The sequence below is a fragment of the Pseudomonas sp. PWP3-1b2 genome (assembly GCF_049896045.1).
Lineage (GTDB): Bacteria > Pseudomonadota > Gammaproteobacteria > Pseudomonadales > Pseudomonadaceae > Aquipseudomonas > Aquipseudomonas antarctica_B.
Genome location: NZ_JAFCTN010000050.1, coordinates 1 through 42,805, shown reverse-complemented (window position 1 = coordinate 42,805; position 42,805 = coordinate 1). Strand labels below are relative to the sequence as shown.

General features: G+C 60.5%; 36 protein-coding genes and 1 pseudogene. 29 read left to right on the top strand and 8 right to left on the bottom strand.

The features are described 5' to 3' along the window. The first annotated feature begins 252 nt into the window (after window positions 1–252). From yaaA to ACP7A2_RS23745, 18 genes are all read left to right on the top strand, one after another. Entirely contained in the window at window positions 253–1,032 is a 780-nt protein-coding gene (gene yaaA, locus ACP7A2_RS23830; RefSeq protein WP_426136239.1) for a peroxide stress protein YaaA, read from the top strand. Window positions 1,033–1,919: 887 nt separating this feature from the next. Beyond that, complete coding sequence (locus ACP7A2_RS23825) at window positions 1,920–3,236, top strand: nucleotide sugar dehydrogenase (protein WP_348061809.1); 1,317 nt, start codon at window positions 1,920–1,922, stop codon at window positions 3,234–3,236. A gap of 83 nt (window positions 3,237–3,319) precedes the next feature. Further along, window positions 3,320–4,801 (top strand): mannuronan synthase, encoded by a 1,482-nt coding sequence (alg8, locus tag ACP7A2_RS23820; protein WP_177016445.1) that lies wholly within the window; start codon window positions 3,320–3,322, stop codon window positions 4,799–4,801. Between the two features lie 37 nt (window positions 4,802–4,838). After that, window positions 4,839–6,005: a PilZ domain-containing protein gene (locus tag ACP7A2_RS23815; RefSeq protein WP_426136237.1), complete on the top strand. Its 1,167-nt coding sequence runs from the start codon at window positions 4,839–4,841 to the stop codon at window positions 6,003–6,005. A gap of 8 nt (window positions 6,006–6,013) precedes the next feature. After that, window positions 6,014–7,537: an alginate biosynthesis TPR repeat lipoprotein AlgK gene (gene algK, locus ACP7A2_RS23810; RefSeq protein ID WP_426136235.1), complete on the top strand. Its 1,524-nt coding sequence runs from the start codon at window positions 6,014–6,016 to the stop codon at window positions 7,535–7,537. Next, a complete protein-coding gene (locus ACP7A2_RS23805) occupies window positions 7,534–9,021 on the top strand; it encodes an alginate export family protein (protein ID WP_426136233.1) in 1,488 nt (495 codons plus the stop codon). Before algK ends, ACP7A2_RS23805 begins: the two co-directional genes overlap by 4 nt. Next, on the top strand, window positions 9,021–10,610 hold the full coding sequence (gene algG / locus ACP7A2_RS23800; RefSeq protein ID WP_426136231.1) for a mannuronan 5-epimerase AlgG: 1,590 nt from the start codon (window positions 9,021–9,023) through the stop codon (window positions 10,608–10,610). The genes ACP7A2_RS23805 and algG overlap by 1 nt, the downstream gene beginning before the upstream one ends. Window positions 10,611–10,621: 11 nt before the next feature. Next, on the top strand, window positions 10,622–12,070 hold the full coding sequence (locus ACP7A2_RS23795) for an alginate O-acetyltransferase (RefSeq protein WP_426136230.1): 1,449 nt from the start codon (window positions 10,622–10,624) through the stop codon (window positions 12,068–12,070). Between the two features lie 8 nt (window positions 12,071–12,078). Continuing rightward, window positions 12,079–13,188, top strand: a complete 1,110-nt coding sequence (locus ACP7A2_RS23790; RefSeq protein ID WP_426136229.1) for a mannuronate-specific alginate lyase — start codon at window positions 12,079–12,081, stop codon at window positions 13,186–13,188. 221 nt (window positions 13,189–13,409) lie between these two features. Then, window positions 13,410–14,942, top strand: a complete 1,533-nt coding sequence (locus ACP7A2_RS23785; RefSeq protein ID WP_426136228.1) for an MBOAT family O-acyltransferase — start codon at window positions 13,410–13,412, stop codon at window positions 14,940–14,942. An 11-nt stretch (window positions 14,943–14,953) separates the two neighbouring features. Further along, window positions 14,954–16,138, top strand: a complete 1,185-nt coding sequence (locus tag ACP7A2_RS23780; RefSeq protein WP_426136226.1) for an alginate O-acetyltransferase — start codon at window positions 14,954–14,956, stop codon at window positions 16,136–16,138. Between the two features lie 16 nt (window positions 16,139–16,154). Next, window positions 16,155–16,808 carry an alginate O-acetyltransferase AlgF gene (locus ACP7A2_RS23775; RefSeq protein WP_426136225.1) on the top strand — a complete coding sequence of 218 codons (654 nt, stop codon included), beginning with the start codon at window positions 16,155–16,157 and terminating at the stop codon, window positions 16,806–16,808. 193 nt (window positions 16,809–17,001) lie between these two features. After that, on the top strand, window positions 17,002–18,453 hold the full coding sequence (locus ACP7A2_RS23770; RefSeq protein WP_426136224.1) for a mannose-1-phosphate guanylyltransferase/mannose-6-phosphate isomerase: 1,452 nt from the start codon (window positions 17,002–17,004) through the stop codon (window positions 18,451–18,453). Window positions 18,454–18,893: 440 nt separating this feature from the next. After that, on the top strand, window positions 18,894–19,169 hold the full coding sequence (locus ACP7A2_RS23765; protein WP_426136223.1) for a DUF3077 domain-containing protein: 276 nt from the start codon (window positions 18,894–18,896) through the stop codon (window positions 19,167–19,169). Between the two features lie 166 nt (window positions 19,170–19,335). Continuing rightward, complete coding sequence (locus ACP7A2_RS23760) at window positions 19,336–19,800, top strand: multidrug transporter (protein ID WP_426136221.1); 465 nt, start codon at window positions 19,336–19,338, stop codon at window positions 19,798–19,800. Between the two features lie 14 nt (window positions 19,801–19,814). After that, window positions 19,815–20,627 carry an SDR family oxidoreductase gene (locus ACP7A2_RS23755; protein ID WP_426136219.1) on the top strand — a complete coding sequence of 271 codons (813 nt, stop codon included), beginning with the start codon at window positions 19,815–19,817 and terminating at the stop codon, window positions 20,625–20,627. A gap of 91 nt (window positions 20,628–20,718) precedes the next feature. Further along, window positions 20,719–22,074 carry an AAA family ATPase gene (locus tag ACP7A2_RS23750; RefSeq protein ID WP_426136216.1) on the top strand — a complete coding sequence of 452 codons (1,356 nt, stop codon included), beginning with the start codon at window positions 20,719–20,721 and terminating at the stop codon, window positions 22,072–22,074. Next, window positions 22,067–22,696, top strand: a complete 630-nt coding sequence (locus tag ACP7A2_RS23745; RefSeq protein WP_426136214.1) for a TIGR02646 family protein — start codon at window positions 22,067–22,069, stop codon at window positions 22,694–22,696. Before ACP7A2_RS23750 ends, ACP7A2_RS23745 begins: the two co-directional genes overlap by 8 nt. A gap of 2 nt (window positions 22,697–22,698) precedes the next feature. Here the strand turns inward: ACP7A2_RS23745 and ACP7A2_RS23740 are convergent, their stop codons facing one another. Beyond that, window positions 22,699–23,556 carry a LysR family transcriptional regulator gene (locus tag ACP7A2_RS23740; protein WP_426136212.1) on the bottom strand — a complete coding sequence of 286 codons (858 nt, stop codon included), beginning with the start codon at window positions 23,554–23,556 and terminating at the stop codon, window positions 22,699–22,701. Between the two features lie 113 nt (window positions 23,557–23,669). Between ACP7A2_RS23740 and ACP7A2_RS23735 the strand changes: the two genes are divergently transcribed. Beyond that, window positions 23,670–24,851, top strand: coding sequence for an MFS transporter (locus tag ACP7A2_RS23735; protein ID WP_426136211.1), 1,182 nt, complete (start codon window positions 23,670–23,672; stop codon window positions 24,849–24,851). Continuing rightward, window positions 24,848–25,249: a DUF4440 domain-containing protein gene (locus ACP7A2_RS23730; RefSeq protein ID WP_426136210.1), complete on the top strand. Its 402-nt coding sequence runs from the start codon at window positions 24,848–24,850 to the stop codon at window positions 25,247–25,249. Before ACP7A2_RS23735 ends, ACP7A2_RS23730 begins: the two co-directional genes overlap by 4 nt. Before the next feature lie 119 nt (window positions 25,250–25,368). Here the strand turns inward: ACP7A2_RS23730 and ACP7A2_RS23725 are convergent, their stop codons facing one another. The 4 genes from ACP7A2_RS23725 to ACP7A2_RS23710 are packed head-to-tail and all read right to left on the bottom strand — an operon-like array spanning window position 25,369 to window position 30,129. Next, on the bottom strand, window positions 25,369–26,229 hold the full coding sequence (locus ACP7A2_RS23725; protein WP_426136209.1) for an efflux RND transporter periplasmic adaptor subunit: 861 nt from the start codon (window positions 26,227–26,229) through the stop codon (window positions 25,369–25,371). 10 nt (window positions 26,230–26,239) lie between these two features. Beyond that, complete coding sequence (locus ACP7A2_RS23720) at window positions 26,240–26,440, bottom strand: DUF1656 domain-containing protein (protein ID WP_348059259.1); 201 nt, start codon at window positions 26,438–26,440, stop codon at window positions 26,240–26,242. Then, window positions 26,430–28,607, bottom strand: coding sequence for an FUSC family protein (locus ACP7A2_RS23715; RefSeq protein ID WP_426136208.1), 2,178 nt, complete (start codon window positions 28,605–28,607; stop codon window positions 26,430–26,432). The genes ACP7A2_RS23720 and ACP7A2_RS23715 overlap by 11 nt, the downstream gene beginning before the upstream one ends. A 10-nt stretch (window positions 28,608–28,617) precedes the next feature. Continuing rightward, complete coding sequence (locus ACP7A2_RS23710) at window positions 28,618–30,129, bottom strand: efflux transporter outer membrane subunit (protein ID WP_426136207.1); 1,512 nt, start codon at window positions 30,127–30,129, stop codon at window positions 28,618–28,620. 182 nt (window positions 30,130–30,311) lie between these two features. Here ACP7A2_RS23710 and ACP7A2_RS23705 point away from each other — a divergent pair, with 182 nt between their 5' ends. From ACP7A2_RS23705 to ACP7A2_RS23685, 5 genes are all read left to right on the top strand, one after another. Beyond that, window positions 30,312–31,280: a LysR family transcriptional regulator gene (locus ACP7A2_RS23705; protein WP_348059265.1), complete on the top strand. Its 969-nt coding sequence runs from the start codon at window positions 30,312–30,314 to the stop codon at window positions 31,278–31,280. Between the two features lie 211 nt (window positions 31,281–31,491). Continuing rightward, window positions 31,492–32,466 (top strand): 2-hydroxyacid dehydrogenase, encoded by a 975-nt coding sequence (locus tag ACP7A2_RS23700; protein WP_426136205.1) that lies wholly within the window; start codon window positions 31,492–31,494, stop codon window positions 32,464–32,466. A gap of 130 nt (window positions 32,467–32,596) precedes the next feature. Next, the gene (locus tag ACP7A2_RS23695; protein WP_348059269.1) at window positions 32,597–33,499 is read left to right on the top strand and encodes a chemotaxis protein CheV; all 903 of its coding nucleotides are present in this window, start codon (window positions 32,597–32,599) and stop codon (window positions 33,497–33,499) included. 3 nt (window positions 33,500–33,502) lie between these two features. Beyond that, complete coding sequence (locus tag ACP7A2_RS23690; protein WP_426136203.1) at window positions 33,503–33,985, top strand: GNAT family N-acetyltransferase; 483 nt, start codon at window positions 33,503–33,505, stop codon at window positions 33,983–33,985. Between the two features lie 108 nt (window positions 33,986–34,093). Continuing rightward, window positions 34,094–34,837: a YkgJ family cysteine cluster protein gene (locus ACP7A2_RS23685; protein ID WP_426136202.1), complete on the top strand. Its 744-nt coding sequence runs from the start codon at window positions 34,094–34,096 to the stop codon at window positions 34,835–34,837. Window positions 34,838–34,858: 21 nt separating this feature from the next. On the opposite strand, the gene ACP7A2_RS23680 is transcribed toward ACP7A2_RS23685, so the two are convergent. After that, window positions 34,859–35,641: a transporter substrate-binding domain-containing protein gene (locus tag ACP7A2_RS23680; protein ID WP_426136201.1), complete on the bottom strand. Its 783-nt coding sequence runs from the start codon at window positions 35,639–35,641 to the stop codon at window positions 34,859–34,861. Window positions 35,642–35,804: 163 nt separating this feature from the next. Beyond that, window positions 35,805–36,038 (bottom strand): hypothetical protein, encoded by a 234-nt coding sequence (locus tag ACP7A2_RS23675; protein WP_078740810.1) that lies wholly within the window; start codon window positions 36,036–36,038, stop codon window positions 35,805–35,807. A gap of 214 nt (window positions 36,039–36,252) precedes the next feature. Between ACP7A2_RS23675 and ACP7A2_RS23670 the strand changes: the two genes are divergently transcribed. From ACP7A2_RS23670 to ACP7A2_RS23655, 4 genes are read left to right on the top strand one after another with little or no spacing between them, the layout of a single operon-like run. Next, the gene (locus tag ACP7A2_RS23670; protein ID WP_426136199.1) at window positions 36,253–37,419 is read left to right on the top strand and encodes an efflux RND transporter periplasmic adaptor subunit; all 1,167 of its coding nucleotides are present in this window, start codon (window positions 36,253–36,255) and stop codon (window positions 37,417–37,419) included. After that, window positions 37,416–40,511 (top strand): multidrug efflux RND transporter permease subunit, encoded by a 3,096-nt coding sequence (locus ACP7A2_RS23665; protein WP_426136198.1) that lies wholly within the window; start codon window positions 37,416–37,418, stop codon window positions 40,509–40,511. The genes ACP7A2_RS23670 and ACP7A2_RS23665 overlap by 4 nt, the downstream gene beginning before the upstream one ends. A 31-nt stretch (window positions 40,512–40,542) precedes the next feature. After that, a complete protein-coding gene (locus ACP7A2_RS23660; protein WP_016974228.1) occupies window positions 40,543–41,220 on the top strand; it encodes a heavy metal response regulator transcription factor in 678 nt (225 codons plus the stop codon). Continuing rightward, window positions 41,210–42,574, top strand: a complete 1,365-nt coding sequence (locus ACP7A2_RS23655; protein WP_426136197.1) for a heavy metal sensor histidine kinase — start codon at window positions 41,210–41,212, stop codon at window positions 42,572–42,574. Before ACP7A2_RS23660 ends, ACP7A2_RS23655 begins: the two co-directional genes overlap by 11 nt. A 51-nt stretch (window positions 42,575–42,625) precedes the next feature. Here ACP7A2_RS23655 and ACP7A2_RS23650 read toward each other — a convergent pair. Continuing rightward, window positions 42,626–42,805: pseudogene (locus tag ACP7A2_RS23650) on the bottom strand (hypothetical protein); the annotation flags it as partial.

Here is a 42,805-nt window from a genome sequence, read left to right as displayed (position 1 = left end):
GGTGTGTCAGACACTCTTAGGCTGCTGTTTTTGGGGCTGCTTCGCAGCCCAACGCGGGACAAGCCCGCTCGCCACAGAGTCCGTATCGCCTGTTCTACCTAAAGACCTTGAAAGGGCTGGCTGTAAGAGCGGAACCAATTCAAGCCATAACCGCAGCAACGGATATGTACACAACCACAGCTATCACCATCATAGGTGGAGTCAAACCCCCTCCCCCCCTACAATCCCACAACGATTACAGGAGCCAACTTCATGCTGATGGTGATTTCCCCCGCCAAAACCCTCGATTTCGAGTCCAAACCGGCCACCCCGCGTTTCACCCAGCCGCAATACCTCGACCACTCCCAGGAGCTGATCGAGCAATTGCGCGAACTGACCCCGGCGCAAATCAGCGAATTGATGCACGTCTCCGACAAGATCGGCGGCCTCAACGCCGCGCGATTCGGCAGCTGGACCCCCGCGTTCACTCAAGCCAACGCCAAACAAGCACTGCTGGCCTTCAAGGGCGACGTCTACACCGGCCTCAACGCCGAGACGTTCAGTGACGCCGATTTCAGCTACGCCCAGGACCACCTGCGCATGCTCTCCGGCCTCTACGGCCTGCTGCGCCCGCTGGACCTGATGATGCCGTACCGTCTGGAAATGGGCACCAAACTGCCCAACGCCCGCGGCAAAGACCTCTATGCGTTCTGGGGCACGCGCATCAGCGAATGGCTCAACGAAGCGCTGGCCGCACAAGGCGACGACGTGCTGCTCAACCTGGCGTCCAACGAGTACTTCTCGGCGGTCAAACGCACGGCTTTGAACGCGCGGATCATCAACACCGAGTTCAAGGACCTGAAGAACGGCCAGTACAAGATCATCAGCTTCTACGCCAAAAAGGCCCGAGGCATGATGAGCCGCTTTGTGATCGAGGAGCGCATCAACGACCCTGCCAGGCTCAAGCAGTTTGATGTGCAGGGCTACCGCTTCAATGCAGAGCTGTCCAAGCCGGACAACCTGGTGTTCCTGCGCGATCACGCATCGGAATAAGGCGATACCGGGCATTCGGAAATGCCGGTGCTCAGAGGTGGGAGCTGGCTTGCCTGCGATAGCGGTGTATCAGTAGCAACTTTGCCAACTGACAAACCTCTATCGCAGGCAAGCCAGCTCCCACAGTTTTAATCGCATTCAAACCACGAAACTGTCATTTGCCTGGCGTCAAAAAACACCCACCTGCGAACCTAACAATTGTTTCACTCGACATTCATCATTTTTTTTCGTAGTGGCACCACTTTTTTCCAACACTAGTGGCACAAAACTATCCCCGCTCGCCAACTCCCTGCAACTACTGGCCCAAATAGCCAGTGCTATCAATATACTACCAGTGCCATCTTTTCTAATATTGCAAGAAATGTCAGTCCACAGGATGAGCGGCCAGGAACTTCGTCCTCAACCACCGCTCATACCACCGGTAGCGAAATTCTCTGTTGCTGTAAGAGATGACTTACGCGGCGACCAACGGAAGTAGCGAAGTTGTCATTATTCAACTTCGACTCATCGGTCACCTTACCTACCCAGTGGTTAATAGCGGCGACAAGGATGATATGCCAGGAACTATCAGGCCACGGCCAGGCTTACCTAAATGTGTCAGTGATAAAACCCAAGGCATTGATATTTAAAGGCTTATAGCCTCTATCAAACCCTTGCGGCACTGGCGCCAGGCCCTTTTCCCAGAAAGGCCGGCTGCATTTGAGGGCAAGCCCAAATAATAAGGTCACGTTGCGCACAACTTGAGTGCAATCGTTAGTCACTCGTTATTCAACATGCCTGCACGCAATAAGTTGGCGTCTATTCGCCTAACTTTTGCGGCATCAGTGACGCTTGCAAACATGAACTCCGGCCATTTAATTGGCATGATTAATATTGAGGTAAATGCGATGCGCATCAGCATATTTGGTTTGGGTTACGTAGGCGCAGTCTGTGCCGGTTGCCTGTCTGCACGGGGCCATGAAGTGGTCGGCGTAGACATTTCCAAGGATAAGATCGACCTGATCAACGCTGGCAAATCGCCAATTGTTGAGCCGGGTCTGGGCGAACTGTTGAGCCAGGGTATCGAGACCGGTCGACTGCGCGGCACTACCAACTTCGCCGACGCCATCCGTGACACCGACCTGTCGATGATTTGCGTCGGCACGCCGAGCAAGAAGAACGGCGACCTCGAACTCGATTACATCGAAGCCGTGTGCCGCGAGATCGGTTTTGTGCTGCGCGACAAAGCCACCCGCCACACCGTCGTTGTGCGCAGCACCGTGTTGCCGGGCACCGTGGCCAACGTGGTGATCCCGATTCTGGAAGACTGCTCCGGCAAGAAAGCCGGCGTCGACTTCGGTGTCGCGGTCAACCCGGAATTCCTGCGTGAATCCACCGCCATCGCCGACTACGACCTGCCACCGATGACCGTCATCGGCGAGTTCGACAAAGCCTCCGGTGATGTCCTGCAGTCGCTGTACGAAGAACTTGACGCACCGATCATCCGCAAGGACATCGCCGTTGCCGAGATGATCAAGTACACCTGCAACGTGTGGCACGCCACCAAGGTCACCTTCGCCAACGAAATCGGCAACATTGCCAAGGCTGTCGGCGTCGATGGCCGTGAAGTGATGGAAGTAGTCTGCCAGGACAAGACCCTCAACCTGTCCCAGTACTACATGCGCCCAGGCTTCGCCTTCGGCGGTTCGTGCCTGCCAAAAGACGTGCGCGCCCTGACCTACCGCGCCAGCACCCTGGACGTGGAAGCGCCGCTGCTCAACTCGCTGATGCGCAGCAACGAATCCCAGGTGCAGAACGCCTTCGACATCGTCGAAAGCCACGACAAACGCAAAGTCGCCCTGCTCGGCCTGAGCTTCAAGGCCGGCACCGATGACCTGCGCGAAAGCCCGTTGGTAGAGCTGGCCGAAATGCTGATCGGCAAGGGTTACGACCTGAGCATCTACGACAGCAACGTCGAGTACGCCCGTGTGCACGGTGCGAACAAGGACTACATCGAAGGCAAGATCCCTCACGTGTCGTCCCTGCTCAACTCGGACTTCGATGATGTGATCAACAACTCCGACGTGATCATCCTTGGCAACCGCGACGAGAAGTTCCGTGCCCTGGCGCACAACGCTCCGCACGGCAAGCAGGTGATCGATCTGGTGGGCTTCATGTCCAAGGCCACCAGCGTGAGCGGCCGTACCGAAGGCATTTGCTGGTAACAGCAACGGCGAGTTTCAAGCTGCAGGTGGCCTGACCCCCAGCGCCTGCAGCTTGAAGCCTTCTTCACCTTCGGATGACGCTCATGTCCAAGTTAAAACACGTACTGCTCCAATCCGCCGGCTGGCTGTTCTTTTTGAGCCTGCTGATGGGACTCGCCTTGCTGTTGCCGGCGAGTACGTTCGACTCCGAGTCGAAGAATTTTATTTTCCTGATTGGCGCCGTCGGTATCTGGCGCTACTCGATGGGTGCTACGCATTTCTTTCGCGGCATGCTGTTCCTGTACGTGGTCTACCCGCACCTGCGGCGCAAAGTGCGCAAGCTGGGCAAGTCGGCAGACCCCTCCCATGTGTTCCTGATGGTCACCAGTTTCCGTATCGACGCGCTGACCACCGCGCAGGTGTACAGCTCGGTGATTCGCGAAGCCATCGAATGCGGCTTCCCGACCACCGTGGTCTGCTCGCTGGTGGAAATGTCCGATGAGCTGCTGGTGAAAAGCCTGTGGGAACGCATGAACCCGCCGGAACACGTGAAGCTCGACTTCGTGCGCATCGCCGGTACCGGCAAGCGCGACGGCTTGGCCTTTGGCTTTCGCGCCATCTCCCGCCACCTGCCGGACGACCGCGCCGTGGTGGCCGTGATCGACGGCGACACCGTGCTTGCCGAAGGCGTGGTACGCAAAACCGTGCCGTGGTTCCAGTTGTTCGGCAATGTCGGCGGCCTGACCACCAACGAGTTCTGCGAAGTGCGCGGCGGCTACATCATGAGCGAATGGCACAAGCTGCGCTTCGCCCAGCGCCACATCAACATGTGCTCCATGGCCCTGTCCAAGCGCGTGCTGACCATGACCGGTCGCATGTCGGTGTTCCGTGCCAGCGTGGTCACCGACCCGGGCTTTATCGCCGACGTGGAAAGCGACTCGCTGCAACACTGGCGCCTGGGCCGCTTCAAGTTCCTGACCGGTGACGACAAGTCCAGCTGGTTCAGCCTGATGCGCCTGGGTTACGACACGTTCTACGTGCCGGACGCCGCGATCAACACCGTGGAACACCCGCCGGAAAAGAGCTTTATCAAGGCCAGCCGCAAGCTGATGTTCCGCTGGTACGGCAACAACCTGCGCCAGAATTCCCGCGCCCTGGGCCTGGGTGTACGCCGACTCGGTCTGTTCACCAGCGTGGTGCTGTTCGACCAGCGCGTGTCGATGTGGACCTCCCTGCTCGGCCTGACCGTGGCGATCATCGCCACCTTCAAGTACGGCGGCGCGTTCATCCTCGCCTACCTGCTGTGGATCGGCATCACCCGCCTGATTCTGACCCTGTTGCTGTCGTGTTCCGGCCACAAGATCGGTCCAGCTTACCCGGTGATTCTGTATTACAACCAGATCATGGGCGCGCTGGTGAAGATCTACGTGTTCTTCCGCCTTGATCAACAGTCCTGGACCCGCCAGGACACCAAACTGACCCGCGATTTGGCCAGCTTTCAACGTTGGTTCAACACCTGGTCGTCTCGGACCATGACCTTCTCCGCCGGCAGCATTTTCGTCGCCGTGTTGCTGATGATGGTCTGACCCTGCCAAGCCTGAATTAACTCTAGGAAATGCCCTGATGAACAGTCCAGTAAACGCCAACGTAGTCCACGAATCCGAAGCCCAGCGCCAGCACGCCCGCGTCAAAATCCCGGCCAAGTTGCGCTTTTTCAACAACGACCGTACGCCGACCGAAGCACGCGTGCTCGACCTGTCCGCCGGCGGCCTCGCGTTCACCGCGACGCAGCCGCTGACCATCGGTGAAGTGCACAAGGGTCGCCTGCAATTCGTCATCGACAACCTCGGCCTGGCGATGGACGTGGAGCTGCAGATTCGCTCCTACGACCGCCAGAGCGGCCGCACCGGTTGCCAGTTCCAGAACCTTGATGCCCAGGATATTTCCACCCTGCGCCACCTGATCACCTCGCACCTGTCCGGTGACATCGTGACCATGGGCGACGTGCTCGCAACCCTGCAACGCGACAACTTCACCAAGGCGCGCAAGGTCAAGGACAGCGGCAGCAACATGAGCGCCTTCGGTCGCTTGCGCGCCGTGACGTTCAGCCTGGCAATCTTCCTGGTGGGCCTGGCCGCGTTCGGCTTTGTGTTCAAGTCGGTGTACGGCATGTACTTCGTCAGCCACGCCCAGGCCGGCATTGTCAGCGTGCCTGGCATGAACGTGACCATGCCGCGCGACGGTACCGTGCAAAGCCTGCTCAAAGGTGACGCGGTAGCGGCCAAAGGCGCGCCACTCGCCACCTTCAGCACCAGCATGCTCGATGTGCTCAAGGGCCATCTGGACGAAGAACAACTGCAACCGGCCAAGGTTGAAGAGCTGTTCGGCAAGCAAATGACCGGCACCCTGACCTCGCCATGTGATTGCGTAGTTTCGCAGCAGCTGGTGGCCGACGGCCAATACGCCAGCAAAGGCGATGTGATCTTCCAACTGGTACCACGTGGCAGCCAGGCCAATGTGGAAGCACGCTTCACCTACCGCCAGTTCGCCGACGTTCGCCCTGGTACGCCAGTGAGCTTCCAGGTGGCCGACGAAGAACAGATCCGCACCGGCACCATCGTCAGCAGCACCAGCCTGAACAGCGCCGACCTGTCCTCCGACATCCGCGTGCAAATCAAGCCGGATGCACCGCTGGACAGCACCTATGCCGGCCGCCCGGTGGAAGTGACCAGCGACCGTGGCCCATCGCTGAACTGGCTGATCGATAAAGCCATGGCTCACGGTCTGTAAGCGAGGACATGCCTGTGAACCCAATTTCAAGAACAGCACAGCCCCCTGTGGGAGCCGGGCTTGCCCGCGATGGCATCGACTCGGTACACCTGACACACCGAGGTGCTCGCATCGCAGGCAAGCCAGCTCCCACACAGGGCAGATCTCATTCGGCCGCCGTGTATTGCGCTCTGGCCCTTGCGGTCAGCCTCGCCGGTTGCGCCGGCCTGCCCGACCAGCGCCTGGCCAACGAAGCCCTCAAGCGCGGCGACACCGTTACCGCCCAGCAGAACTACCAGCAACTGGCCGACCTGGGTTACAGCGAGGCCCAAGTGGGCCTGGCCGATATCCAGGTAGGCACCCGCGACCCCGAGCAAATCCGCCAGGCCGAAGCCACCTACCGCGCGGCCGCCGACACCTCGCCCCGCGCCCAGGCACGCCTTGGCCGTTTGCTGGTGGCCAAACCCGGCGCCACCGAAGCCGAGCAGCATGAGGCCGAAGGCTTGCTGAAAAAAGCCTTTGCCAATGGCGAAGGCAACACCCTGATTCCGCTGGCGATGCTGTACCTGCAATACCCGCACAGCTTCCCGAACGTGAACGCCCAGCAGCAAATCAGCAAATGGCAGGCCGCCGGTTATCCGGAAGCCGGCCTGGCCCAGGTGCTGCTGTATCGCACCCAGGGCACCTACGACCAGCACCTGGATGATGTGGAGCGCATCTGCAAAGCCGCGCTGAACACCACCGACATCTGCTACGTCGAACTGGCCACGGTCTACCAGAAAAAAGCCGAGCCGGAAAAACAGGCCGAACTGCTCAAGCAGATGGAAGCCGGCTACAGCCGTGGCGCCGTCACCGCACAGCGCGTCGACAGCGTCGCGCGCGTCCTGGGTGATACAACCCTGGGCAAGACCGACGAAAAAACCGCCCAAGCGCTGCTGGAAAAAATCGCCCCAAGCTACCCGGCATCCTGGGTCAGCCTGGCGCAATTGCTCTACGACTTCCCGGAACTCGGCGACGTCGACCAGATGATGAAGTACCTGGACAACGGCCGCGCCGCCGACCAGCCGCGCGCCGAGCTGTTGCTGGGCAAGCTCTACTACGAAGGCAAGTGGGTACCGGCTGACGCCAAGGCCGCCGAAGCGCACTTCGAAAAAGCCGTGGGCAAGGAAGTCGCCGCCGACTACTACCTCGGCCAGATTTACCGCCGTGGCTACCTGGGCAAGGTTTACTCGCAAAAAGCCCTCGACCACTTGCTGACCGCTGCGCGCAACGGCCAGAACAGCGCCGACTTCGCCATCGCTCAATTGTTTTCCCAAGGCAAGGGCACCAAGCCCGACCCAATGAATGCCTATGTCTTCAGCCAGTTGGCCAAGGCCCAGAACACGCCGCAGGCCAATGACCTGGCCACGCAGCTCGAAGCCCCGCTGACACCGCAGCAACGCGCCGAAGGCCAACGCCTGGTGCAACAGGAGCTGGCCGCCCGCGGCACCCTGGCCCAGAGCACGCTGCAACTGCACGCCCTGGAAGACGAAGACGGCGAGGAATCCCTATGAAGCTCAACCCATTCGTCAAGGCCGGTATCGGCCTGACCTTCGCCCTGCTGTGGTCGTGCCCGACCCTGGCCGCGCTGACCGAAGCCAAGAACTTTGGCCTTGAAGTGAAAGCCACCGCGCAATCCGAAGACGACCGCGACCTCGGCACGCAGAAAGGCGGCGACGTCAACGGCATCGGCCTCGACCTGCGCCCGTGGGTCTACGGCGAAAGCGGCGCGTGGAGCGCCTACGCCATGGGCCAGGCGGTGGTGTCCAGCGATATCATCGAGACCGACACCCTGCAACAGTCGGCCGACGACACCACTGAGCAATCCAGCAACGACGACCGCAAGGCCAAGAAAAACTACCTGGCCCTGCGCGAATTCTGGGTCGGCTACAGCGGTTTTACGCCCTACCCCGGCGAGATCCTCAAGTTCGGTCGCCAGCGCCTGCGCAATGACGACGGCCAATGGCGCGACACCAATATCGAAGCGCTGAACTGGACCTTCGACACCACCTTGCTCAAGGCCAATGTCGGCGCCGCCGAACGCTTCAGCGAATACCGCACCGACCTCAAGGAATTGTCGCCCAAGGACAAGGACCGTCAGCACTTCTATGCCGACGCCGCCTACCAGTGGACGCCGGGGCAGTGGATCGGCCTGCGCGGTCACCACACCCATGACGACGGCAAGCTCGACTACGCCGAACCGGGCGTGGCCACCGACCCGTTGGACAAGCGCGAAAACGGCGACCAGACCTGGCTCGGCATCGAGGCCAACAGCGACGCCTATAATTGGCGTAACACCAACACCGTCAACTACTGGGCCAGCGTTACCGGCATGAAAGGCGACCGCGACACGGTCAACGCCTTGAACGCCGACGGCACACGCCCGGCACAAGCCAAGCGCAGCGACGACGTGAGTGGCTGGGCCACCGACCTGGGCATTCGCCTGCGTCTAGACCCGCAATGGCAAGTGGGCGCTGCTTATTCGCGCGCCAGCGCCAACTACGAGCAGAACGGCCTGCAAAGCAACCGTTCGAACTGGACCGGCACCCAATCCCGCGTGCACCGCTTCGGCGAAGCGTTTCGCGGCGAGATGAACAACATGCAGTCCATGAGCCTGTTCGGTTCCTGGCAGCTGCGCGAGGACTATGACGCCAGCCTGGTCTATCACAAGTTCTGGCGTGTCGACGGCAACAAGCCGGTGGGCAGCAACGGCATCGATGCCGTGGAGAACAACACCGATGACGTGACCGGCGCGATCTTGTCCAGCACCTCCCTGCCGCTTGAAGACGGCAAGAAAGACCTGGGCCAGGAGATGGACGTGGTGGTCACCAAGTACTTCAAGAAAGGCCTGCTACCGGCCGCGCTCAGCCAGTCGATCGACGAACCGTCGGCGCTGGTGCGCTTGCGTGCCGGCGTGTTCAAGCCAGGCGACGCCTATGGCAGCGGCGTTGATTCGTACATGCACCGCGCGTTTGTCGACGTGATCTGGAAATTCTGATGGGAGCCTGCGCGATGAACCCTCAAGCCCTCAAAGGCTCGGTCAGCCTGCTGGTCGCAGCCATGCTGCTGGCCAGCACTTCGGCCTTTGCCGACGGTGCGCCGGTGAAGGCGCCGACCATCGCCAAAGAGCTGCAACAGGCCAAGACCTACACCATTTCCAGCCCGCCGACCGCGCCACTGGAAATGCCCAAGCCGGCGCTGCCCGACCTGTCGGGCTACACCGCTGCGGCGATGGAAAAGAAGATCGTGCGCAGCAAGCCGGGCAAGGTCAGCATTCGCCGCATGATGCAGGAAGACGCGCTGAAAGACTTTATCGGCGGCGACAACAAGATGGCCGAATGGGTGGTGCGTCAGCACGGCATTCCCCAGGCCATCTTTGTCGACGACGGCTACATGAACCTCAAGGACCTGCTCGGCAAAGTGCCCAAGCAGTACCTCAGCGAAACCTCGCCGGGCGTGTTCCTGGCCAAGCTGCCGATCGTGGTCGGGCGCAAGGGCATCCTGGAAATCGACAGGAAAACCCAGGAGCTGCGCCTGTCCCAGCAAGCCGGTTCGTTCCTGATCAACGACGGCCAGTTGTTTGTGCATGACACCAAAATCACCGGCTGGAATGAAAAGGCGAATGGCCCGGCACTGTTTCAGTCGCCCAAGGAATTCCGCCCGTTCCTGCTGGCCTGGGGCGGCACCGAGACCTACATCTCCAAGACCAAAATGGCCAGCTTCGGCTATGCCAACAGTAAGTCGTACGGGGTGAGTATTTCCCAGTACACGCCGAACATGGCCAAGGTGCTCAAGCGCGCCGAGCCGACCGGCTGGATCATTGATTCCGAGTTTTCGGACATGTGGTACGGCTTCTACTGCTACGAAACCACAGGCTTTGTGCTCAAGGGCAACACCTACAAAGACAACATCGTCTACGGCATTGACCCCCACGACCGTTCCCACGGCCTGATCATCGCGGACAACACCGTCTACGGCACCAAGAAGAAGCACGGCATCATCATTTCCCGGGAAGTGAACGACAGCTTCATCTTCAACAACCGCAGCTACGACAACAAGCTGTCGGGCCTGGTGATTGACCGTAACAGCGTGAACAACCTGATCGCCGACAACGAGATCTACCGCAACCACACCGACGGCATCACCCTCTATGAGAGCGGCGACAACCTGTTGTGGGGCAACAAGGTGATCAGCAACCGTCGCCACGGCATCCGCATCCGTAACAGCGTGAACATTCGCCTGTACGAGAACACCTCGATGGCTAACGGTTTGACCGGCGTCTACGGCCACATCAAGGACTTGACCGACACCGACCGCGACATCGCCCTCGACCCGTTCGATGCCAAGGTTTCGCTGATCGTGGTCGGCGGTGAACTGGCCGGTAACGGCAGCGGGCCGCTGTCCATCGACTCGCCGCTGAGCGTCGAGCTGTACCGCGTATCGATGCTGGCGCCGACCAAATCCAGCGGCATCAGCTTCTCCGGCATCCTTGGGGATCGCCAGGAAGAAATTCTCGACCTGCTGGTGCGCCAGCAGAAAGCCGTGCTGATCGACCCTGTCGAACGCCAGACCGAAATGCAGGACTGAGGATGACCCTTATGCACCCACACATGATCAAACTGCTGAGCCTCTCGGGTCTGACCCTCGGCCTGCTCGCCGCCAGCCAGGGCGTGCGCGCCGACGAAGTGAAAGCACCGACTTTCACCGCCGAGCCGTGCTGCAGCCTGTGCCCGGCGGCGCATGACGCGAAGAACTACACCACGCGCTACCAGCAAAACTTCACCACCCTGGTTCAAGCCCAGGGCGACTGGCTGTTCCGTACTCAGGAAGACTTGCGCACCGAATTCGATACCAGCCCCGCCGGCTACAAGCGCATGCAACAACTGCATGATGCATTCAAGGCCAAAGGCGTGGAACTGGTGGTGGTTTACCAGCCAACTCGTGGCCTGGTGAACCGCAACAAGCTCAACCCTGAAGAGAAAGCCAAGTTCGATTTCGACAAGGCGCTGGGCAATTACAAAACCATGCTCGGCCGCTTCGCCAAGATGGGTTATGTGGTGCCGGACCTGTCGCCGTTGACCAACGAACAGCTTCCCGACGAGCTGCCGGCCCATGATTTCTACTTCCGTGGCGACCAGCACTGGACCCCGTACGGCGCCCAGCGCACGGCAAAAATCGTCGGCGCCAAAGTGCGTGCAATGCCCCAGTTTGCCGATATTCCCAAGCGGGAATTCGAAACCAAGCGCTCCGGGCGCATGGGCAAGACCGGTACCCTTCACAACATGGCCGGGCAACTGTGTGGCACCAGCTACGCGATCCAGTACATGGACCAGTTCACCACCGAGCCCAAGGGCGAAGCGGGCGACGGCGACCTGTTCGGTGATACCGGCAACCCGCAAATCACCCTGGTCGGCACCAGCCACAGCGGCAAGAACTACAACTTCGCCGGCTTCCTCGAACAGGAAATCGGTGCTGACATTCTCAACGTCGCGTTCCCCGGCGGTGGCCTTGAAGGCTCGATGATCCAGTACCTGGGCAGCGATGAATTCCAGAAAAGCCCGCCGAAGATTCTGATCTGGGAGTTCTCGCCGCTGTACCGCCTCGACCAGGAGACCATCTACCGCCAGATGATGTCGCTGCTCGACAACGGCTGCGAAGGCAAGACCGCGCAGATGAGTGCAAGCACCACGCTCAAGCCCGGCAAGAACGAACTGCTGGTTAACAGTTCGAACAAAGACCTGCGTAACGCCAGTCACCAGGTTGATATCCGCTTCGCCGACCCGTCGGTGAAAACCTTGCAAGCCACCCTCTGGTACATGAACGGGCGCCACGAGGACCTCAAAATCGAAAAACCCGAAACATCCGATACAGACGGGCGTTTCGCCTTCGAACTGCGCACCGATGAAGACTGGGCCTCGCAGAACTTGCTGGCCGTAGAAGTGCAGGGCCCGGAAGCGGGCCAGGCCGCGCAGAAGGTTGAAGCGAAAATTTGCACACGCAACGTATTCCCAAGCGGCGGTCAAAAGACCGCATCACTCGGGCAATGAGGTTACCTATGCAGAAGTTATTGATCCCCACGTTACTCGGCATGGCCATTTTTGCAGGCTCCGTGAACGCCGCCGCACCGTTGCGCCCGCCACAGGGCTACTTCGCGCCGATTGAAGCGTTCAAGACCGGCGACTTCAAGGAAAACTGCGACACCATGCCGACGCCGTATACCGGCCCGTTGCAGTTTCGCAGCAAATACGAAGGCTCGGACAAGGCCCGTTCAACCCTGAACACGCAGTCGGAAAAAGCCTTTCGCGACAGCACCGCCGACATCACCAAGCTGGAAAAAGACACCAGCAAGCGCGTGATGCAGTTCATGCGTGACGGTCGTCCGGAGCAGCTCGAATGCACGCTGAATTGGCTGGTGTCGTGGGCCAAGGCCGATGCGTTGATGTCCAAGGACTTCAACCACACCGGCAAGTCCATGCGCAAATGGGCACTGGGCAGCATGGCCTCGGCCTATGTGCGCCTGAAGTTCTCCGACTCGCACCCGCTGGCCAACCACCAGCAGGAATCGCAACTGATCGAAGCCTGGTTCAACAAACTCGCCGATCAAGTGGTGAGCGATTGGGACAACCTGCCGCTGGAAAAAACCAACAACCACTCCTACTGGGCCGCCTGGTCAGTGATGGCAACGTCCATCGCCACCAACCGTCGCGACCTGTTTGACTGGGCGGTGAAGGAATACAAGGTCGGCGCCAATCAGGTGGACGACCAAGGCTTCCTGCCGAACGAATTGAAGCGTCAGCAACGCGCCTTGTCGTACCACAACTACGCCCTGCCGCCGCTGTCGATGATCGCCAGTTTTGCCCTGGTCAACGGTGTTGATCTGCGCCAGGAAAACAACGGCGCGCTCAAACGCCTGGGCGACAAAGTGCTGGCCGGGGTTAAAGACCCGGAGATCTTCGAGAAGAAGAACGGCAAAGAGCAAGACATGAAGGACCTCAAGGAAGACATGAAATTTGCCTGGCTTGAGCCTTTCTGCACCCTCTACACCTGCGCGCCGGATGTGCTCGAGCGCAAGCATGGGATGCAGCCGTTCAAGACGTTCCGCCTCGGCGGCGACCTGACCAAGGTCTACGACCCGACGCATGAAAAAGGCAACAAAGGTTCTTGACCGTACTCGGTCTCCTGTGTGAGCGGGCTTTATGTGGGAGCTGGCTTGCCTGCGATGCAGACACCTCGGTGATTCAGACAAACCGAGTTGATCCCATCGCGGGCAAGCCCGGCTCCCACACAAGCCAGCTCCCACACTGAATGCGTACATCCCCTCAGATTCATTGGGGGGTTTGGGGGGGCTGCGGCCCTTGACTGTCTGTTAAACATGGAGAGATCGGGATGGTTTTCTCGTCCAATGTGTTCCTGTTTCTGTTCTTGCCGATCTTTCTCGGCTTGTACTACTTAAGCGGGCAACGCTATCGCAACCTGCTGCTGCTGATTGCCAGCTATGTGTTCTACGCCTGGTGGCGAGTGGACTTCCTGGCGCTGTTCGCCGCCGTCACGCTGTGGAATTACTGGATCGGCCTCAAGGTCGGTGCGGCAGGCGTGCGCACCAAGCCGGCCCAACGCTGGCTGCTATTGGGCGTGGCCATCGACCTGTGCATCCTTGGCTACTTCAAGTACGCCAACTTCGGCGTCGACAGCATCAACGTCATGATGAAGTCGGCAGGGCTTGAGCCGTTCATCCTCACCCATGTGCTGTTGCCGATCGGGATCTCGTTCTACATTTTCGAGTCCATCAGCTACATCATCGACGTGTACCGTGGCGACACGCCCGCAACCCGCAACCTGATCGACTTTGCGGCGTTCGTGGCGATCTTCCCGCACCTGATTGCCGGCCCGGTGTTGCGCTTTCGCGACCTGGCCGACCAGTTCAACAACCGCACGCACACCCTCGATAAATTCTCCGAGGGCTGCACGCGGTTCATGCAGGGTTTCATCAAGAAGGTGTTTATTGCCGACACCCTCGCGGTGGTGGCCGACCATTGCTTCGCCCTGCAAAACCCGACCACGGGCGACGCCTGGCTCGGTGCGCTGGCCTACACCGCGCAACTGTACTTCGACTTCTCCGGCTACAGCGACATGGCCATCGGCCTGGGCTTGATGATGGGTTTCCGCTTCATGGAAAACTTCAAGCAGCCGTATATCAGCCAGTCGATCACCGAGTTCTGGCGCCGCTGGCACATCAGCCTGTCGACCTGGCTGCGCGACTACCTTTACATCACCCTGGGCGGCAACCGTAAAGGCACGCTGACCACTTACCGCAACCTGTTCCTGACCATGCTGCTCGGTGGTCTGTGGCACGGCGCGAACATCACCTACATCGTGTGGGGCGCCTGGCACGGCATGTGGCTGGCGATTGAAAAAGCCATCGGCCTCAACACCGCGCCGCGCAGCTTCAACGTAGTGCGCTGGGCCTTCACCTTCCTGCTGGTGGTGATGGGCTGGGTGATCTTCCGTTCGGAAAACCTGCACGTCGCCGGCCGTATGTACGGCGCGATGTTCAGCTTTGGCGAGTGGTCGCTGTCGGAACTCAACCGCGCCAACCTCACCGGCCTGCAAGTGGCAACCCTGGTGGTGGCGTACGCAACCCTGGCGTTCTTCGGCCTGCGCGACTTCTACACCAACCGACCTGCCGAGAAAACCAGGCCAGCCGACCCAAGCCTGATCAAGGCCGTGCCGGGCGACAACCCGGGCAGCATCCATCAGCCAGGGTTCACCGTGGGCCAGGACGCCAGCGTGAACCCGGCCTACTGGACGGCTGACCTGCCACGCTACGCCATGCGCGCTGCCGTGCTGCTGCTGTTCGTGGCGTCGATTTTCAAACTGTCGGCGCAGAGTTTCTCGCCGTTCCTTTACTTCCAATTTTGAGGGAGCCGACCATGACCCGTTCATTACGCGTCCTCTATGTGAGCCTGTTCATGCTGGTGCTGCTGGCCCTGGGCGCCTGGTCGATACGCAGTTTCTTCGGCTTCAGCACCAATGCCGATGCGACCGTGCTTAACGGCCGCTGGACCAAAGCCGTCGAGACCCATTACGACGACGAGTTCCCGATCAAGCGTATCGGCACCAACCTCTGGGCGGCGCTGGACTACAAGCTGTTCAACGAAGGCCGCCCTGGCGTGGTGCTGGGCCGCGATCACTGGTTGTACAGCGACGAGGAGTTCAACCCCGCCGTCAATGAAGACCAGAACCTGCAAGGCAACTACGCGCTGGTTGAAGGCGTGCGCCAAAAGCTCAAGGCCCAAGGCATTCAGCTGGTGATGGCGATTGTGCCGGCCAAGGTTCGCCTGTACCCAGAACACCTGGGCGAGGTGAAACCGGCGAGCATCCACGCCAACCTGTACCAGGACTTCCACGCCCGTGTGGCGGCCGACAAGATCATCGCCCCGGACCTGCTTGGCCCGCTGCAACAGGCCAAGCTCGGCGGCAAGCAAGTGTTCTTGCGCACCGACACCCACTGGACGCCGGACGGTGCTGAAGTCGCCGCCAAGCAGTTGGCCAAAGTGATTGCCGCCAAGACGCCACTGAGCGGCGCGCCGCAACGCTTCGTCACCGAAGCAGAAAAGACCGAGCCGCACAAAGGCGACCTGCGCCTGTTCCTGCCGCTGGACCCGCTGTTTGAAAACCTGATGCCGCCCAAAGAGCCGCTGCAGAAACGCGTCACGCACCTGGCTGAAAACCAAGGCGACGATGCCCTGTTTGCCGACAGCGAAACCCCGGTTGCACTGGTGGGCACCAGCTACAGCGCCAACCCCAACTGGAACTTCGTCGGTGCGCTCAAGCAAGCCTTGCACAGCGACGTCATCAACTACTCCGAAGACGGCCACGGCCCGATTCTGCCGATGCTCAGCTACCTGAAAAGCGATGACTTCAAGAACAGCCCGCCACAAGTGCTGATCTGGGAGTTCCCCGAACGTTATCTGCCCGTCAACAACGAGATCGGTGATGCCGACCCGCAGTGGGTTGCGCAGCTTAAACAAGCCGGTTCGCGCCAACAAAACATGGCACTGAACACCCCAGTTAAAAATCAAAAATCCGAGACGCCCGACCGGGCGCAAAACTGAAAGAGAGGTAACTCACATGACTTTCACTACAACTCCGCGTCGTCTCGCCAAGACCTTGGCCCTCGCCGCTGGCATGAGCATCGTATCGATGTCCGCCTTTGCAGGTGATGCCGCCTTGTACGGCCCAGTTGCACCTAAAGGTTCAAGCTTCGTGCGCGTTTACAACGCCTCGAACCAGGAAGTCAGCGCCACCGTTGGCAGCACCAACCTGAGCGAAGTGGCCCCGTTGGCCAGCAGCGATTTCAGCTTCATGCCGGGCGGTGACTACAGCGCCAAAGTCGGCAGCCAGACCGTGCCGGTCAAACTCGCCGCCGACCACTACTACACCTTGGTCAACAGCGGCGCCGGCCAGCCACAGCTGATCGAAGAACCGCCGTTCAAGAACAAGCAGAAGTCCCTGGTGCGCGTGCAGAACCTCAGCGACAAGGCCCTGACCTTGAAGACCGCTGACGGCAAGACTGACGTGGTCAAGTCGGTCGCCGCCAAAGGCCGTGGCGAACGCGAAATCAACCCGGTGAAAGTAAGCCTGGCGCTGTATGACGGCGACAAAAAAGTCAGCGACCTGAAGCCGGTAGCCCTGGAGCGCGGTGAAGCGGCGGTGCTCTACGTGACCGGTTCCGGCGCGAGCATTTCGCCAGTGTGGGTCAAGCGCCCAGTGTCGACCCGCTGATTAATTTCTCGAACTGACCCCAATCCCTGTGGGAGCCGGGCTTGCCCGCGATAGCGATGGTGAATCCAACATCGCCATCGCAGGCAAGCCAGCTCCCACAGGGGCCGAGCAGGTCAATTCGAACCGAGACAAAAACAAGAGTGAAACGACAAACCTTCGTAGCTCTGACCCAAATTGATTCAAGGAGAAACACATGATCCCAGTAATCCTTTCCGGTGGTAGCGGCTCACGTCTTTGGCCGCTTTCCCGCAAACAGTTCCCAAAACAATTCCTGGCCCTGACCGGTGAGCACACGCTGTTCCAGCAAACCCTGGAACGCCTGGTGTTCGACGGGATGGACGCCCCCATCGTGGTCTGCAACAAGGACCACCGCTTCATCGTCAACGAGCAACTGAGCACTCGCAAGCTGGAATGCCAGCGCATCCTGATGGAGCCTTTTGGCCGCAACACCGCACCCGCCGTGGCGCTGACCGCAATGATGCTGGTCAACGAAGGCCGCGACGAGCTGATGCTGGTGCTGCCTGCCGACCACGTGATCGACGACCAGAAAGCCCTGCAACGCGCCCTGGCCCTGGCCACCGTGGCCGCTGAGCGTGGCGAGATGGTGTTGTTCGGTGTACCGGCCACCCGCCCGGAAACCGGTTATGGCTACATCAAGTCCACCAACGATGCGCTGCTGCCCGAAGGCGTGAGCCGCGTTGAACAGTTCGTGGAAAAACCCGATGAAAAACGCGCCGTCGAGTTCGTCAAAAGCGGCGGTTATTTCTGGAACAGCGGCATGTTCCTGTTCCGCGCCAGCCGCTTCCTCGAAGAGCTGAAAAAACACGACCCGGACATCTACGACACCTGCGTGCTGACCCTGGAGCGCAGCGAACAGGATGCCGACACCGTCACTTTCGACGAAGCCACCTTCGCCTGCTGCCCGGACAACTCCATCGACTACGCCGTGATGGAAAAAACCCAGCGCGCCTGCGTGGTGCCACTGAGTGCGGGCTGGAGCGACGTGGGTTGCTGGGCATCGCTGTGGGCGGTCAACGAGAAAGACGCCAACGGCAACGTCACCAAGGGCGACGTGGTGATTCAGGACAGCAAGAACTGCATGATCCACGGCAACGGCAAGCTGGTGTCGGTGATCGGCCTGGAAAACATCGTGGTGGTGGAAACCAAGGACGCGATGATGATTGCCCACAAGGACAAGGTCCAGGGCGTCAAACAGATGGTCAACACCCTCAACGAACAGGGCCGCAGCGAAACCCAGAACCACTGCGAAGTCTATCGTCCGTGGGGCTCGTACGACTCGGTGGACATGGGCGGGCGCTTCCAGGTCAAGCACATCTCGGTCAAGCCGGGCGCGTGCCTGTCGCTGCAAATGCACCACCACCGCGCCGAACACTGGATTGTGGTCAGCGGCACGGCTGAAGTCACCTGTGATGACAACGTGTTCCTGCTCTGCGAGAACCAGTCCACCTACATCCCGATCGCCTCGGTGCATCGCCTGCGCAACCCCGGCAAGATCCCGCTGGAAATCATCGAAGTGCAATCGGGCAGCTATTTGGGCGAAGACGATATCGAGCGGTTCGAAGATATCTACGGTCGCTCGACGCCGGTTGAACGTGGTGTGTCGGTGAAAACTATCGCGCAGTAACACGGTCGTACAAGAAGCCCTCGCCCGGCCCATTGCGTCCCCTATCCGCAGTGGGTTGGGTGGGGGCGTTTTTCTTGGGTTTTGCGGTGGCGGTGAGGGCCTCTTCGCGAGCAAGCCCGCTCCCACAGTAGATCGCATTTCAATGGATGTACCCGGTTTACTGTGGGAGCTGGCTTGCCTGCGATGGCGGCCTGAAGCACAACCGCCATCATTGACCCCTGCCCCCATCCTGCCTATCCTCGCGCCTGTCACGACTCATTCGTGATGAGGTTTGACGGCCTCGGACACTCATAGGACCAAGCACAGCGTTATGGCGACTGTGCGTGGGGCGCTTTCGAGCGCGCCGGGTTCCTATGACCGGTCCGTCAACCTGCGTACAGTTGCCACCCAATCGTTTGACGGCGAAGCGTGGCAGCTCCCATTTTCATAAGAGTTTCACCATGTCCAAACAAACCACTCGCATCACCACCTTCGGCCCTAGCGAGCGCAGTGAAGCACCGCTTTTTTCCGTACAACCCAACATCCCCATCGAACATGCGCTGGAACATGCCAGTTATGTGTTGGGCACAGCCCGCGTGCTTACCCTGGCGGCTCAAGACCTGTGCACTGAACACCAGAGCTACCTGAACTGGGCCAGCCTGCAATTGGCGGAAACCGGTTTGGCCTTGGTTGAGGCCTCCATTGATGGCTTGCAGGCAGATTCTTCTGCTCAGTAAGTAAGTCATCGCAGGCAAGCCAACTCCCACAGGTTGACCGTATTTCAAGGTTGTACCCGGTTTACTGTGGGAGCTGGCTTGCCTGCGATGGCGTCCAAAAGAACACCGGATAGTCAACCTGCCCGACCCACAGTAGGATGGCCTATCCATTCCTGAGGCAGCCCCCATGTTCTTCGGCGTTCTCCTGATCATCACCTGGCTGATCCTCCTTCTGCGCTACCCCGCCAAAGCCTTGCCGGTGTCCCTCGCCGCCGCCGTCGGCCTGGGTTTCGTCGCCGTCTGGGTAGTCTGGCTGGACAACCGCGAAGCCTCGCAACTGGCGCGCCTGGAATTGCGCATCAGCTACTCACCCGAGGAGTGCCCCGCCGACCGCCCGCTGAAACTGATCCTGAGCAACGGCAACGACGTGCCCCTCACCGAACTGCGCTGGCGCCTCGCCGCTTACGCACCGGGCGACACCGTCAACCTGGCCGACAACGTCTACGCCGCCCCGCGCTATCGCGGCCCCGGCGAGCTGCAGGCCGGCGGCACCTGGGATGACTGCCTGCCTACCCCGCCTTTGCGCCCAGGCTACCGCCCGCAAACCCTGGAATTTCGCGCCGAGCACCTGCAAGGCAGCTTCTCGGACTGACAAAGGATTGATCCATGCCCAACGTGCTTATCACCGGTTGTTCCAGCGGCATCGGCCGCGCCCTCGCCGACGCATTCAAATCCGCCGGCTATGACGTGTGGGCCAGCGCCCGCCGCCCGCAAGACGTCGCCGACTTGTCCGCCGCCGGCTTCAACGCCGTGCAACTCGACGTCAACGACAGCGCCGCCTTGCTGCAACTCACCGAGAAATGGGACGAACTGGATGTGTTGATCAACAACGCCGGTTACGGCGGCATGGGCCCACTGCTCGATGGCGGCACCGAAGCCCTGCAGCGCCAATTCGAGACCAATGTGTTTTCCATCGTCGGCGTGACCAAGGCGCTGTTTCCCGCACTGCGCCGTAGCAAGGGATTGGTGGTGAACATCGGCAGCGTTTCCGGGGTGTTGGTCACACCGTTTGCCGGCGCGTACTGCGCGTCCAAAGCCGCCGTGCATGCGTTGAGCGATGCACTGCGCATGGAGCTGGCGCCATTTGGCATCCGGGTGATGGAAGTACAGCCCGGCGCCATCGACACACGCTTCGCCAAAAACGCCGGCGCCCAGGCTGAGCTGCTGATCAACGAGAAATCACCCTGGTGGCCGCTGCGTGACGGCATTCGTGCGCGCAGCCAGGCTTCACAGGACAAGCCGACCCCGGCCAGCGTGTTTGCGGCGCAGGTGCTCAAGGCTGTAAAACAGGCCCAACCACCACGGCTCTTGCGTTCGGGTAATGGCAGCCGGACGTTGCCGTTGATGGCGGCGCTATTGCCCAAGGCGTTATTGGAAAAGGTATTGAAAAAACGCTTTGGGCTCAGTGGCGTGTTGTAAGCAACCATGAAGCGAACCTTCCAAAACCCGGGATGAGTGCCATAATCGCCGCCTGCCTCTTGAAACTGACTGGCCCCACAAGGGTAATGCAATGGAAATCAGAAAAATTCGACTGAATAACGTCGGTCGTTTTACCGACTTGGAAGTCCCCTTTGCGCCTACCGAAAAGCATGCGTCGAAGGTGACGGTGTTTGTGGGGAATAATGGGGCGGGGAAGACGACGATTTTGAAGTCGCTTGCTACGTCACTAAGTTGGTTGGTGGGGCGCATTCGCACAGATAATGGTGGTGGCAGCCCCATTCAGGAAGACGTGGTGACAAATGGAGAGTCCTTTGCCTCCATTGATATCAAAGTGAGCGGCATATCCCACCCTCAAGCATCAAAATCCACGATCTATTCTTGGACACTTGCTCGCGCCTTGAGAGGGCACAAATCCAAGGTAAACAGTAGCCTCACAAAACTAACTGAGCTGGCTGAACTCTATCGCTTTCATATCGGTTTGACTGACGATACTGGCTCACTACCACTTGTGGTTTTTTACCCTGTAGAAAGATCTGTACTCGATGTTCCACTAACGACTAGAAAATCCGAACGACCATTTGATCAATTTGATGGTTACGAGAATGCACTGAGCGGCGGAGTAGATTTCGGTCGTTTTTTTGAATGGTTCCGGGACAGAGAAGATACGGAGAACGAGCAGGGAATATCCACAACTGTGATGGAGCAGTTAAAAAAAATCTCCGGCTCAGATGAGCGATTGGCATCAGAGCTAAAAAGCATGCACCTTGCATCACGCGACCCTCAGCTAAGTGCCGTACGTTCCGCCGTAAAAAAATTCATGCCTGACTTTAGTAATTTGCGAGTTCAGCGTAAGCCTCGATTGCACATGGCCATCGACAAATTAGGTAAGACGTTAAATGTTTCTCAGCTTTCTCAAGGTGAAAAATCGTTAATGGCACTCGTCGGCGATATTGCTCGTCGCCTCGCAATCATGAATCCGTCCTTGAAAAACCCATTAAAAGGCGAAGGTATCGTTCTAATTGATGAAGTGGATCTCCACCTCCATCCCAAATGGCAACGCAGCCTGATCCAACAACTGACGGCGACCTTCCCTAACTGCCAATTTATCCTGACCACTCATTCACCATTGGTAATCAGCGATACGAAAGATGTGTTGTGCTACGTCCTCGACGACGGAGAATTAAAAGAGCGCGATGGACTTTACGGCCTAGACGCAAACCAGGTGCTGCTTGACGTAATGGACACTGATGTACGTAACAGCAAGGTTCAGGGACGTCTGGACCGTTTGCTGGAACTACTACAAGACAAGAAATTGAAAGAAGCCAAAAGCCTTTTCGAAGAGTTGTCCACAGAGCTTGCCCCAGGCCATATGGAACTGACCAAAGCCGCCCTTCTCATTCGCAAGCTGGAGTTACGCAGTGCGTAAGATCACCAAAGGAGATGAGCCGGCGTCCCTGGCGCAATGGAAGCATGCACACCCTAGGGGCCGCTATCCAGATTTGACGCACGAACCTAGCAGGTCCATTCGCCAGGCCTGCGTCGAAGAGCAATATGGACTTTGTGCTTATTGCTGCCATGAGATCACTGCGGACAATGCTCGCAACGAGCACGTTCAGGCTCAAAAGCTGGCGCCAACACGCACATTGGATTTTTCCAACATTGTCGCTAGCTGCGATAGACCCAAGCAGTGCGATAAAGCACACGGTCATCAAGCGCTACCGCTCACACCTTTGATGGATGAGTGCGAGACCGAGTTGAAATTCTACATCTCGGGCCGTGTGCAAGGCCTTACACCGAGAGCAATCACGGCCATTCAAGTGTTGAACCTGGGTGATACCCATGAAAACAACCGAACTCTTATCAATACCCGAAAAAGTCTGTTGGATTTGCTGCTTTTCGACTACGGCGTGAACGGTAAGGAACTTGACGCCGAAGACAACGAGCTCTTGATCGCGTTGGTGGACGACTTGCAATTGCCTGATGCAACTAACCGGCTGAAACCTTTTTCCCCGGTCCTCGTAAACGTCATCCGCCAACTGATCGCCTGACCCTAACCCTTCATAAAATCAATAAACGCCCGCACCTTCAGCGGCAAATGGCGCGTATCCGGATACATCGCATAAACCCCTTGTGGCGCGAAGCGATGGTCCGGCAACAAGCGCACTAACCTGCCCGCGTCCAGATCATCCTGCACCAGCCACTGCGGCAGCACCGCCACACCGTGACCGCGCACGGCGAACGCCTGGAGCACGGCGGCGCTGTCGGCCACCAGCGCGGTTTGGCCAGCGCGGTATTGATGTTCGGCGCCGGAAGGGTCTGTCACCGACAGCTCAGTCAGCCGGCCATGCCCCAGCCTCCGCACCTGCTCCAAGTCATCGAGCGTGTTGACCCAGGCAAATGCTGGCGCTGCAACGGCGAACACGTGAAACGTCGATAATTGCACCGCGCGGTGGTTGGAATCCAGCAGGCGGCCCAACCGGATCGCCACGTCAAAGCGTTCGGAGATCAAGTCAGCGTGGGTGGAAGATGTGGATAAGTGAATATTCAGATCCGGATGCAGGCAGCGGAAGGCTTCGACCGCCGGGGCGACCACCGCCAGCGCGTATTCCACGGTGGTGGTGATGCGCAGCGTGCCTTTAAGTTGGGCGTGTTCCGAACGGGCCTCTTCAACCGCCAGTTGCGCTTCTTCCAGCACGCGCGTGCAACGCTGGTAGAACCTTTCGCCAGCATCAGTCAGCGCGAGTTGACGGGTATTGCGGGTCAGCAAAGTAACACCCAACTCCGCTTCCAGACGCTTTAGGTTGAAGCTGACCACCGCGCGGGTCTGGCCCAGCCGGTCAGCCGCTGCCGTAAGTGAGCCGGCCTCAACCACGGCTTTGAAGGTGTCGAATCGATCGAGGCTGACCATAAGCCAAACCCTCCCTTGTAAAAATATTTTTGACAAACTAACAGGAGAACCGGCGTATCCCAAACCCTGCATCACGCCTACCCTGCCCGCTTAACCCGCAGGATCGACAGCCCATGACCTACCGCTCGAAAGTTGCCTGGATCTTTTTACTGGGCTTCGCCCTGGACCTGATGAACATGTTTGTCGCCACGGTCGCCTACCCGGACATCGCCCTCGAAATGCACGCGTCGGTCACGCAACTGGCGTGGATCAGTAACGCCTACATGCTTGGCCTCACGCTGATCATTCCGTTAAGTGTGTGGTTGGCGGCGATCATGGGCGAACGGACGCTGATCGCAGCGAGCCTGCTGGTGTTCGCTGGCGCATCGGTAATGGTCGGCCAGGCAAGCTCGATTGAAGCACTGATTTGCTGGCGCGCATTGCAAGGTTTGGGCGGTGGTTTGCTGATACCCGTGGGGCAAGCGATGGCTTACCGGCAGTTTCCGACGGCAGAACGCAGCCATCTGACCGCGCGGGTAATGTCCGTGGCGCTGTTGGTTCCAGCGTTGTCCCCGGCATTGGGCGGGATAATCGTCGACAACGTGTCCTGGCGCTGGATCTTCTACGCCAACCTGCCGCTGGCGCTGTTCACAATGCTGCTGACGATGCTGTGGATAAAACCGGACGTGCCCACGCCCGTGCGTCCGCCTTTGGACCTGGGCAGCATCGTCCAACAAATCCGCAGCCCGATGCTGCGCGTGGCGATGCTGATCTACCTGTTCATCCCCGGCGTTTTTATCGGCACCAGCCTGATCGCCATCCTTTACCTACGCGGCCTCGGCTATGACGCTACACGCACCGGCGCGCTGATGTTGCCGTGGGCGTTGGCATCTGCGCTGGCGATCTTTCTCAGCAAAAAACTATTCAATCGCTACGGCCCCAAACCCCTGCTGTTGGCGGGCATGGCATTGCAGTGCATCGGCATCCTGTTGCTCAACACCGCCCTGATCATTCCGGCCTACCTATTGATGGGCCTGGGCGGCAGCTTGTGCAGCAGCACTGCGCAGACCCTGGCGTTTCTCGACATTCCCGCCGAGCGCATGGGCCACGCCAGCGCCCTGTGGAACATCAATCGCCAAATCAGCTTCTGCCTCGGCGCCGCCGCACTCAGTGCGTTGTTATCGGCCTTGGATTCCTTCGCCATAACCTTCACGATAGCGGCAGCCCTGACACTGCTGCCTCTTTTCGCGGTGCTGCGCCTGGATGCTTCCAGAGTCCAAACACTGCTTCACCCTACCAGCGAGCCACAACGATGATTGATTACAGCGATTTTTTTGACGAAGTGACCCAAACCCACGTCGAGATCGAACAATGGTTTGCCGGGGTTGCACCTGAAGGCACGTTGCAGAATCTGCTCGCGCGGTTCTCGCCGGAGTTCAGCATGGTGGCGCCCGCCACGGGAACGCGGGTCAATGCGGCCGGGGTGAAGGCCTTGTTCACGCGCCTGGGCGGCATGCGGCCGGGGTTGAAAATTACCTTGAGTGAGATGACCGGGATTGATCGGCATGCGCGCGGGGCGACGGTGACGTATCGCGAACATCAGGTGGATGACAGCGGCACGCAGACGGATCGACGCGCCACGGTGGTGTTCGAAAAGCAGGCGAGCGGCGCGTTGCTGTGGCGCCATCTGCACGAAACCTTTATCAAGGCCTGACGCGGTCAAAAAATGTGGGAGCTGGCTTGCCTGCGATGGCGGTGGGTCAGCTGCACAAACTTCAACTGACAGTCCGCTATCGCAGGCAAGCCAGCTCCCACACAAGCCTGCTCCTACAGTTAGAGTTGTGTGGGGTTTACGATGACGGTGCAGGTGATCCCGGCCGCCAGCAGCACGCCCTCCGGCACTTCATCGATGTGAATGCGCACCGGCACGCGCTGGGCCAGGCGCACCCAGTTGAAGGTGGGGTTTACATCGGCGATCAGCTCGCGGCTCTCGGGGTTGTCGCGGTCGTAGATGCCGCGCGAGATGCTTTCTACGTGGCCCTTGAGCGTCTCGCCGCTCATCAGTTGCATATCGGCCTTATCGCCGACCTTCACGTGGGGCAGTTTGGTTTCTTCGAAGAAGCCGTACACCCAAAACGAGTTCATATCGACCACGGCCATCTTGGCCTCGCCGATGCGCGCATAGTCGCCACGATGCACATTCAGGTTGGTGACATACCCATCGACCGCCGCCACCACCTGCGTGCGTTTCAAATTCAGCTCGGCCGCTTCCAGCTGCGCCAGCGCGTGCTGGTAGTCGGCCAGGGCGGAGTCGGCGATGTTGCTGGCGTCGTCGCGGTTTTCCCTGGAGATGACCAGCGCATCGAGGTCGGCACGGCGGCGGGCGTTGACCTTGCGCATCTCCCAGGTGGCTTTGCGTGACGCCACCAGGGACTGGGCTTGTTTGACCGCGATACGGTAGTGCTCCGGGTCGATTTGCATCAGCAGGTCGCCCTTTTTCACCAATTGGTTGTCACGCACGGGCACGTCGACCACTTCGCCGGTGACGTCGGCGGCGACATTGATGATGTCAGCGCGCACGCGGCCGTCGCGGGTCCACGGCGTTTCCATGTAATGCACCCACAATGTGCGGCCAATCCAGATCGCCAAAGCCAGTACCAGCAGGGTCGCGAGCAGACTGAAAAACTTTTTCATCGGGGCATTCTCAACGGTAGACGGTCAGCGCCAGGGCGCCGAACAAGCAAACGAACAGGCTCAGGCGCAGCAACGCCGGGTGCCAGAAAAACCGGTACAGGTCGAACCCGGACAGGAAGCGGTCAAGGGCCCAGGCCAGGGCGGCCGCGATGAAAAACATCAGGGTCATGGTCGGCATGTAGAGGCCGTGGAAGGCGATTTCACGGGGCATTCGCAGATCCTTTGAAGGCCGCCAGGGGCGATTGCGGGTCCAGCAGCGAGGTGCGGATAAAGTGCAGGTAGCTTTTCACCCGGCGCAGGGCCGAGGTGTCGAAGTGCGGGGCGAAGGGTTCGTCGGTGGCCTGCACGCGGCTGATCGCGTGGTCGACGGCAATCAGCCCGCGCTCCAGATTGCTCGCGCTGGGTTGCAGGAATAGCCGCACCAGCGAGCGGCCCATCACGCGGATCGCCTGGCGCCAGGGCTGGGACTCGGCATACGCCGGGTGCACCGGCAGAATCGCTTGTTCCTTGCGCAATTCGATGATCGCGTGGCCGACTTCCAGCACCACGAACATCCAGCGCAGCAGGTCGCGCTGCACCTGCGGCTGGCCAACGGCAAGGCCATAGGCCTGATGCAGCAGGTCGCGGGTGCGGCTTTCAAAACTCGACGCCAGGCCCTTGAGTTTGCCGCTGATGGCGTACACCACTTGCTCGCGCAGGTCCTGCTCCAGACGCCGCCACAGCCAGCGGCTGTTGGGCGGCAAGATGATCGCCCCCGCCGCCGCGCACACCAGCATGCCGATGACCATGGCGATGTAGTCGTTGATGAAGGTGTAGGGGTTGTAGACCGTGAGGTTGTCCGGCACTGAGCCGGTGCTGAAGAAGATCAACAGGCCCACGCCGACGCCGGCGTATTGCGGGCGTGAGGCGAGGAAAGAGCCGAAGATGATCACGGGCGCGAGCATCACGCACAGCAGTGGGAAGCCGTCGATGAAGGGGAACACAAAGAACATTTCGACAAAGCCCACCAGTGCACCGATCAGGGTGCCGCAGGCCATCTGGAACGCCATGCGTTTGGGGTTCGGCGTGGCGGCAGACAGGCCCACGGTGGCGGCGGCAATCAGGGTCATGGTTGCGCCGCTGGGCCAGGCGGTAGCAACCCAGTAACTGCCAAGCACGATCAGGATGAACGACGCGCGAATACCCGAAGCGGCGCAGGCCAGCCAGTTGGTTTTGGGGATGAAGGTTTCGTCCCACTGCTCGCGTGCATGGCGGTGCTCGGCCAGCGAGGCATGGGTTTGTGCGTAGTTGTGCAGGTCGTCGACGAAGCGGTAGAGCAACTCGTAGGCGGTGTGAAAATCCAGCTGCTCGGCTTCGCTCGGTTCACCCTCCTGGAAGCTCGCGCGCAGGCTGCGCACCTTGGCGGGCAGGCCGTCCTTGTAGGCGCTCAACTGCGCCACCAAGCGTGCGGCGTCTGGGCTGGTGAGGGCGCGACCGGAGAAACCGTCGAGCACTTCGGCGAGGTCTTGCAGGCCGGGTTTGATCGCCGCGACCACGTGGTCGGCCCGATCGGCGCGCAAGCGTTCAAGCAGCTGGTGCAAGGCGTTGAAGCGCGTGGTGATGCTCATGAATTCGCTGTTGAGGCGGCTGAGCCGACCATTGCGCCGACGCATGTGCGGGTCTTCGAACACGGTGACGCTGCGCAGCCCTTCCAGGCCCACGGCTTCGGCGATAAAGCGCACGTTGCTGGCCTCGAACGCTTCACGCCCGCTGCGCCCGCGCAGGCCGTCGGTGACGAACAGCGCGAACACGCCGAAGCGCTGATACAAGGCGTTGCGCATGGCAGCGCTGGAGGTTTGCGGCAGGATCGCCGCGCTGACCAGCGTGGAGCAGAGAATCCCCAGGGAAATTTCCAGCACGCGCCACACCGCCGCCATAAACGCGCCGTCCGGATGCGCCAGCGCCGGCAAACCGACCATCGCCGCCGTGTAGCCCGCCAGCACAAACCCATAGGCGCGGAAGTTGCGGTTACGCGTGGCGCCAGCGGTACAAATGCCCACCCAGATAGCCAGCGCGCCGAGGAACAATTCAGTGTTCTGCGCAAACAAGGCGATCAGAAAAACCATCACCGCCGAGCCGGCCAGGGTGCCAAGGAAGCGGTAAAAACTTTTGGCGAATACCTGGCCGCTCTGGGGCTGCATCACGATAAACACGGTGATCATCGCCGTACGCGGTTGCGGCAGTTCCAGGCGCATGGCCAGCCACAGCGTGAGGAACGCGGCGATCAGCACTTTAAAGATGTACACCCAGGTCACGCCGTCGCTGCGTGCCCAGTCGAAAAAACCACGGCGCCACTCAAGGGAATGCAGCAGGCGCAGCGGTGCAGGCATGGGGGTCATTAAATCCTACTCAGTGGTCAAACACGGCCAGCGCCGCCGGGGTTTTGCCTGGGAGCGTCTTGGCGTCTTGCGGGGCGTCGTTACCGGCGCTGAGGCCGCCGCCCAACGCGGTGACCAGTTCGGCGTGGGCACTCAGGCGCGCGGCTTGCACCTGTTGCTCGATCTGCTGCTGGCGGAACAGCAAGGTCTGGGCGTTGAGCACATTGAGGTAATCGGTGAGGCCGCGTTGATAGGCGATGGTCGCGATGTCGTAGGTTTTCTGCGCGGAAGCCACCGACTCCGCGGCGAAGGCCGACTGCTTGGCCAGGGATTCGCGGCGGATCAATTGGTCGCTGATGCCTTTGAGCGCGTTGACCAGCGTCTGGTTGTACCGCGCGACGGCGATGTCATACCCGGCGCTGGCCTCGCCCAACTGCGCACGCAAACGGCCGCCGTCGAAGATCGGCAAGGTGATCGCCGGGCCGACGGTGTAGTTGAGTTTTTCGCCACTCAAAAAACCCGGCAGGGCGCCGCCGGTGGCCATGTAGCCGAGGCTGCCGACCAGGTCCACATTGGGATAAAAACCGGCATGGGCCACATCAATGCCACGGGCCTGCGCGGCGACCTGCCAACGGCTGGCGACCACGTCCGGGCGCTGGCCGAGCAATTGCGCGGGCAGGCTCGACGGCAACTTCAGCGGCGCGGCAAGGGACAGGCACGGGCGTTGCAACTGCGCGCCCTCCCCCGGACCTTTGCCGGCCAACGCGGCGAGCTGGTTACGGCTCAGGGCGATTTCCTCGTCGACAGCGTCCAGTTGGCGGTGGGTTTCCGGCAGCGGGGTTTCGGCCTGGCTGACGTCAAAGTGCGTACCGATTCCGGCGTTCAGGCGTTTGTTGGCCAAGTCCAGAATCTGCTGTTGCTGGGCCAGGGTGGCGGCGACGATGTCGCGGTTGGCGTAGTGCAACGACAACTGGATGTAGGCGCGCACCACGTTGTTCTGTAGCTCAAGCTGGGCTTGGCGGGCTTCGGCAGCGCTCATGTGGGCGAGGTCGACGGCGCGCTCGGTGGTGTTACTTTCGCGGCCCCACAGGTCGAGGGCGTAGCTCAGGCCCAGGGACGCATTGTTGTCCCAGGTGGTGGAACCGCTCAACTCGCCCGGGCCGTAGAACTGATCCTTGGGCCAGTTGTGGCGCTTGAGCGTGGTGTCACTGTTGACCTGCAACGACTCGGCCGACTCGGCGACCCCGGCCAGCGCCCGCGCTTGACGCACTCGCGCAGCGGCCATGGCCAGGCTCGGGCTGTTGTGTGTGGCAAGGTCGACCCAGCGGTTGAGTTGGGGGTCGCCGTAGGCTTGCCACCATTGGGCGGTAGGCCAGTGTGCATCACGGGCGGCGCTCTGGATGGCTTCGTCGGTGGCCAGGGTATTGGCATTAAGGGCCTGACCCTGGGGGGCAATTCCTCCGGTTCCGATGCAGCCGCTGATGGTTAACGATAAGGCCCAAACACTGAGAGTCTTTAGCTCTCTGCTGATGCGACGCGGCACGGCAAGCGAATTCCTGAGAGGGTGTTGCGCGAGAGGTGGCGCAATTCTAGGGGGCGCAATGGAGGACGATAAGCTGGCATTCCTGTGAATCTTTGTTACCGTTCAAGCGATAATCCGTTGGTAGGGATCACTGGACGGCGCAACTTTCTGTCACAATTTGTCATCTCCCCTGAGAACACTCCATGGACACTTTGCAAAACATGCGCGCTTTCAGTTGCGTGGCCGAGGCCGGCAGCTTCACCGCCGCCGCCGTGCAACTGGACACCACCACTGCCAACGTCTCGCGCGCGGTCTCCAACCTGGAGGCCCACCTGCAAACCCGCTTGCTCAACCGCACCACTCGACGCATCGCGCTGACCGAAGCCGGCAAACGTTATTTGCTGCGCTGCGAGCAAATCCTCGCCTACGTCGAAGAAGCCGAAGCCGAGGCCAGCGATGCGCATGCGCGCCCCGCCGGGCAGTTGAAAGTGCACACCATGACCGGCATCGGCCAGCATTTCGTGATTGACGCGATTGCCCGCTACCGCCGCACCCACCCCGACGTGACCTTCGACCTGACCCTGGCCAACCGCGTGCCGGACCTGCTCGACGAGGGCTACGACGTGTCCATCGTGCTGGCCAGCGAGCTGCCGGATTCGGGGTTTGTGTCACAACGCCTGGGCATCACCTACAGCATCGCCTGCGCCTCGCCGGATTACGTCAAGGCCAAGGGCTGCGCGCAACGCCCTCAGGATTTGCTTAACCACGCGTGCCTGCGCCTGGTCAGCCCGGTGATCCAGCTGGATAAATGGACATTCAACGGCCCCGAAGGCCAGGAGAGCGTGGCGATCAATACCTCGCCATTTCTGGTCAACTCGGCCGACGCGATGAAAACCGCGATCACCAGTGGCATGGGCGTCGGCCTGCTACCGGTGTATGCGGCCATTGAAGGCCTGCGCAACGGCACGCTGGTGCGGGTGATGCCGACCTACCGCTCGCAAGAGCTGAACCTGTACGCCATCTACCCGTCGCGCCAGTATTTGGACGCGAAGATCAAGACGTGGGTGGAATACCTGCGCGGCTCGCTGCCGGAGATACTGGCGGCGCATCAGGCAGAGTTGGCGGCGTATGAGTTGAGTGGCGGTTTGGGCGGCGTTCGGCTGGCGAACTGATTTTTATCCGGCAATCGAGCGTAACTGTGGGAGCTGGCTTGCCTGCGATAGCATCAACCCGGTCTGACTGATACACCGAGTTGCCTGCATCGCAGGCAAGCCAGCTCCCACAGTTGCCCTCTGCCCACTTTTGATCTGCAGTGTCCTGACAACCCTGACCAGGAATGTTAGGTTGCTTGGCATTCTTTCGTAGTCGATGAGCCCGCCTGCCATGAAAAAGACTGTCCTCGCCTTCAGCCGTGTCACCCCGCACATGATCGAACGCCTGCAACAGGATTTCGAGGTGATATCGCCCGACCCCAAGCGCGGGGACCTCAATGCACAATTCAATGAAGCCCTGCCCCACGCCCACGGTTTGATCGGTGTGGGCCGCAAGCTGGGCCGCGCGCAGCTGGAAGGCGCGAGCAAACTGGAAGTGGTGTCCAGCGTGTCGGTGGGCTACGACAACTACGACGTGGCGTACTTCAACGAGCGCGGGATCATGCTCACCAACACCCCGGACGTACTCACCGAAAGCACCGCCGACCTGGCGTTTGCCCTGCTGATGAGCAGCGCGCGGCGTGTGGCCGAGCTGGACGCCTGGACCAAGGCCGGCCAGTGGAAAGCCAGTGTTGGCGCGCCGTTGTTTGGCTGTGATGTACATGGCAAGACCCTGGGCATCGTCGGCATGGGCAATATCGGCGCCGCCGTGGCCCGCCGTGGCCGCCTGGGTTTCAACATGCCGATTCTGTACAGCGGCAACAGCCGCAAGACTGCGCTGGAACAAGAGCTTGGCGCGCAGTTCCGCAGCCTGGACCAGTTGCTGGCCGAGGCGGATTTCGTGTGCCTGGTGGTGCCGTTGAGTGACAAGACCCGTCATCTGATCAGCGCCCGTGAGTTGGGGCTGATGAAGCCCGGCGCGATCCTGATCAATATTTCCCGTGGCCCGGTGGTGGATGAACCGGCGCTGATCGAAGCCCTGCAAACCGGGCGTATTCGCGGTGCGGGGCTGGATGTGTATGAGCAGGAGCCGCTGGCGCAGTCGCCGTTGTTTCAGCTGAGTAATGCCGTAACCCTGCCGCACATCGGCTCGGCGACGAATGAAACCCGCGAAGCCATGGCCAACCGCGCCCTGGACAACCTGCGCAGCGCCTTGCTGGGCCAGCGCCCGCAGGACCTGGTGAATCCGCAAGTCTGGAAGGGCTGACGCGTCACTCAGGTAAGCCGGGGTTTGTGTGGGCGCTGGCTCGCGCGCCACAACAGGTCGCCCTACAGTTTCCATCACCGGGGTCGATAACCCTCTATAGATCGTCATCCCTGATCCACAGAAGGTTTTTATGTCCACCACCAAAGCCCGCGCAGATTCACTTTCGCTTCTGCTCTTTACCTTGCGCAGCGGCAAGCTGATGGCGATCAACCTGTTGAAAGTCAGTGAAATCATCCCCTGCCCGCCGCTGACCAAGCTGCCGGAGTCGCACCCCCACGTCAAAGGCATCGCCACCCTGCGCGGTGCTTCGCTGTCGGTGATCGACCTGAGCCGCGCCCTCGGTGAAATGCCGCTGCAGGACCCGAACGGCGGCTGCCTGATCGTCACCGACGTCAGCCGCTCAAAGCAGGGTTTGCACGTGCAGGCAGTGAGCAAGATCGTGCACTGCCTGACCACCGATATCCGCCCGCCGCCGTATGGTTCGGGCGGTAATCGTTCGTTCATCACCGGCGTGACCCAGGTTGAAGGCGGCTTGGTGCAGGTGCTGGATATCGAGAAGGTCATCCATGGCATCGCCCCTGCACCGATTGAAGTCGCGCCCACCGACTTGACCATGGAAGAGGCCGAAGTACTGGGCAACGCGCGGATCCTGGTGGTCGACGACAGCCAGGTGGCGTTGCAACAATCGGTGCATACCTTGCGCAACCTCGGTTTGACCTGCCACACCGCCCGCAGCGCCAAGGAAGCCATCGACGTGCTGCTGGAGCTGCAAGGCACGGCCGAGCAGATCAACGTGGTGGTGTCAGACATTGAAATGTCCGAGATGGACGGCTACGCCCTCACCCGCACCCTGCGCGAAACCCCGGATTTCCAGCACCTGTACATCTTGCTGCACACCTCTTTGGACAGCGCGATGAACAGCGAAAAAGCCCGCGTGGCCGGTGCCGACGTGGTGCTCACCAAGTTTTCCTCGCCTGAGCTGACCAAGTGCCTGGTGGTTGCCGCGCAAGCCGTGGCGCAAAAGGGTCTGTAAACGTTGGCCGATTACTTTCAACTGTTACGCCGCGACCTCACCGGCAGCCTGCCGGCGCCGCAGTGGCCGGCGGGTACGCGGCTGGACCATTACCGTGATGAGCTGGCCCCGGCAATTCATGCGCTGCTGAGCCTGACTCAGGATCAGGGCGGCGGCCGTGTCGCCGGCCTGGATCAATGGCGACAGCGGTTTATCACCGATGCCGAGTTCGACCCCACGCTGTGCCTGGTGGCCAGTAACGCCGACGGCATTGTGGGCGTGGCGCAGTGCTGGACCAGCGCGTTCATCAAAAACCTCTCCGTTCACCCCGGCGCGCAAGGCCAGGGGCTGGGCCGCGCTTTGCTGTTGCACAGCTTCCACGTGTTCAAAAGCCGCGGCGAGCCGTATGTGGACCTCAAGGTGCGCGAGAGCAACCTGCGCGCCCGGCAGCTGTATGAAAGCGCGGGCATGGTATTTGTCCTGCGTGACGTGGTGCCGCAGAGCTGACGGGCACTGGCGCATAACTTGCTTCCAGAGAACCCAAGCGGTGAACAGAGGTAAAAACCCGTCACCGCTGACGAGTGCCCTCTGACCTTGCCTGGTGACAGATCCTCCATGAATACTCATTTTTCCTGCGTAGGTTGCGGCAAATGCTGCACCGACCACCACGTGCCCCTGACCCTCCTGGAGGCCCGACAGTGGGCGGCGGACGGCGGTAACGTCATTGTTTTGGTGGAAGGCTTTCTCGGCAACGGGCTGGGCCTGCCCCTGCAACAACGCGAGCACGCCGAGCGCCGTTCGGTGGTGGTGCCCAGCGGCAATACCGAGGCATTTGTGGCAATCACCTTTGCCGCTTACAACGCCGGGCGCTGCCGGAATCTTGACGAAGACAACCGCTGCGGCATTTATGACCGTCGCCCGCTGGTGTGTCGCATCTACCCGATGGAGATCAACCCGCACATCCCGCTCAACCCTGCCGCCAAGGACTGCCCGCCGCAATCCTGGGAACAAGGCCCGGCGTTGATCGTCGGCGGTGAGCTGATGGACAAGGAACTTGCGCAGTTGATCCGCCGTTCACGCCAGGCCGACCGCGACGATGTACAGACCAAGCAAGCGGTGTGCGCCTTGCTCGGCATTCGCACCACGGCGCTCAAGGGCGATGGGTTTACCGCCTACCTGCCGGACATGAATGCATTTGCCCAGGCCATCGAGTTGGCGCTCGAGCAACCTTGCGTGGCTAATGAGTGGGTGTTTCACGCATCCGGAATGGATATCGCCGAACAACTGCTGGACGCCGGCGCGCAGATTGCGACCGAGGTGCCAGCCAACTATGCCTTTATCTCCTTGCGCGCCGCCTGACCCGCGTCGCTGCTGCCGCCATTATGGGCTGGCAGACAGGTCATCCAGGTTGTAGGGCTGCATGATTCGCTGGTACTCACCGCTCTGAATCAACCGCTTGAGAGCGCTGTTGAGCTCATTGCGCAACTGGGTATCGGGCTTGCGCACCGCGATGGCCACGCCGTCACCCAACAGTTCGGCGGAAACCGCCGGGCCGAGGAAATCAAAATCCTGGCCGCTGGCGGTGTCGAGCAATGTCCTGCGAATTTCCACCGTGCCTTGCAGGGTCGCATCAATAGTGCCGGCCACCAGGCTGCGGGCCAGTTCGTCATTGAGCCAGAAACTCTTGACGATGACGCCCGCCGGGGCCCATTTCGAACGGGCGAAGGCTTCGCGATTACTGCCCAGCAGCACGCCGACTCGTTTGCCTTTAAGCGAGCGTGCCGTGGGCAACAAACCGGATCCCTTGCGGGCCACCAGCCGAGTGGTGAACGGGTAGAGGTTGTCGGTGAAATTTACCCATTGGCGCCGCTTTGACGTGGGCGCCATGCCCATGATTGCGTCGAACTGCCGGGCCTCAAGGGCCGGAAAGTTTTCGACCTGCACCTGATCAACCCAGACGCAGCGCACGTTGAGTTGTTGGCACAAGGCATTGCCGAGGTCGATATTCAGCCCCACCAACTGACCTTGCCCGTCACGGCTTTGGAAGGGCGGAAACTGCGCGGCGACCGCGAAGCGGATTTCACTTCGCGGTGGGTCAGCGGCCGCAGCGGCGTCCATCGACAGCAATAGGGCAAACACTACACAACGGTGTATCAGGACCACAGGGGACGTCCTTTTCCGGAAAGATCAGCCTCGCCACGCCCCGACGAAGAACAAGGGGCGAAGTAAAGGTTGTGCAGCTTTCAAGAAGCGGACGTAGACCCACAAGCGGAAAAATCAGCAGGCGTTGTAGGCTGATGCCGACAATGCATACAGCGGATTAATCTCAGCGTTTACCCATGGAGCGGCGAGTGCCCGGCGGCGCCATGCCTGGCGACTTGGTGTGACCATTTTTGGCGCCGTTCTTGTACCAAGGCTGGGCGGCATTTTTGGCCCCGGCCAGCTCACCCGGCTTGAACGGAAACTTGAACGCCGGGATCTCGGCTTTTTCAACGCTTTCAGCGTCGGCCGGATCGACGAGGTCGGCCGCTTCAACAGGGGGTTGTGTCGGGGAAGTCATGAAAGCTCCGGAGCGTACAAAAAATGAGGCGGGCCGGCTTGCCGGGCACGCAGGCGCGCAGTATACCTGCGCGCATCGGATCTTTAACCACCGCCGGTACGAACGGCGGGACTTTACTGACAGCGCCGTCAGATAGCGGTCACTGTACTGACCGGATCGGCGCGTTATAAAGGGTCCTCTAGTCTTCCAACCCTTTGCCCCGGCGCCTCACCCCATGCACATTCAACGAAAAACCGCGCTCATTGTGGGTGCCCTCGTGGTCGTGGCGATTGCAGCCTGGGCGCTGACTCGGCCGGCCAAGACCAAACTCGCGGCGCCGACTGCGATCCCGGTACGCGTGGTGAGCGTGACCCAACAAGACATTCCGCGGTTTGTCAGCGGTATTGGTTCGGTGCTGTCGCTGCACAGCGTGGTGATCCGCCCGCAAATCGACGGCATTCTCACCAAATTGCTGGTCAAGGAAGGCCAACTGGTGAAAACCGGCGACCTGCTGGCCACCATCGATGACCGCTCGATCCGCGCCAGCCTCGACCAGGCCAAGGCGCAGCTGGGCGAAAGCCAGGCACAGCTGCAAGTGGCGCTGGTCAACCTCAAGCGCTACAAGGAACTGAGCATCGACGACGGCGTGTCGAAGCAGACTTACGATCAGCAACAAGCGCTGGTGAATCAGCTCAAGGCCACCGCGCAGGGCAATCAGGCCGCAATCGACTCGGCTCAGGTGCAGCTTTCCTACACCCAGATTCGCTCTCCCGTCACCGGTCGCGTGGGTATTCGCAGTGTGGATGAAGGCAACTTCCTGCGCATGAGCGATACCCAGGGCCTGTTTTCCGTGACCCAGATCGACCCGATTGCCGTCGAGTTCTCCCTGCCGCAACAGATGCTCCCAACCCTGCAAGGCCTGATCGCCGCGCCTGACCGCGCCAGTGTCGACGCCTACCAGGGCGCCGACACCGACGGCCAGACCGGCGACCTGCTCGGCGAAGGCCACTTGAGCCTGATCGACAACCAGATCAGCTCCACCACCGGCACCCTGCGCGCCAAAGCTGAATTCAATAATGCGTCGCAGCGCCTGTGGCCGGGGCAACTGGTGACCATCAAGATTCAGACCGCCCTCGACAAAGCGGCGCTGGTGGTGCCGCCGACCGTGGTGCAACGTGGCCTGGATTCGCATTTTGTGTACCGGGTCAACGGCGACAAGGTCGAAGTTGTGCCGGTGCAAGTGGCCTATCAGAACAGCGACATCAACATCATCAAAGGCGTGAACGCCGGGGATGTATTGGTCAGTGATGGCCAGTCGCGGCTCAAGGCCGGTGCCAAAGTGGAAATCCTCAAGGAGCCGCCGCAAACGATCCAGACCGTCGACGCCAAGGTGCAGCCATGAGTGGCAGCCGTTCGCCTTCCGCCTGGTGCGTTTACCACCCGGTCGCCACGCTGCTGCTGACCTTTGCTCTGGTGCTGCTCGGGGTGATTGCCTTCCCGCGTTTGGCCGTAGCCCCACTGCCGGAAGCGGAATTTCCGACGATACAGGTCACCGCCACCCTGCCCGGCGCCAGCCCGGACACCATGGCGTCGTCGGTAGCCACGCCGCTGGAGGTGCAATTCAGCGCCATTCCCGGCATGACCCAGATGACCTCCAGCAGCGCCTTGGGCTCCAGCCTCCTGACCCTGCAATTCACCCTGAACAAAAGCATCGACACCGCCGCGCAAGAAGTGCAGGCGGCGATCAACACCGCGTCCGGCAAGCTGCCCAGCGACATGCCGAGCCTGCCGACCTGGAAGAAGGTTAACCCGGCAGACAGCCCGGTGCTGATCCTCAGCGTCAGCTCCGACAGCATGCCCAGCACCGAGCTGAGCGACTACGTGGAAACCCTGCTGGCCCGCCAGATCAGCCAGATCGACGGCGTTGGCCAGATCAACATCACCGGCCAGCAACGCCCGGCCATTCGTGTGCAAGCCTCGCCGGATAAACTCGCGGCCATCGGCCTGACCCTCGCTGACGTGCGCGTGGCCATCCAGCAATCCAGCCTCAACCTGGCCAAGGGCGCGATCTACGGGGAAAACAGCGTGTCGACCCTGTCGACCAACGACCAGCTGTTTCACCCGGAGGAATACGGCCAGTTAATTGTTTCCTACAAGAACGGCGCGCCGGTTCAACTGCGTGACATCGCCAAAGTCATCAACGGTTCGGAAAACGCCTACGTGCAGGCCTGGTCCGGTGACACACCCGGCGTCAACCTGGTGATTTCGCGCCAGCCCGGCGCGAATATCGTCGACACCGTGGACCGCATTCAAGCCGAACTGCCGCGCCTGGAAGGCATGCTACCGGCCTCGGTAAACGTCAGCGTATTGACCGACCGCACCAAGACCATTCGCGCGTCCCTGCATGAAGTGGAAGTGACCCTGCTGATTGCGATTTTGCTGGTGGTGGCGGTGATGGCGCTGTTCCTGCGCCAGCTCTCGGCGACGATGATTGTGTCCAGCGTACTCGGCGTGTCGCTGGTGGCGAGTTTTGCATTGATGTACTTGATGGGCTTCAGCCTGAACAACCTCACGCTGGTGGCGATCGTGATCGCCGTGGGTTTTGTGGTGGATGATGCCATCGTGGTGGTGGAGAACATTCACCGCCATCTGGAGGCTGGCCTCGACAAGCGCGAGGCCGCAATCAAGGGCTCCGGCGAGATCGGTTTTACCGTGGTGTCCATCAGCTTCTCGCTTGTGGCCGCGTTCATTCCGCTGCTGTTCATGGGCGGCGTGGTCGGGCGACTGTTCAAGGAGTTTGCACTGACCGCCACCTCGACCATCCTGATTTCGGTGGTGGTGTCGCTGACATTGGCGCCGACCCTGGCCGCACTGTTTATGCGCGCGCCCACTCACCATGCCCATGACAAACCCGGTTTCAGCGAGCGCCTGCTCGCCGCCTATGCGCGCAACCTGCGCCGCGCGTTGGCCCATCAGCGCAGCATGGCGGCCATTTTCATGGTGACCCTGGCCCTGGCCGTGGTCGGCTACGTGTTTATTCCCAAGGGGTTCTTCCCGGTACAAGACACCGGTTTTGTGCTCGGCACCAGCGAAGCGGCGGCCGACGTGTCGTACCCGGACATGGTTGCCAAGCACAAGGCCCTGGCCGAAATCGTCAAGGCCGACCCGGCGGTGGAATCATTTTCCCACTCCGTGGGCGTGACCGGCAGCAACCAGACCATCGCCAACGGGCGCTTCTGGATCGCCTTGAAAGACCGTGGTGATCGCGACGTGACCGCCAGCCAGTTCATCGACCGCATCCGCCCGAAACTGGCGAAAGTGCCGGGCATTGTGCTGTACCTGCGCGCCGGTCAGGACATCAACCTCAGCTCCGGCCCGAGCCGCGCCCAGTACCAATACGTGCTCAAGAGCAACGACGGCCCGACGCTGAATACCTGGACCCAGCGCCTGACCGAAAAACTGCGCGCCAACCCGGCGTTTCGCGACCTGTCCAACGACCTGCAACTGGGCGGCAGCATCACCCACATCAGCATCGACCGTCAGGCCGCTGCACGCTTCGGCCTCACCGCCACCGACGTCGACCAGGCGCTGTATGACGCCTTCGGCCAGCGCCAGATCAATGAGTTTCAGACCGAGATCAACCAGTACCAAGTGGTGCTGGAACTCGACACCCAGCAACGCGGCAAGGCCGAAAGCCTGAACTACTTTTACTTGCGCTCGCCGCTGACCAACGAAATGGTGCCGCTGTCGGCGCTGGCCAAGGTCGACCCGCCCACCGTGGGCCCATTGTCCATCAGCCATGACGGCATGTTCCCGGCGGCCAACCTGTCGTTCAACCTCGCGCCCGGCGTGGCGTTGGGCGATGCGGTGATCATGCTTAACCAGGCCAAGAACGAAATCGGCATGCCCGCCACCATGATCGGCACCTTCCAGGGTGCGGCCCAGGCGTTCCAGAGTTCGTTGGCCAGCCAGCCGTGGCTGATCCTCGCGGCGCTGGTGGCGGTCTACATTATTCTGGGTGTGCTGTATGAGAGTTTCGTGCACCCGTTGACCATCATTTCGACCCTCCCCTCGGCGGGCCTGGGCGCCTTGATCATGCTGTGGTTGCTCGGCCAGGACTTTTCGATCATGGCGTTGATCGGCCTGGTGCTGCTGATCGGCATCGTCAAGAAAAACGGCATCCTGATGATCGACTTTGCGCTGGACGCCCAGCGCGTGCGCGGGCTGCCGCCAGAGGAGGCGATTTATGAAGCGTGCGTGACGCGGTTCCGGCCGATCATCATGACCACCCTCGCCGCGTTGCTCGGTGCAGTGCCGCTGATGCTCGGTTCAGGCCCCGGCGCCGAACTGCGCCAGCCGCTGGGTATCGCGGTGGTCGGCGGGCTGCTGGTGAGCCAGGCGCTGACGCTGTTCACCACTCCGGTCATATACTTGTACCTTGAGCGGTTTTTCCACAGGCCCAAACCAGCGCTTGAGCTGGCGACCACACATTGAGGCTAAGGCCCCGTCCTGGAGCAAAAGGCTCATGCGCGTCCTGATTATTGAAGATGAAGAAAAAACCGCGGACTACCTGCATCGCGGCCTGACGGAACAGGGTTACACCGTGGATGTAGCACGCGAGGGCGTCGAGGGTTTGCACCTGGCGCTGGAGAACGATTACGCGGTGATCGTGCTCGACGTGATGCTGCCGGGCCTCGATGGCTTTGGCGTGTTGCGGGCGCTGCGTGCGCGCAAGCAGACGCCGGTGATCATGCTCACGGCCCGCGAGCGCGTGGAAGACCGTATTCGTGGCCTGCGCGAAGGCGCGGATGATTACCTGGGCAAGCCGTTTTCCTTCCTGGAACTGGTGGCGCGCCTGCAAGCCCTGACTCGTCGCAGCGGTGGCCATGAACCGGTGCAAGTCACCGTGGCCGACCTGTGGATCGACCTGATCAGCCGCAAGGCCAGCCGTAACGGCGTGCGTCTGGACCTGACCGCCAAGGAGTTCTCACTGCTCAGCGTGTTGGCGCGACGTCAGGGTGAAATTCTTTCCAAGACGGCGATTGCGGAGATGGTCTGGGACATCAATTTCGACAGCGACGCCAACGTGGTGGAAGTGGCGATCAAACGCCTGCGCGCCAAGCTTGACGGGCCGTTCGACACCAAGTTGCTGCACACCATTCGCGGCATGGGCTACGTGCTGGAGAACCGCAGTGTCGGCTAACTCCATCGCTCTGCGCCTGAGCGGCATGTTCACCCTGGTGGCGCTGCTGATCTTCGTATTGATCGGTGGCGCGTTGTACCAACAGGTGGACCGGGGCCTGGGCTTGTTGCCCGGCGCTGAGCTGGATGCGCGTTACAGCGTGCTGGAGTCTTCGGTGAACCGCTTCGGCACGCCGGATCACTGGGCGAAAATTACCGCCAAGCTCAAGTTGCTCAGCGAGGAAGACAAGCGCATTCGGTTCTGGGTGGTGAGCAGCAATCCGAACTACGAATACGGCAACCCCGACGCACAGATCCGCGCCTTCGCCGAAGGGCCGACCGGCAAGCGCGACTTGCGCCTGCCGGGGCATGAATACCCGTTCAAGGTATTGGTCAGCCAGTTCGCGGCAAAAGAACAACGGCCACCGCTGCGGTTCATGATCGCCATCGACACCGAGAATTTCCGGGCAACCCAGCACCAATTGTTGATCGCCTTGATCGGCCTGGCCTTTGTGGGCGTGGTACTGGCAGCGCTGCTGGGGTTTTGGGTCTCGCGCATCGGCCTCAAGCCGTTGAGCAAACTGTCGGATGAGGCGCAGAAACTGGCACCACCGAAACTCTCCGGGCGCCTGCAATTGTCGCCGCTGCCGCCGGAGCTGAGTCAGTTCGTTAATTCGTTCAACTCCACGCTGGACCGGGTGGAACAGGCTTATTCGCGCCTGGAATCCTTCAATGCCGATGTGGCCCATGAACTGCGCTCGCCGCTGACCAACCTGATCGGGCAGACCCAAGTGGCACTGACCCGTGGGCGTTCGGCCGAGCATTATTTCGAGGTGCTGCAATCCAACCTTGAAGAGCTGGAACGCTTGCGCTCGATCATCAATGACATGCTGTTCCTGGCCAGTGCCGATCAGGGCAGCAAGGCGACCAAGCTGATCGAGAGTTCACTGGCCGATGAGGTGGCTACCACTCTCGACTACCTCGACTTTATTCTCGAAGACGCCCAGGTCAAGGTTCAGGTGCGCGGGGATGCCATGGTGCAGATCGAAAAAGCCCATTTGCGCCGGGCCTTGATTAACCTGCTGAGCAATGCGGTGCAGCACACCGCGCCGGGGCAGGTGATCGACGTGACGATTGAAGTGCAGGCGCATCAGGTGGCGATTGGGGTGACCAACCCGGGCGATGAGATTGCCAGTGAGCACTTGCCCCGGCTGTTCGAGCGGTTTTATCGGGTGGATGCTTCGCGCAGTAACAGTGGCGCGAATCATGGGTTGGGGTTGGCGATCGTTAAGGCGATTGCGTTGATGCACGGCGGGGATGTGTTTGTGCGTAGTGAGGGGGGTGGGAATACGTTTGGGATTACGTTGCCTGTTTAGGGGTGGGGTACATATCCGTTGCTGCGGTGATGGCTGAGATTGGTTCCGCTCTTACAGCGGGTTACTTTTGGAAGGACCGGAAGCCGGCCCAGCCAAAAGTAACCAAAAAGTCCTCGCCCCACCACTCGGCACCTCGCTTAGGCTCGGTGTGCCAGAGATCACAAGCAAGATCAAAAGCAAAAGCACGGCGGCCTGGTAGCCGACCTGAGTGGTTGGATCAAAGGCGCTGTT

What these genes read in the sequence shown, in the direction of transcription:
- yaaA (WP_426136239.1), top strand. Translation starts at nt 253, where the DNA reads ATGCTGATGGTGATTTCCCCCGCCAAAACCCTCGATTTCGAGTCCAAA.
- ACP7A2_RS23825 (WP_348061809.1), top strand. Translation starts at nt 1,920, where the DNA reads ATGCGCATCAGCATATTTGGTTTGGGTTACGTAGGCGCAGTCTGTGCC.
- alg8 (WP_177016445.1), top strand. Translation starts at nt 3,320, where the DNA reads ATGTCCAAGTTAAAACACGTACTGCTCCAATCCGCCGGCTGGCTGTTC.
- ACP7A2_RS23815 (WP_426136237.1), top strand. Translation starts at nt 4,839, where the DNA reads ATGAACAGTCCAGTAAACGCCAACGTAGTCCACGAATCCGAAGCCCAG.
- algK (WP_426136235.1), top strand. Translation starts at nt 6,014, where the DNA reads ATGCCTGTGAACCCAATTTCAAGAACAGCACAGCCCCCTGTGGGAGCC.
- ACP7A2_RS23805 (WP_426136233.1), top strand. Translation starts at nt 7,534, where the DNA reads ATGAAGCTCAACCCATTCGTCAAGGCCGGTATCGGCCTGACCTTCGCC.
- algG (WP_426136231.1), top strand. Translation starts at nt 9,021, where the DNA reads ATGGGAGCCTGCGCGATGAACCCTCAAGCCCTCAAAGGCTCGGTCAGC.
- ACP7A2_RS23795 (WP_426136230.1), top strand. Translation starts at nt 10,622, where the DNA reads ATGCACCCACACATGATCAAACTGCTGAGCCTCTCGGGTCTGACCCTC.
- ACP7A2_RS23790 (WP_426136229.1), top strand. Translation starts at nt 12,079, where the DNA reads ATGCAGAAGTTATTGATCCCCACGTTACTCGGCATGGCCATTTTTGCA.
- ACP7A2_RS23785 (WP_426136228.1), top strand. Translation starts at nt 13,410, where the DNA reads ATGGTTTTCTCGTCCAATGTGTTCCTGTTTCTGTTCTTGCCGATCTTT.
- ACP7A2_RS23780 (WP_426136226.1), top strand. Translation starts at nt 14,954, where the DNA reads ATGACCCGTTCATTACGCGTCCTCTATGTGAGCCTGTTCATGCTGGTG.
- ACP7A2_RS23775 (WP_426136225.1), top strand. Translation starts at nt 16,155, where the DNA reads ATGACTTTCACTACAACTCCGCGTCGTCTCGCCAAGACCTTGGCCCTC.
- ACP7A2_RS23770 (WP_426136224.1), top strand. Translation starts at nt 17,002, where the DNA reads ATGATCCCAGTAATCCTTTCCGGTGGTAGCGGCTCACGTCTTTGGCCG.
- ACP7A2_RS23765 (WP_426136223.1), top strand. Translation starts at nt 18,894, where the DNA reads ATGTCCAAACAAACCACTCGCATCACCACCTTCGGCCCTAGCGAGCGC.
- ACP7A2_RS23760 (WP_426136221.1), top strand. Translation starts at nt 19,336, where the DNA reads ATGTTCTTCGGCGTTCTCCTGATCATCACCTGGCTGATCCTCCTTCTG.
- ACP7A2_RS23755 (WP_426136219.1), top strand. Translation starts at nt 19,815, where the DNA reads ATGCCCAACGTGCTTATCACCGGTTGTTCCAGCGGCATCGGCCGCGCC.
- ACP7A2_RS23750 (WP_426136216.1), top strand. Translation starts at nt 20,719, where the DNA reads ATGGAAATCAGAAAAATTCGACTGAATAACGTCGGTCGTTTTACCGAC.
- ACP7A2_RS23740 (WP_426136212.1), bottom strand. Translation starts at nt 23,556, where the DNA reads ATGGTCAGCCTCGATCGATTCGACACCTTCAAAGCCGTGGTTGAGGCC.
- ACP7A2_RS23735 (WP_426136211.1), top strand. Translation starts at nt 23,670, where the DNA reads ATGACCTACCGCTCGAAAGTTGCCTGGATCTTTTTACTGGGCTTCGCC.
- ACP7A2_RS23730 (WP_426136210.1), top strand. Translation starts at nt 24,848, where the DNA reads ATGATTGATTACAGCGATTTTTTTGACGAAGTGACCCAAACCCACGTC.
- ACP7A2_RS23725 (WP_426136209.1), bottom strand. Translation starts at nt 26,229, where the DNA reads ATGAAAAAGTTTTTCAGTCTGCTCGCGACCCTGCTGGTACTGGCTTTG.
- ACP7A2_RS23720 (WP_348059259.1), bottom strand. Translation starts at nt 26,440, where the DNA reads ATGCCCCGTGAAATCGCCTTCCACGGCCTCTACATGCCGACCATGACC.
- ACP7A2_RS23715 (WP_426136208.1), bottom strand. Translation starts at nt 28,607, where the DNA reads ATGACCCCCATGCCTGCACCGCTGCGCCTGCTGCATTCCCTTGAGTGG.
- ACP7A2_RS23705 (WP_348059265.1), top strand. Translation starts at nt 30,312, where the DNA reads ATGGACACTTTGCAAAACATGCGCGCTTTCAGTTGCGTGGCCGAGGCC.
- ACP7A2_RS23700 (WP_426136205.1), top strand. Translation starts at nt 31,492, where the DNA reads ATGAAAAAGACTGTCCTCGCCTTCAGCCGTGTCACCCCGCACATGATC.
- ACP7A2_RS23695 (WP_348059269.1), top strand. Translation starts at nt 32,597, where the DNA reads ATGTCCACCACCAAAGCCCGCGCAGATTCACTTTCGCTTCTGCTCTTT.
- ACP7A2_RS23685 (WP_426136202.1), top strand. Translation starts at nt 34,094, where the DNA reads ATGAATACTCATTTTTCCTGCGTAGGTTGCGGCAAATGCTGCACCGAC.
- ACP7A2_RS23675 (WP_078740810.1), bottom strand. Translation starts at nt 36,038, where the DNA reads ATGACTTCCCCGACACAACCCCCTGTTGAAGCGGCCGACCTCGTCGAT.
- ACP7A2_RS23670 (WP_426136199.1), top strand. Translation starts at nt 36,253, where the DNA reads ATGCACATTCAACGAAAAACCGCGCTCATTGTGGGTGCCCTCGTGGTC.
- ACP7A2_RS23665 (WP_426136198.1), top strand. Translation starts at nt 37,416, where the DNA reads ATGAGTGGCAGCCGTTCGCCTTCCGCCTGGTGCGTTTACCACCCGGTC.
- ACP7A2_RS23660 (WP_016974228.1), top strand. Translation starts at nt 40,543, where the DNA reads ATGCGCGTCCTGATTATTGAAGATGAAGAAAAAACCGCGGACTACCTG.